We start from the raw sequence: 55425 nt of genomic DNA, 5'->3' as shown, positions 1-55425 counted from the left end.
GGAACGTGGAGTCAGGAGCTCAGCAGCGAACTGATCGGCTTCTCGCTCCTGCTGCTGATCGCCCGGTACTGCTTCTCCGTGCAGCAGCAGATGACCCAACTCGTGGGCAACCGTGAACCGGTAGACGAACACCGACTTTGCACGTTCGGGCGTCACCACGATGACCGGGCGAGCCAAGCGAGACGTCGAGAACGCGCCCACCCGGGCGACATCGGCGTTCGCCAACGTCAGCAGGCTCACGACGATCCCGTGCGATTCCGTCAGCGCGACTAGGTGCTTGACCGGCTTCACGCCCAGACCCCAATGTTCGCGAAGCGCCTGCGCTGCGGAAACCGGATCTGCTTGCTGCCGATCCACCACCGGCAAGTCGACATTGGGGAACCGGACCTTCTTCTCCAGCGCGAAGGTGAGCTCCCACACCTGCTCGATGAAAGCGATCGCCTTGGACCGATCCCGGGCCGTGGTCGAGCGCAGGCTCCGGAAATGCGCCTCCGAGCCGTCGACCCGGCCGATCGGTCGCCCCGTGGCGAAGTAGTCCACCGGAACATCGAGCTCGCGCGCGAGCACCGGCAATACATCGCGACGCGGTGTTACCACTCGCGACTCGTACTGGCCAATCGCCGCAGGCGTAACCCCAACTAGCTCGGCAAGCCTCGCCTTCGACAAGCCAGCCGCGAAACGCGCCTGAGTCAGACGGGCCGGATCGAACGCATCCGCGACGGCATCGAGATCGGGACGGTCGGTTACTCCGAGCAGAGAGAAGAGGGTGTCACGGTCGTCCATCAGCCTCTCCGTCCACCTCGTCGCCCTTCACCCCCAGATCCGGGCGCGGGATCGGCCCGTCGAAGAACGACTCGTCCGTCAGGTCCACATCCACCAGGGAGCCCGCGCCTACTTCGAGCAGAGATTCCATCGACGCGAAGGTGAGGTAGCCATCGCTCCCCAGCGTCGCCTCACCCCAGTCGACGCTGTAGAGCGCGAACGGGTTGCTCGCATACGGCACGACAACCACGCGGGAGTGGGTTGACAGCGCCTCCTCGAGCGCCTTGCTCTCGGCGTCGAGCAGCTCCCGCTCTTCCTCGGTCAACTCGGGGTGCTCGAACTCGATGTCCAGACGCTGCTGGGTCGATTCGCGCTGCTCACCGAACAGGGAGACCCGAGTGTCCGAGACGGCGAACGGGCGCGAGCCGATGTCCGTGGACCGCTCCCGCGCGAACCGCCACGGGAACAGGATCACACCGTTGAATGCGACCAGCTTGTATCCCCGGCGCGGAACGATCTCGGCCGAGGGCAGGCGCCCGAGCACCGTCACGAACTCGTCCAAACACTTCCGCCAGATCTGGCCATACACGCCGGTGTGCTTCATATCAGCCTCGGCCTGCGCGTTCACCATCTTCTCGTGGCAGTCGCGGATGATGGCAGAGATCTGCTCTCGCACCAGCACGCCGTCGGCTCCCAGCGTCCGCAGCGCCCACGCGCGCCCCTCGTCGATCGCCATGGTGGGCTCCCTTCATTCGGATACCCCAAACATAGCACATCGCTTTAGTTTTCGACGCCAAACGATCACGCGGAGCTGTCGCGTTTTGCGACGCGGGGTTTATTGGGGTCAGAGATGCCACGTGGTATTGCCGCTGCCGGTGCCACCGCTGACGACGAAGGCCACCCGAGCGCCGACGATGCGGCGCAGCAGGTCTGCGGTGGCTGCGTCGAGGGCACCGGCCCGGGCGAGTTCGGCCAGGCTGAACCGCTCGACCTGCGGGACGCGCAAGGAGATGTGCGCACCGCCCTCGACCAGCGGCGGCAACACCGCGTGCAGACGCACGCCCCCGGGCAGCAGCCCGTCGACGCATGGTGTCGCATCGTCCAGGCGGCGCCCGGCCACCTGCGCCAGGCGCACCGCGAGCCGGCGCGCCTCATCGACACCCATCGTCACGTCGGCCGGCTCGAGCCCTCCCCCTCGGTCGACCCACACGCCCGCGCCACCATTGACGAGCACATCGGTCACCTCTCCCGAGTCGATCAGCGGCTGCAACGGGCCGGCGCCGAGCACCGCCGCGCTGAACTCCTGCCGCAGGCGAGCCACACCGCCTGCTCCGAGCACACCGGCCTGGCCCTCGACCACGCCCTGCACCCGGTCCGGTGTCGGCATCTCGCCCGCCCGGATGTGTTGCCACATCGACCCCGCCAGCCCGGTCACGCCGCCTGCCTTCCGGCACCGTCGAGCAGGTCGAGCAGACCGTCCGCGGCGCGGCCGAGCCGTGAGCGGCGGCCGTCACCGGGGATCCGCCCCCGCTGCACCGACCGCCAATCGGCGCGGCGCACCACGACCTCCTCGAAGACCGCGAGCTCCTCCTCCCACTCCGGATCGGCGTCACCGGCCGTCGGCACGGTGAGCAGCACCGCACCCGGGGCGGCCGCGCCGGCGGCATACGCCGCAGTGAGCTCGGGAACCCGGTCGGAGGTGACGATCGCGACCGGATCGTCGGGGGCGCGCAGCGGAGTCAGCCACGACGGATCGCCCGCGCGCACCACGACCACGGCCGGGCGACCACGCACCGCAGCCAGCACCTCACCCGCGAGCGGCGGCTCGATCGGCGCCGGCAGGCCGCGCGGATGCGACAGCACGGCCACGCCGCCGGCGGCCGGGAGCCGGGACACCAGCGCGTCGCCGTCGAGCGCGCCCTCGGCCCCGACGAACGCGTCCCACCGCACGCCCGGCAGGTGCTCCAGGCCGAGCCAGACATCCAGCGGTCCCTGCCACGCGGCGAGGTCGACGGCGACGACGGCATCACCCCGGGCTGCGGCGCGGCCGACGACGGCGGCGGTGACGAGCGCCGCTTCGGCGGCACCGACGACGAACAGGATCGGATCGGTCATGCCCTCCATCGCACGCCGTGGGGCACCCAGGTCGCCAGCGTGCCGACGCCGCCTGTGGAGGACCGGACCTTCGGTCATCGGGGGCCTGTGGACAAACCGGGCACAAGCCGAAGGCCCCGCTGGGGGGACAGCGGGGCCTTCTGCGCTACGGGCTCCAGGGGGGGGTTGGGAGCCGTGGCGCCGCGCTCTACCCCCGAGGGGGAGCGGCGATGTCACAAGTTTCGGGGGCCCGCTGCCCGTGTGTAAACACGGATCGCCGAATCCATACCTTCTTCTTACTTTGGCATGCCAATCCGGCTCTGGCGGAGGGCCCGGACACAGACGAGGACACAGACGAGGGCACCTCGGCGGACCGAGGTGCCCTCTCGCCGCAACACCTGGCTGGTGACCATGCGTGCATCCTCATGGTTGTCGCCGAACGACAAGCGTCCGGACGAACCGTCCACTCTGTGAACTGCCCTCGCGTGGGTGCCTGCTGGTTGTTGCGGTGGTTCGTGCCGGGTGCGAAACCCGTGGCTACAGGTCTACTCCTTCGAGCCGCCGCCCACAAGACCCTGACCCGACAGTCGCCCCGCCAGGACCGCGTCGGCGATGGCGGTCCCCTCGGCGGCACCGGCGGCATACCCGCCGGCGCAGTGCAGGATCCACTGCCGCACGCCCTCTCCTCCGCCGAGGTGATAGCCCGCGAGCGAGCCGAGGTATGCCGGACCCGCTCGTTCGTGCCCGACCTCGGGCACGGCGACGCCGGTCGGGTCGAGGCCGCCGCCCCACAACAGCGCACGCTCCGCGGCGCGCGCGACGAGCAGGTTGCCGCGCACGAACGGGCGCACCGTGGCCAGTTCGGCGTGCACGACCGCGGCGACCAGCGCGACCGGCTGGTCGGCGGCGGCGTGGATCAGGTCGATGACCTGCTGCAGGCGCTGGCCGGCTTCGACGGCGTCGGGAGGCGCACCGAGTTCGGCGAGTTCGGGCGAACGCTCACCGACCAGACGCGGGCGGCCGACGGTCGCGGGGTCGTCGTCCGCGGCGCTGGCGGCGACATGCAGGCGGGCGAGTGCCTGGGCCGGAGCGGACCGGAAGGTCGCCTGCACGGCTTCGGTCTCCGCAGTCACCCGGATCGCGGCCGCGACCGCGCGGTCGACCGGATCGTCAGCGTCCACCGGCTGCCCGAACCGCTGCCGCACCAGGTCGAGCGGCAGCGTGGCACCCTCGAGGGCGGCGCTCGCCCGCGCGCCGCGCACCCTCGACTCGGCGGCGGCCTCGGCGGTGCGGCGGCGCAGCGCGGCATGCCACCGCAACTGCGTGCAGGCCTGCCGGGCTTCCTCCACGGCGTCCTCCACCTGGGGCAGGCGGCGCAGGGCGGCGACGGCGTTCACGATCTGGGACATCGCCGTCAATCTAGACCGCTCGTCCGACCAGACCGACCGCCTGTCCCGTCCGGTGATTGCGCATCACACACCTGACAGGATGGAGTGAGCCAGAACACATCTCGACGCGCGCGATGGAGGTCGCCATGACGCCCAGCAACGAGGCACTCGCCAACCTGCTCACGGAGGACCGGGACTTCCCGCCAGACCCCGCCTTCACCGAGCAGGCCAATGGCACGCAGGAGTTGTTCGCCGAGGCCGACGCCGACCGGGACGCCTTCTGGGCCAAGCAGGCCCGCGAGCGCATCACCTGGAGCAAGGACTTCGACACCGTCCTCGACTGGAGCAACGCGCCCTTCGCCCAATGGTTCGTCGGTGGCGAGCTCAACGCGGCATACAACTGCGTGGACCGGCACGTCGAGGCGGGCAACGGCGACCGGGTCGCGATCCATTTCGTCGGCGAGCCGGGCGACACCCGCGATATCACGTATGCCGAGCTGCTCACCGAGGTCAAGAAGGCCGCCAATGTGCTCACGTCGTTGGGGGTGAACAAGGGCGACCGGGTGGCGATCTATATGCCGATGCTGCCCGAAACCATCGTGGCGATGCTGGCCTGCGCCCGGATCGGCGCGCCGCACTCGGTGATCTTCGGTGGCTTCTCCTCCGACGCGATCCGCTCGCGCGTGGCCGACGCCGACGCGCGCGTCGTCATCACCGCCGACGGCCAGAACCGCCGCGGCAAGCCGGCGCCGCTCAAGGCCGCGGTCGACGAGGCCGTCACTGGCGACTCACCCGTTGAGCATGTTCTCGTCGTCAAGCGCACCGGCCAGGACGTCGCGTGGGATGACCAGCGGGACATCTGGTGGGACGAGGCGCTGAGCAAGGCCGACGCCGAGCACGAGGCCGTGCCGGTCGACTCCGAGCACCCGCTGTTCATCCTCTACACCTCCGGCACGACCGGGAAGCCGAAGGGCATCCTGCACACGACGGGCGGCTATCTCACCCAGGCGGCCTACACCAACTCCGTCGTGCACGACCTGCACCCGGAGTCCGATGTCTACTGGTGCACCGCCGACGTCGGCTGGGTCACCGGCCACTCCTACATCGTCTACGGGCCGATGGCCAATGGTGCGACCCAGGTGATGTACGAAGGCACGCCCGACACCCCGGACCAGGGCCGCTGGTGGGACATCGTGCAGAAGTACAAGGTGTCGATCCTCTACACCGCGCCGACGGCGATCCGCACCTACATGAAGTGGGGCAAGGAGATCCCGGAGAAATACGACCTCACCAGCCTGCGCCTGCTCGGCAGTGTCGGTGAGCCGATCAACCCCGAGGCCTGGGTCTGGTATCGCGAGGTCATCGGCGGCGGCAAGACCCCGGTGGTCGACACCTGGTGGCAGACCGAGACCGGCGCGATCATGATCTCGGCGCTGCCGGGCGTGACGACGCTCAAGCCGGGGTCGGCCCAGGCCGCCATACCGGGCATCTCGGTGAAGGTCGTCGACGACGCGGGTCAGCCGGTGCAGAAGGGTCAGGGCGGTTACCTGATCATCGACCAGCCGTGGCCGTCGATGCTGCGCGGCATCTGGGGCGATGACGAGCGGTACAAGGAGACCTACTGGTCGCGCTGGCCGGACATCTACTTCGCCGGTGACGGCGCCAAGCTCGATGACGACGGCAACATCTGGGTGCTCGGCCGCGTCGACGACGTGATGAACGTCAGCGGTCACCGGTTGTCGACCACCGAGATCGAGTCGTCGCTGGTGTCGCACCCGAAGGTTGCCGAGGCCGCGGTCGTTGGCGCCACCGATGAGACGACCGGTCAGGCCGTGTGTGCCTTCGTCATCCTGCGCGGCGACGCCCAGCAGGAGGACGGCGAAGACTTGGTCACCGAGCTGCGCAACCACGTGGCCAAGCAGATCAGCCCGATCGCCAAGCCGCGCCAGGTGATGATCGTCGCCGAGCTGCCGAAGACGCGCTCGGGCAAGATCATGCGCCGCTTGCTGCGCGATGTCGCCGAGCACCGCGAGGTCGGCGATGTCACCACGCTCGCCGACTCCTCGGTGATGGACCTGATCCAGCAGGGCATGGACGACGACAAGAAGTAGCGCTCGACGTCGGCGGGTCGGGTGGCTTCGGCCGCCCGGCCCGCCGAAGTTTTCACCGCCCGTATGCCGGGTCGCCGCCCGGCGCGTCCGCGTCAACCAGCGGCCGCGACACGCCGAAGCAACGCCCCTGCCCGGCGCGTCGGCGTCAACCAGCGGCCGCGACACGCCGAAGCAACGCCTCTCCCCGGCGCGTCAGCGTCAACCAGCGGCCGCGACGCGCCGAAACAACGCCTCTCCCCGGCGCGTCATCGTCACCCAGCGGCCGCGACACGCCGGGCACTGCCAAAACCAGGCCGCAACGCCTGACGCCTCAGCCGATCCGAGCCCGGCGTCAGCACCACCGGCCCGTTTCACGCCGCAACCCCTGACACCTCAGCCGATCCGCGCCCAGCGTCAGCACCACCGGCCCGTTTCACGCCGCAACCCCTGACACCCATGCCCATCCGCGCCCAGCGTCAGCACTCCAAGCACCTGCTCACCTGGCCCAAGGGCCGGCATACTGGAGGGCGGTGTTGGCGACCACCAACACTGCCCACGTGATCGCGTATCTCGTTGGCAACAGGAGGAATCCGGCCAGCACACTCCCCCCAAGCACCAGCACCTTCACGGCAACGGCTGCCGCCGGCAGGTCGAAGGTCGCCTTCGGCGCGGCGAACGACCCCCACAGCGTGATCGCCGCGCCGACGACCAGCACCACCCATATCAATCGCAGCGGCAGGCTGGGTCCGCGCTGCCACGCCCAGGTGCCGAGCAGACCGATCGCGAGCACCTCGACGAAGAAGGCGCCGACGTCGTTGGCAGTCATCTGCGTCAGGCCGCCTGCCGAGTGATCCGGAAGACCGGGTGCGCCGGGATGATCGCTTCGAGCTCGGCGTCGGTCGAACGCGCGGTCACTCCCTCGGGGAAGAAGCGCCCGACCTCCCAGGCCCACTTGCGCAGGTAGTGCCGCATCACCGGCACCGCGTCCACACCGCACACCTCGGTGATGTCGTATGGCGTCCGCGTGCGTCCGAGACGCATTGCCACCTCACCGTGGTGGCGAGCGTTGCGGACCCACTGCGTCTGACCACGGGGTGCGACGAGATAGGTGCAGCCGTCCACCGTCACCGGGTTGACCGGCGTGCTGAACTCCTTGCCGCTGACGCGGCCCCGCACCACCAGCTCCTGCGCTCCGAACGCGCTGATCCCCATGTGGGACAACGACTTCACCAATGTGTTCATGATCCGGGTCACCCGGTCGATCGCGATGCTCATCCCAAGCCTTTCAAAAAGTGAGAGCGGTGCTCTCTCTTTACTCAGTTGACCATGCACACCTCAGCAAATCAAGAGCAGTGCTCTCACTTGTGAGCGTCGCTCTGGTCTACTGGGTTCCATGCCCACCCCGCGCCAGGTCGCCCACGCCGAGGCCCACGCACGCATCCTCGAAGCAGGACGACGCCAGCTCGCCGAGCACGGCGCCGACGGGCTGTCGCTGCGAGCCGTCGCCCGCGACGTCGGGATGGTCTCCTCTGCCGTCTACCGCTATGTCGCCAGTCGCGACGACCTGCTGACCGCGCTCATCATCGAGGCGTATGACGCCGTCGGCTCCGCGGTCGAGACCGCCGCCGCAGCGCGGACCACGCCTGGTCGCCGCTTCGTCCGCGCGGCGCACGCCATCCGCGACTGGGGTCGAGACCACCCGCACGAATATGCGCTGCTCTACGGCACACCAGTCCCCGGATACGAGGCCCCGGAGTCGACGATCGCGCCCGCGGCACGCGTGCCGGCCACCCTCGCCACCCTGGTCGCGGCCGCGGAGGCGGCCGGCACGCTCGACCCGCCGGCTCCGAGCCGAATCCCGCGCGACCTGGCCGGCCAACTCCGCTCGACGGTCGGTCAACTCGGGCTGAATCTCTCGCCGGCGGCGATGCTCGCCCTGCTCCACGGCTGGTCGGCGATCTACGGGTTCGTGAGCTTCGAGCTCACCGGGCAGCTCAAGGGCACCTTCGACCCGGCGGACGCGGCAGCGGCATACGAGTTCGGCGCGATCGCCCGCACGGTCGGCTTCACCGACGCCTGAGACGATCGTGTTGACTCACGGCAACGAGACGATTCGGCCGGGGCCCGCCGGAGTCGATAGGATCGAGACTGGTGAGCCGGGAAGTCTGGTCGGCATGTCCCATTCCCGACCCCCTCTGCCCGAGGAGGCCACATGCGCTCGCCCGCCCCCCGCCTTTTCAGCCGCTCCGACTGGCCCGAAGTCCAGCGCGTCACCGCGTTGCTGCGCCAAGAGACCGTCGGTGGCGCACTGCTGCTGCTCGCCACCGTGCTCGCTCTCATCTGGGCGAACTCCCCCTGGCGCGACGGTTACGACGACCTCGCCAACCTGCACTTCGGCATCGCCTCGCTCGGCCTCGACCTGTCGGTCTCACACTGGGCCAGCGACGGCCTGCTTGCGATCTTCTTCTTCGTCGTCGGCCTCGAACTCAAACACGAATTCCTGCACGGCGACCTGCGCGATCCGGCCAAGGCCACCGTGCCCGTGGTCGCCGCCGTCGCCGGCGTCGCTCTTCCCGCCCTGCTGTATGCCGGAACGCAGCTCGCCTTGGGCGGTCAACTCAAGGGCTGGGCGATCCCCACGGCGACCGACATCGCGTTCGCGCTCGCCGTGCTCGCGGTGATCGGCACCCACCTGCCCTCGGCCCTGCGATCGTTCCTGCTGACGCTCGCCGTGGTCGACGACCTGATCGCCATCACGATCATCGCGATCTTCTACAGCGAGGGCATCGACCTGCGGTTGCTGGGTCTGGCGGTGGTGGGCCTGGTGGTCTTCCGGCTGATGGCCAAGACCCGGCGTATCCCGCCGATCCTGCTCATCGTGCCGGGCCTGGTCACCTGGGCGCTGGTGCTGAACTCCGGCGTGCACGCCACCATCGCCGGTGTCGCGCTGGGTCTGCTGGTGCCCTCCCGCAAACGCGAGGGCGAGACCGAGGGGCTGGCCGACCGGATCGAGCACCGCGTGCGCCCGCTGTCGGCCGGTGTCGCCGTGCCGGTCTTCGCCTTCTTCGCCGCGGGCGTCACCGTGGTCGGCGGCGGCTTCGGCGACACCGTGAAGGACCCGGTGACCATCGGCATCGTCGTCGGCCTGGTGCTGGGCAAGCTCGTCGGCATCTTCGCCGGCACCTATCTCACCGCGCGGTTCACCCGCGCCGAGCTGGACGACGACCTCGCCTGGATGGACGTCGTGGGCATCGCTCTGCTCGCCGGCATCGGGTTCACCGTGTCGTTGCTGATCGGCGAACTCGCCTTCGGTGAGGGCAGCGTCACCGACGACCACGTCAAGGTCGGCGTGCTCGCCGCCTCACTCGTCGCGGCGGTCCTGGCGGCCGTCGTGCTGCGCACGCGCAATGCGGCATACCGCCGGATCGAGGAGACCGAGACCCGTGACGACGACCACGACGGCATCCCAGATTGCTATCAGGCCACTCGCGCCCCCGGTGGCTCGCTAAGGTAGCGGGCGAACCGCGGCGCTTCGGCGCCGTCACGACGGACCGTTAAGGAGTGCACATGGCCCGCGATAACGAGCGCACGCTCGGCCAACTCGTCGCCGACGCATCGGGTGACCTTTCCTCGATCGTCAAGGGCGAGATCCAGCTCGCGAAGCTCGAGATCCAGGCTGACGTCGCCAAGGGCGGCAAGGGGGCCGGGCTGCTGGCCGGCGCCGGGCTCTTCGGCCTCTTCGCCCTCGGGTTCTTCCTCACCACCGCCGCGTGGGGACTCGTCGCCGCGGGTCTGCCGACCTGGCTGGGCTTCCTGATCGTCGCCGTCGTGCTGCTGATCATCACCATCGTGCTGGCCCTGCTCGGCAAGAGCGCGCTCAGCAAGGTGCGCGGCAAGCCCGAGCGCACGATCGCCAACGCCCAGAAGACCGTCTCGGCGCTCAAGCCGCCGAAGGCCAGCTGAGCCAACGCTTCCAACACCCGGGCGAGTGCCACCGCGGCACTCACCCGGGTGTTGTCGTCAGCGCAGGAAGCGATCGGGCACCTGACGTCGGTCGTCGGTGTCCCAGGGGCGCTCGTAACCCGACAGGTGCAGCAGCGCGTCGAGCACGATCGCGGTGAACCCCCACACGTAGAGCCCGTCGATCTCGAAGGCCGGCGCGGCGAACCCACGCCGCGGATGGGTCGCGGTGAACCGATGCGCCGGATCGGCCAAGGCGGCCAGCGACACCCGCTCGACCCGCGCCACCTCGGCCGGGTCGCGCACACCGAGCGGGTGCGGGTCCGGCCACCAGGCCGCCACCGGCACCACGCGAAAACCGGTGACACTCAACGGAATCGCCGGCAGCGTGCCGATGACCTCGACGGCCGAGCGCTCCAGCCCGGTCTCCTCCCACGCCTCGCGCAGCGCGGTGTCGGCGTCGTCGGCGTCCCCCGCGTCGACCGTGCCGCCCGGGAAGGACACCTGCCCGGCATGCTGGCGCAGGGTCGCCGACCGCTCGGTCAACACGACATCCTCGCCACCGCCGGTGTGCGGACCGAAGAGCAACAGCACCGCCGAATGCCGCCCCTCGATCGGCCCGAAACCAGCGAAGAAGCCACCCTCGCGGGCGGCATGAGCGGGCAGGTCGGCGAGCCACCCCGGGACCGGGGCAGCCGTCATACGGCGTCCTCGCGCAGCCGGGCGAGCTCGTCCTCGCGACCGGGCGCGAGCTCGAATTTCAGCAGCTTGCGCGCCGTGGTCTCGTCGGTCTCGCCGTCGCCGTATGACGGACACCAGCGCGCGACGGGGCAGGCTCCGCAGGCAGGGCGCTTGGCGTGGCAGATGCGCCGGCCGTGGAAGATCAGCACATGGCTGAGCATCGTCCAATCCTTGCGCGGGAACATCGACCCGATGGCCGCCTCGATCTTGACCGGGTCGGTCTCGGTGGTCCAGCCGAGCCGGCGCACCAGCCGGGCGAAGTGGGTGTCGACGGTCAGGCCGGGGATGTCAAAAGCGTTGCCCAACACCACATTCGCGGTCTTGCGACCCACCCCGGGCAGCGTCACCAGGTCGGTCAAGCGGGGCGGGACCTGGCCGTCATACCGCTCCACCAGCGCGGCGCCGAGTTGCTGCACCGAGTTCGCCTTGGCCCGGAAGAAGCCGGTCGGTCGCAGCAGATTTTCCAGCTCCGTGCGGTCCGCTCCGGCGAGCGCCGCCGCGTCGGGATAGCGGGCGAAGAGCACCGGCGTCACCTTGTTGACCCCGACGTCGGTGGTCTGGGCCGACAGGATCGTCGCGACGAGCAGTTGCAGCGGCGTCTCGAAGTCGAGTTCGCAATGCGCGTAGGGGTAGAAATCGAGCAGAGTCCGGTAGGTGCGGCGAGCCCGGCGAGTGCGCGCCACCGGGGTCTCCGTCGCCAGGTCGAGACGCTTCACGCCGGCCACGATAGGCGAGGTGGCCGACATCACGTTGCGCGCGTGGCAGGATGCTGGTCGTGGACACCGAAGCCGTGCGCCGAGCGCCCTTGTTTGCCGCCTTGACCGACGATGACGCCGAGGCCTTGCTGGCCAGCATGCAGTCACGCACGATCCACCGCGGTGAGGAACTGTTCCACGAGGGCGAGAAGGGCGAATCCCTCTACGTCATCACCGACGGCAAGGTGAAGCTCGGCCGCACCTCCCCCGACGGCCGGGAGAACCTGCTGGCCATCCTCGGCACCGGCGAGATGCTCGGCGAGCTCAGCCTGTTCGACCCGGGCCCGCGCACCGCGACCGCGACGGCCGTGGCCAACACCGAGCTCGTCGGCCTCGGCCACGAGGCGATGGCGGACTTCCTCAAGACCCGGCCCGAGGTGGCGATGACGATGCTCGGCGCCTTGGCGCGCCGCCTGCGCCGCACCAACGAGGCACTCGGCGACCTGGTCTTCACCGACGTGCCGGGCCGCGTCGCCAAGGCGCTGATCGACCTGTCGCAGCGATTCGGTCAGCCGGTCGACGACGGGGTCCTGGTCGGGCACGACCTCACCCAGGAGGAGCTCGCCCAGCTGGTCGGCGCCTCCCGCGAAACCGTCAACAAGGCGCTCGCTGACTTCTCCGCCCGCGGGTGGATCAAGCTCGAGGCGCGCGCGGTCACTCTGCTGGACGTGGAGCGGCTGCAGCGCCGGGCTCGCTGAGATAGTCCAGCTGCGCCTGCACGGTCGCCTTGGCGGCCGGCCAGACCGACCGGGGCACCTCGGCATACACCCGCTCGACGACCGCCTGCGCCACATCCGGGGCGTCCTGCGCTCCTTCTCGCAGCGCCGTGCGCACCTGCTCCAGCCGGTCGCGCCGATGTGAGATGTATGCCGACAGCACGGCCTTCGCGTCCTCGTGCACCGGGCCGTGTCCCGGCCCGAGACGCAAGGGCGCGGCCTGCGCCGCCTCGAGCAGCAGGTCGAGCGAGGCCAGGTAGGGGCGCAGCGCACCGTCGGGATGGGCGACGATCGAGGTGCCGCGCCCGAGCACGGTGTCGCCGGTGAGCATCAGGCGCTCCGCAGCCCAGACGAAGGACACCGAGTCGGCGGTGTGCCCCGGGGTGAGCAGCACCCGGATCGTGATGTCGCCCACCTCGATCCGCTCCTCGTGGACGAAGGGGCGACCCCGCCCGGCGCCGCGGATCGGCGCACCGGTGAGCGTGGCCCAGCGGTCGGCCGATTCGGCGTGGTCGTGGTGGTGATGGGTGAGCAGGGTGAGGGCGATCCGGGCGCCGAGCTCGTCGGCATACCGCAGCACCCGCTGCAGGTGGTCCTCGTCGAGCGGGCCGGGGTCGATGACGACCGCTTCGTTCGTGGAGGGTGAGTGCAGCACCCAGGTGTTGGTGCCCTCGAGGGTCATCGGTCCCGGGTTGGGGCACAACACGACCGTGGCGCGCTCGCTCACGCGGCCTCCGGTCCAGGGGGTGTCACTCACCAGCGTTCTCCGTTCGCAGCACGACATCCTCGCCGCGCAGGTCCGCCACGGGCATGATCGTCGGCACCGGCTCGCGGTGGCGAACGAAGTCCGCCACCGAGGACGCCCCCACCAGCCGGCGCAGCTGGGTCACCGTCGGGGGCAGCATCGCGGCTTCGCCGGCCTCGGCCTGGGCGAGCAGCCGCTCCGGGTCCACCCATTCGGCCAGGTCGGTCTCGCTGGTCGCGTCGTCGGCGATCTGCCCCTGCGGCATCACCGCGGCGAAGAACCAGGTGTCATAGCGCCGGGGCTCGAATTCGGGAGTGATCCAGTGGTCCTGCAGCGCCAGCAGGTCGGCGCGCAGCCGCAGCCCCCGAGCGGCGAGAAACTCGGCAAAGGACAGCTCGCGGGCGACCAGCGCCTCCCGGGCGGCCGGCCAGTCGGCGGCCGGGGCGGCCACCGCCGTCGGCGAGCCCGCGAGCAGCACTCCGGTCTCCTCGAAGACCTCCCTGGCCGCAGCCATCACCAGCTCCGCGGCGGTCGCCGCAGGCACCTCCATCCGGGCCGCCCAGGCCGGTGGCTCCGGCCCCACCCAGTCACTGGCTCCCGCATCACGCGGGTCGACGCCACCCCCGGGGAAGACCCACATCGACGGCGCGAACGCCATCGAGGACACCCGGCGCAGCATGAAAACCTCTGTGCCACAGGGTGTTTCGGCATCGCGCACCAGCATCACCGTCGACGCTGGCCGCGGCGGTGGTCCGGTGGGGCGCCCAGCCGCCAGCCAGGCACGGGCCGACTCGGCGAGCGCCCCCCGGACCACGACTTCCGGCATACCTCAGGAGACGCTGCAGGTGATTTCGACCTCGACCGGCGCGTCGAGCGGCAGCACCGCCACGCCCACCGCGGAGCGGGCGTGCTGGCCCTTGTCGCCGAAGGCCTGCGCGATGAGCTCGGAGGCGCCGTTGATGACACCCGGCTGACCGGTGAACGACGGGTCGCTCGCGACGAAGCCGACCACCTTGATCACCCGGACGGTGTCGAGGTCGTCCACGATGCTCTTGACCGCGGCGATCGCGTTGAGCGCGCAGGTGCGGGCGTGCTTGGACGCGTCCTCCTGCGACACCTCGGCGCCGACCTTGCCGGTGGCGGCGAGTTCGCCGTCGATCATCGGCAGCTGGCCGGAGGTCATCACCAGGTTGCCGTCCCGGATCACCGGCACATAGGCGGCGACGGGCGCGGCGACCGCGGGGATGCTCAGCCCAAGCTCAGCGAGCCGGTCCTCGACCTGCGACATCACTGACCGCCCTTGGGTCGCTTGAGGTAGGCCACCAGGTTGCCGCTGTCGCCGCTCAGCACCTGCACGAGCTCCCAGCCGTCCTCGCCCCACTGGTCGAGGATCTGCTTGGTCGCGTGCACGATCAGGGGCACGGTCGCGTACTCCCACTTGGTCACGTCGTTCTCCTTCGTCGAGGTCGTATGCCGCAACGGTAGTGCGGTCAGCGCGTGGGGTTGAAGGGGCGCAGCTGCTCCGGCACCACGCCAGTCACCATCTGCTCGGCGAGCAGCTTGCCCGACAGCGGCCCGAGGGTGATGCCCCACATGCCGTGCCCACCGTTGACATAGACATTGGGCACCTTGGTCGCGCCGATGAGCGGCAACCCGTCGACGGTGACCGGCCGCGAACCCACCCACACATCGCGCGGGTCATCCCAGTCGACCCCGGACAGCAACGGCGTCGCGGAGCGGACGATCGCGTCCACCCGGTCGGGGTTGAGCGGGTCCTCGGTGCCGGCGAACTCCATCGTGCCGCCGACGCGCAGGCGATCGCCATACGGCGTGCAGGCGACCCGCTCGTAGGGGAAGTAGACCGGGCAGGGCACCGGCCGGGCGGATGCCTCGGTGACCGCCACCGAGAACGAGTAACCGCGCCCGGCCCGCAAGGGCACCCTGACGCCGCACGGCTTGGCCAGGGTCGGCAGCCACGCGCCGGTCGCGATGACCACCGCGTCGCCGGAGATCGGTTCGCCGCTCACCATCTCGACGGTGACACCGTGCGGGCCGTGCCGCAGCGCGCGGGCGTTGGACCCGATGACCATCCGCCCGCCGCGCTGCTCGACCGCGGAGGCGAGGGCTTCGACATACGCGCCCGGATCGATATAGCGCTGGCCGCCGAGCCGGATCGCCCGCTCGACGTCGGCGCTGACGATCGGCAGTTCGGCGCGCAGCGTGGCGTTGTCGACCTCGGTCGCCTCAAGCTCCAGACCGGCCTCGTGGATCAGCTCGATCTCGTGCTCCAGACCGGCGGCGTCCGCGGCGCGCCGGAAGGCCGCCATGATCGGCGCGTCATGCGAAACCGCTTGCACGCCACCGGTTTCCAGCTCGTCGTAGGCGCTGATCGCCAGCCGGTTGACGGGCACGAATTTGTCCATCGTGCGCTTCCACTGACCCGGGGTGCAGCGGCGCGCGAAGCCGAGCATGAAGGACGCCAGGTGGCGGTCCGGGGTGAGCGGCACGAAGAGCGGCGAGTTGGGGTCGAGCACCGCCTTGAGGCCGTATTTGAGGACCGAGGGGTCCGAGAGCGGCACGCACAGCCCGGGCGAGATCCAGCCGGCGTTGCCCCACGAGCTGCCCGCGGCGATGCTCGAGCGCTCGACGACCGTCACCTCGACGCCACGCTCCTGCAGGAACCACGCGGTCGACAGACCGACCATTCCGCCGCCGATGACCACCACGTGGGCAGCACCGCTGCCCTGCACCGGACGCAATGGCGTCTGACGCATCCTCGCCTCCTAGGCTCGCAAGCAATTGATCGGGCCATGCCTAGGCCCGTGCCGACGGTACGCGCAAGTAGGAGGTCCGATGACCGACAGGGTCACCCGGCGACCGGACGAGACGATCTCCTACGGCGCCTTCGCCGACCAGGTGTATGACGTCCGCCTGCCTCGCGTGCCCGCCCTCGGCGCCCTCGTCATCGTGGTGCACGGCGGGTTCTGGAAGCCGGCATACGACCGCAGTCATGCCGCGGCGCAGGCGGAGGGTTTCGCCGAGGCCGGCTTCCACGTGGCCGTGCCGGAATACCGGCGGGCCCGGCGGGCCGGCTGGCCGCACCTGGCCGCCGACCTGCGCGCCGCGTTGGCCACCATCCGCTCCCACCCGCACCTGCCGGAGCGGGCTGTGCTCGTCGGTCATTCGGCGGGCGGCCAACTCGTGGCGTGGGCGTTGCACCAGCGCATCGCGGCCGGCCTCGCCGGTGCGGTCTCTCTCGGCGGCTGCCTCGACCTGGCGCTGTGCCGTGAGCTCGACCTCGGCAATGGCGCGGTCGAGGCACTCTTCGGTGGCCCGACCCCGGCGGACGCCGACCCGCTGCTCCTTGGCGCCGCACCTGCGCCGGTGATCGCTCTGCACGGGGATCGCGACGAGCAAGTGCCGGTCGAGGTGTCGCGCAGCTACCACCGCGCGGTGCCGGGCAGCACCCTGCGTGAGCTGCCCGGCGTCGACCACTACGCACCGATCGACCCACGCACCGAGGCCTTCGTCACATCCCTCGACGCCGTCCGCTCGCTGCTCGCCATTTAGCCTGACCGGTATGACGTGGGACGGGGTGCGGCTGCACATCGTGACGGGCAAGGGTGGCACCGGCAAGACGACGGTCGCCGCCGCACTGGCGACCGCGCTCGCCGCGCAGGGGCAGCACGTCCTGGTGGCCGAGGTGGAAGGCCGGCAGGGGTTGTGCCAGGTCTTCGACGTGCCACCGCTCGGTGAGCGGGAGGTCCGCGTCGCCCGCGGGCTGGACGGCGGCCAGGTGTGGGGCCTGTCGGTCGACGCCAAGGTCGCCTTCGCCGAATACCTGCGGATGTTCTACAAGCTCGGGCTGGCCGGCAGTGTGCTCGACCGGTTCGGCGTGGTCGACTTCGCCACCACCCTGGCGCCCGGCGTGCGGGATGTGCTGCTGCTCGGCCGGGTTTATGAAGCGGTCCGCCGCCGCACCGGCCGCCGCGGCGCGCAGGACCAGCAGATCTATGACGCGGTCGTGCTCGACGCGCCGCCGACCGGGCGGGTCGGCAAATTCCTCAATGTGTCCGAGGAGGTCGCCCACCTGGCCAAGGCCGGGCCGGTGAAATCGCAAGCGGACGACATGATGGCGCTGCTGCGCGGCCCCGCGACGCGGGTCCACCTGGTCACCTTGCTCGAGGAGATGCCCGTGCAGGAGACCGTCGAGGCGGCCGACGAGCTGCGCGGCCTCGGTTTGCGACTCGGCGAGCTCTTCGTCAACGCCGAGCGGGCGCCGCTGCTGCGCCCCGAGGCCCTGGACATGCTCGCCGACGACAGCGCCATCGCCCCGCTCGAAGAGGACCTGCGCACGGCCGGCCTGCGCGTCGGGCCCACCCTCGTCGGCGGACTCACCCAGGGCGGCCTGGACCTGCGCGACCGGCTGGCGCTGCAGGACGAGCAGCGCTCCGCGCTCGATGCCCTCGGTATGCCGACCTGCCACCTGCCGCTGTTGCCCGCCGGGATCGAGGCGGGCGGTCTCGGGACGCTCGCGACCGTCATCCGGGAGGAGATGCGATGACCGACCTGCAGATCGGCGCCCTGATCGACGACCCCAACCTGCGCACGATCGTGTGCTGCGGCGCCGGGGGTGTCGGCAAGACCACCACCGCCGCGGCCATCGCGGTCCGGGCCGCCGAGTCCGGCCGCTCGGTCGCCGTGCTCACCATCGACCCGGCCAAGCGGCTCGCGCAGGCGATCGGGCTGGAGCAACTCGGCAACGAGCCGGCCCAGGTGACCGCGATCGACCCCGCCAATGGCGGCCGCCTCGACGCGATGATGCTCGACATGAAGCGCACCTTCGATGAGGTGGTGCTGCGGCATGCGGAGCCGGCCAAGGCCCAGCAGATCCTGGCCAACCCCTTCTACCAAGCGGTCTCCAGCTCGTTCGCGGGCACGCAGGAATATATGGCGATGGAGCGGCTCGGACAGTTACACGCCGAGCGGGCCGCGGACGGGTCACCGCGTTGGGACCTGATCGTGGTGGACACCCCGCCCTCGCGGTCGGCGCTGGACTTCCTGGACGCACCGCAACGGCTCGGCAGCTTCCTCGACGGCAAGGTGATCCGGCTGCTCGGGGCACCGGCCCGGCGCGGTGGGCGCGCCTACCTCAAGGCCGTCAACGTCGGCGTCAGCTCGGTGACTGCGGTGATGTCCAAGATCATCGGTGGCGACATGTTGCGCGACGCGCAGGCCTTCGTGGCCGCGCTCGACACGATGTTCGGCGGCTTCCGCGAGCGCGCCGATGCGACCTATGCCCTGCTCGCCGATCGCAGCACGGCCTTCGTCGTGGTCGCCACCCCGGAGCGCGATGCGCTGCGCGAGGCGGCGTTCTTCGTGGACCGACTAGATCAGGACGGTATGCCGCTCGCCGGCGTGGTGCTCAACCGCGTGCAGATGACCTATGTCCCGTCCCTGTCGGCGGGCCGGGCGCTCGCCGCGGCCGAGACACTGACCGAACAGGCCGGTCGCCCGCGCGGTTGGCAGCCCAGCGACACCGCGGACCTGCTGACCTTGCACGCGACGGTGACCGAACTCGGCATACGGCATGCGCAGTTGATCGAGTCGTTCAGCGCGTCGCACCCGGACATCGCGACCGTGCAGGTCGCAGCGGCCTCGCACGATGTGTCGGACGTGGCCGACCTGCGCCAGATGGGCGCCGAACTGGCCGGCTGAGCCGACCTGCGCCAGATGGGCGCCGAACTGGCCGGCTGAGCCGACCAGTCAGACCGCGTCGTCCAACCGGCCGAAGTCGTCGGCGCGCGCGGCCTTGAACAGCTTGGTCCAGGACTGCACGTCGGGCCGGCGCCGCAGCAGCGCTCGCCGCTCACGCTCGGTCATCCCACCCCAGACGCCGTATTCGGTCCGGTTGTCGAGGGCGTCGGCGAGGCACTCGGCCACGACCGGGCAGCGCTGACACACCATCTTGGCCGTCTGCTGGGCGGCTCCTTTGGCGAAAAGTTCATCGGGCGACCCGGCCCGGCAGTGGGCTCGTGCGGCCCAGTGCTCGTCCCAGATCTGGGTGGTCAGCACCTCGCTCATAGGGCGCACCTTCCTTGCTCTCGCTTGGCGCCGTTCCCGCAGGTCCGACACCTCCCCGCCTAACTGAATGAGACGTAGGTTACAAGACTTGGACGGTTGTATAAACCCCCGAGTAGCAAAAAGTTTGCAGCGATCTGCGGTAGGGGCCCGACGCCGCGTCCCGGCGCGGCATTCGGCGGTGACCGGCCGCCCCAGCAACCCGGGTTACCCTGGTTTTCATGCGTGCTGCGTCCCGAATCGCCAACGTGCTGACCCTGCTCGGTGCGTTCGTGGCGGTCTCCATGGTTATGGGCCTGCTGAGCGCCGGGCTGCTGATTCCCACCATCGGCGCGGCCGGCCAGGCGACCAACAACAGCATCAAGATGTTCAACGACATGCCGAGCAGCTTCAAGATGAACCCGCTCGCGCAGCAGTCGCGCATCCTGGCCGCGGACGGCTCGGTGATCGGGACGCCGTTCAACGAGAACCGCATCGTGGTGCCGCTGGCCAAGATCGCGCCGGTCATGCGCAACGCCCAGGTCGCCATCGAGGACGAGCGGTTCTACGAGCACGGTGGTGTCGACCCGCGCGGCCTGCTGCGCGCGATCACCTCCAATGTGTTCAGCGGTGGCACGCAGGGCGCCTCGACCCTCACCCAGCAGTACGTCAAGGTCGCGCTGCAGAACCAGGCGCTGGCCGAGGGCAACAAGACCGGCGCGGCAGACGCGGTCGCCCGACAGGGCATGCAGGGGTACGTGCGCAAGCTGCAGCAGCTGAAGTACGCCGTCACGATGGAGCAGAAGTACACCAAGGACCAGATCCTCGAGGGCTACCTGAACTTGGTCTACTACGGCGACCAGCAGTACGGCATACAGGCGGCGGCGATCCACTACTTCGGCGTGAACGCCTCGCAGCTGACCCTGCCGCAGGCCGCGACGCTCGCCGGGGTGGTCAACGCGCCGGGTGTCACCGACCCGATCAACAACCCCGAGGCGGCGACCCAGCGGCGCAATGTGGTGCTGGCGAAGATGTACCAGCAGAAGATGATCAGCTACCAGCAGATGGTTGACGCCCAGTCGACCAAGATGGCGACCAAGCCGACCTACGTCAGCAGTTCCTGCGCCGCCTCGAAGTACCCCTACTTCTGTTACTACGTCTACGACTGGCTGCTGCAGCAGCCGGGCCTCGGCAAGACGCCGAAGCTGCGGGAGGCGGCGCTGAAGAGCGGTGGCCTGACCATCCAGACCAGCTTCGACCCGAAGCTCGCGGACATGATGAACGCCAAGATCCGCGCCAAGGTGCCGGCGGGCAACTCCGCCGACGTGCAGTCCGCGGGCGTGATCATCCAGCCGGGCACGGGTCTGGTGCTTGCCACCGCGCAGAACACCGACTACAGCAACAACGCGGGCAAGGGGAAGTCGGCGATCAACTTCGTCACCCCGATCTCGCAGGGCGGTGGCCAGGGCTTCGCCTACGGCTCGACCGCCAAGACCTTCGCGGTGATCGCGGCGCTCGAGAGCGGCATGGGGGTGAACTCCAAGATCACCCTGCCGAAGATGGACATGGAGATGGACGGCTCCACGCCGCTGCAGACCCGCACCTTCACCAACAAGGACTTCCCCGGCAAGTGCGGCCTCGGGCGCAACGAGAAGTGGAAGGTCCCCAACGACTTCCCCGTGCCCGCCGGGCCGATGGAGCTCGGCAAGGCGACCGCCGAGTCGGTCAACGTCGCCTTCGCCCAGCTCGTGTCCAATGTCGGGGCCTGCAAGGTGCACGACACGACCGTGAAGATGGGCCTGGTCAACGGGTATGGCGACTCGGTCGGCCGCACTCCCTCCGACATCACGCTCGGCAGCTCCGATGTCACCGCGCTGTCGATGGCCAATGCTTATGCGACCCTCGCCGCGCAGGGCAAGGCCTGCACGCCGCGGCCGGTGAAGTCGATGGTCGACGGCACCGGCCAGCAGATCCCGATCGCCGGCACCGCGTGCAAGCAGGTGATCAGCAAGGACGTCGCCAACGCCACGACCAAGGTGCTCGAGCAGGTGCTCGGCCCGGATCCGCTCGCAACAGCCGCCAAATCCGGCCTCGCCGGTGGGCGCCCGTCGGCGGGCAAGACCGGCACCGTCGACGGCGCCACGCAGACCTGGTTCGTGGGCTACACCCCGCAGCTGGCCACCTCGATCTGGGTGGGCCACCTGAACTCCCAGGCCAAGCTGAAGGACGTCAAGCTCGGCAGCACCTTCTACAAGGGCTACATCTTCGGTGGCACGCTCGCCGCGCCGATCTGGAAGTCGGTGATGGACGAGGCGCTCAAGGGCAAGCCCAAGGTGAAGTTCACCGAGCCGTCGGACAAGCTGCTCAACGGTGACCAGATCAAGGTCCCGAATGTCGTCGGACAGAGCCCTGACACCGCGGTGAAGCTGCTGCAGGCCGCCGGTTTCAAGGGCACGGTCGGCCCGGCACAGGACTCCACGATGTGGGGCGGGCTGGTCATGGGCTCCAACCCCAGCGTCGGCAGCCGCGCGCCGAAAGGGTCGACGGTGACCGTTTTCCCTAGCACCGGGCGGCCGCCCTACGTGCCGCCGCCCGCGCCGGCCCCGACGGTGACCCAGGCGCCCCCGCCCAGGACCGCGCCGCCGCCGAAGCCGAAGCCGACGGTCAAACCAAAGCCGACCCCGACTCCGACGCCGAAGCCGACCCCCACGCCGAAGCCGACCCCCACGGCGACCGCCACCCCGACCCCGACCGCGACGGCGAGCCCGCCGACCAAGCCGGTGCCGCCGGGCAAGTCCAAGAAGGGCTGAGGACTCCCTCGGGGGACAATGTCGCCATGACGCTCAAGCAGACCCTCCAGTCCGACCTCACCGCGGCGATCAAGGGGCGCGACCAAGTGCGCGCCGGCACGCTGCGGATGGCTCTCGCAGCCGTCACCAACGCCGAGGTCGCCGGTGACGCCGCCAAGGAGCTCACCGACGCCGAAACGCTCGCAGTGCTCACCAAGGAGGCCAAGAAGCGTCGCGAGGCCGCCGAGGCGTATGACGGCGCCGGCCGCGCCGAGCTGGCCGACAAGGAGCGGGCCGAGCTCGGGGTGCTGGAAACCTATCTGCCGCAACAGCTTTCGCAGGACGAGTTGCGGCAGCTGGTGGCCGAGGCGATCGCCGAGACCGGCGCGTCCTCCCCGGCCGGCATGGGTCAGGTGATGAAGGTGCTGCAGCCCAAGATCGCCGGGCGGGCCGACGGCCGTCAGGTGGCCGACGCGGTCAAGCGCGCCCTCGCCAACTAGTGCACAACGCCACCAAGGCAGGTCTCGGCCTGGTCGGAGCGGGCGCCGCCTGCCTCGGTTGGGCCTCCCTCGTCGAGCGCAACTGGTATGCCGTCCGCCGCGCGACCGTGCCCGTCCTTCCCGCGGGTGCCGACCCGGTGACGGTGCTGCACCTCAGCGACCTGCACCTGGTCCCCCGCCAAGAGCGCCGCATCCAGTGGGTGCGCGAACTCGCCTGTCTCGCACCGGATTTCGTGATCAACACCGGCGACAACTGCTCGGACCTCAACGCCGTGCCCGCCGTGCTGCACGCGATGGAGCCCTTGCTGGACCGGCCGGGCGCGTTCGTCTTCGGCTCGAACGACTACTGGGCGCCGATGTTCAAGAACCCGGCGAAGTACTTCAAGACCTCGCATCGCAAGGGCGCCGACATGGGTGTGCCGGAGCTGCCCTGGCGCGAACTTCGCGCCGGTCTGGTCGGTGGCGGATGGACCGACCTCAACAATCGTCGGGCACGAATCTCGTTGGGGGGCATACGAACTCAGCTGCTCGGTCTCGACGACCCGCATCTCGGGTATGACGACCTCGACACCCTTGCCGAGCCAGCCACGGACGCCGAGCTGACGCTGGGAGTCGTGCACGCGCCATACCTGCGCGCCTTGGACGCGCTCACCGCGGCAGGTGCGGATCTCGTGCTCGCCGGGCACACGCACGGTGGGCAGCTCGCGGTGCCGCTGTATGGCGCGCTGGTCACCAACTGCGACCTCGGCACCGACCGGGCGAAGGGGCTGTCCCGGTGGTGGCCGGGGGCGGACAACGCGCCGTCGGCGGCCGCTCCGGACGGCGCCGGGTGGCTCAACGTGTCAGCGGGGTTGGGGCACAACAAGTACACGCCGGTGCGCTTCGCCTGCCGCCCCGAGGCCTCGCTGCTGACGCTCGTTGCGCGGTAGTTGAACCCGATTGGGAGTTCCGCTGGGTGCCGGGTAGAGTTTCTCCTCGCTGCGCGCGCTCATGCCACAAGCGAGAGTTCGCGCAGGCCACGGGGTGTGGCGCAGCTTGGTAGCGCGCTTCGTTCGGGACGAAGAGGTCGCAGGTTCAAATCCTGTCACCCCGACCAGTTAGAAAACCGGCTCTGACCTGCGGAAACGCAGTCAGGGCCGGTTTTGCTTTGCCCCTCGCGGGCATAAGTGGGGCACAACGGCACCGGCTGCGGACAGGAAAGACCCCCGCGAGGCTGCAACCTCCGGGGGCCTGACGACAGCAATCCAGAGGTGCTGACGTGGCTCCAAGAGTAGCCGCCACCGCTCCACCCGCCAAGGGTGTCGAGCTTCGGCAGGGCGCACGCCCTGTCACCTCATGTCGCCACCTGTCTCGCTCTGCCGTAGTCGAGACAGGCGGTGGTTCATCGCCGGCCGGCTAACACCACACCGACAGCGGCTGCGTGGCATCCCGCCCGAGCACTGTCCGCGCCGCTGCCTTCTGCGGCCGCGCCGTCCCCCTCCCCAACAGGAACGTCTGCGCCCGTACGGATCGAAACGGGTGGGCCGACCAGTCCTCGGTGCCGTCCCGGGTTAGAGCCGGAACTGCACCCTGCCCGAGTTCGGTGGCGTCACGCGGTCCAAGGCAGACCCGGGCGCGGACGACTGACCCTCGTACGGCGTCCCGAACACATCCCGGTCCTGGGGCAAGCGAGTCATACCCGTAGCCCGTCCCCGGCCAAGCCATACGCGACCACGCGACCGACGCGGTCTCCCGGGGACCCACAACCCTGCGCGGGTTGGGGTCCCCCTACCTTCACCCCGCTCCCGTGCTCCCTCTGCGGTCTCTACTCCGCGGCTCGGCGCAGGACGTCGAGGAGCGTCGACATCTTCGCCCGGCTCAAGATCCGCGGCCGTCGCGCTTCAAGACACTGATCGAGCAACTCGAACAAGAAGACCTCATCATCCGTCTCCAACACGACACCGCGAGCAGCACCGAGAATCACTTGCAGCTCAGCGAGATTCGGTGTGTACGGCCCAACGCCCATCCGGTGGTCGACCTTCCGGAGGACGAACGGCAGGTCGATAACGCGCTCCTCGTCCTCCCAGCGGCATGCCGCGCATACCCACTTCCGCCCGCCTCGCTTGTCGGGCAGCTTGTAGATCCGATCCCCGACCGACGTCGGCGCTCCGCAGAGTGCACACACGTTGTCGAACCGCGACTTGATGCCGTAGCGAACGATCGGTTCCATGCGCATGATGCTGCCCTATTAGTGGGGCAGACTTTCGTGCCCAACTCGCGTGACATCGATGCGTGCCGACGCGACGAGATCAAGTGGACCCTGACCAACAAAAACGCTGGGCCGAATCACGTCGACGAGTCGGTGCCAACGTCCGCCGGCTGCGGTTGGAGCGGGGGCTGACGCAGGAGGCACTGGCGCTCGAGTCTGGCCTCAGTCGGAACCAGTTGATCGAGCTCGAGCACGGGCGGCGAGGGGTGCTGTTCGAGCGGCTGGAAGACCTCGCCGTAGTCCTACAGGTCGAACCAGGCACATTCCTCCTTCGAAAAGCGTGAACCGCTAACCAGCCGCCCACTGCAGCATTGCTCCAGCCTCCTGCCTGCAGTGGACGACAAGTTCGCCACGAAACACGTGGTCGACGCCGCGCGCGGTCACCTCCCACGAGCAACGAAATGACGAAGGCATCGGCTGATGGTCGTGGGCGATGGCGTGCTCGTTGTGAGCATGGTGGTCCTCGTCAGCAAAGACAACAAAACCTTCACCCGTCGCCATTCGGCCTCGAGGAGGAAGGTCTCCCACAGACCACGCCACCACGCACCCCTCGTCGGTTCGCTCAACGTCGATGGCTGTTGCCCATGGGTCCAAGCCTGCCTGTCGCACTCGAGCCACGGCAAAGTTCGGAGGTTTGAACAGCTGCATCTGGCCAAACCTCGCCGGTCGATCAGGTAGCACCGTGAAAGGATCGAATGCTCCGCCATGGTCGCAGTAGTCCGCGTCCGAAGTTGCCAGCACAGTCAGCCCCGCCGGCAGGTTCACCCGGACACGGACGCTGTCGAGGTACCGGTCCGACGTGTTCTGGAGCACGAAGGTCCCAGGACTCAACTCGTGGCGGAGGAAATCCTGGGCGACCTCCGGAAGGTTGCGCTGACAACTGACGACCCAGCCTTGAACCTCAGCCCGGAACTCATTCGGTGAACGACTGTCAGCGAGGGCAGTTCGTTGCTGCATGAAGCCCTGGAGGCCGCTTGCGTACCCCCCGGGCGGCGAGGGGGCTGGAATCGACGCGACCAACTCGCTGGCGACAGTACAGACCATCCCGTCGATGAGTTCGGTGACGCTGGCGCGACTGACCCGATCGAATCCGCCGGAGTAAGACACATCCAGCTTCGCCCCGTTATCTGGCGACTTGGCACGGCGAGATTCCAGCTGAGACAGGTCGTGACTCGTTGCGGGTCGCGTCTTGCCGGGCACGCGTACGAGAACATCTCCGTCACGCACGGAAAGCTTGGACTCGCTATCTGAGTAGTCCTTGCGCACAGCGTGGATCCGATCACCCCAGCAAGGCGGGCTGACGATGATCGCCAGCACCAGTCCGTCCGAATGGCGGATGAATTGGTGGTCCCAGTCCGGCCCGTCGTCGCCGATGTACGCCTGCACGCTGTCGCGCAGAGTCGCGCCATCAATCTCGTCGACGCCCACGAGACCCTCAGACTGGTCGACCCCTACAAACACAACGCCGGCGCCGCCGAGGTGCCGTTCTGCAACATCCGGCATCCGGTTGGCCATGCCAAGCACTGCGCGGCAAAGGACAACGGCTGCGCGCTTGCGCGCCGACGAGCTTTCAAACGTGAGGCGTCCCTTGAGCTCGAGGTAGTCGACTTCCGCCAGATCGCCAAGTTGCAGCGTGTAGTCAATGAGCGCGAGCCAACCCGTCGTGCCGGTCGGTAGTTTCGAAAGGTCCACGTCCATGGACCGATTCTTCATCACACCGGTGACAGCGACCGCCGATGCATCCGGAAGTCGACGCGGTCGCCGAGGCACGGGTCCTCAAGTCCCACACAGCTCTTGCATTCTCGGTCAGCGCGCATTTCGCTGATGCGTATCGTGCGCCGCCCTTCCTACTCTTCGCGAGCCCGGATCCGGTCCGCGAGGGCCACGATCCCGGCGCGAACCGGAGCCCACCGACCCCCGCCGAACTTGCCCACCTGCTCCCGTTTCGCCAGCGCTGACACGACGGTCGCGACGGCTTCCGGGTCGGCCAGAACTGCAGCCGTCAGCGCCCGCCTATCGGCAGCACTCGTCTGGTCTCCACGCTGACCCGGCGACACCGGTGCTGGCTTCGCATCGGCATTCGAGGTGGCCCCCGCACCCTCGCCCCCACTCCCTCGCCGCGGCTGTTTCGGTACGTCGATCATGCGGATCTCGACCGCGGCTTCACGTGCACCGCGACGCACCACTGCGGCCTCGTTGCGGCACCTCGTCGAGCACCACACAGGTCGGCGACCACGCCCGTGGTAGATCACCGGTCCGCCGCAACGCGGACACTTCCGTATCGCCTCGTCGGTCATCGCGGCTCCTCCGTCACGTTGTCGAGCAGCCGGTCGCGATGCTCCTCCATCGCCCGTTGCCGTTCCGGGAACCGAGCCGCCCGCTCATCGAGCACCTTGTCGTGGTCGTCGAAGTCTTCGATGCGGATGCGCAGTTCCTTGCCGATCGAAATCAAGATCAGGAGCAGCTCAGGCAAGCTCGGCTGAACCTCGCCGTCCTCGATCGCCGCGACGGTCTCGACCGGCACCTGGGCGGCCGCGGCCACCTCGCTCAGATCGAGTCCGCGGGCCTTCCGTGCACGCCGCAGAAGGTTCCCTGCCAGCGACTCGATGTCGCGCGCAGTCGTCGGTCCAGCCACCCGTTCGAGCCCTTCCAACATCGCGATCGCCTCTCTGCAGACCCTTCCGTTTCGCATCATCGAAACGCACGCGCGCCGACAATGCAAGAGGTGTGTGGGACTTCGACTTTCGCGTTTCGAGAGGAGGTACGCAGCCTGCGAGGCTGACGCGCTGGCGTACATCGCCGTACGGCCCGAGAATCCGGCAAATCGAACGGCCTCCGCAGTAATCTGCGAACACTATGAATGCGCATCAGGGGGACGACGCTCGGCTTGCCGCCGAGGCACGGGCGCGGGTGTTGATCGATCGCCAGCTGACCGACGCCGGCTGGGTCGTCCAGGACAAGAAGGCGCTGAATCTGTTCGCCGCGCAGGGCGTCGCCTGCCGCGAGGTCACGATGAAGTCCGGGCACGGTCGCGCCGACTACCTGCTGTATGTCGACCAGCGCGTCGTCGGTGTGGTCGAGGCCAAGCCGCAGGGCACGACCCTCAGCGGCGTCGAGTGGCAATCAGCGATGTACGCCGAGGGTCTGCCTGCCGACGTACGACTGAAGGCACTCACCCGCGACGGTCGGTTGCCGTTCGTGTTCGAGGCGAGCGGTTCCGAAACCCACTTCACCAACGGCTACGACCCGGACGCGCGGTCGCGGCAGGTGTTCGCGTTTCCACAGCCGGCAACGCTCGCCCGGATCATCCGCGACGCCGAAGCCGACGATGAAGCACCGACCTGGCGGGCGAAGGTGCGCAACCTGCCCGGCCTCGACACGTCCGCGTTACGGCCAGCGCAGATCACCGCGATCACCGGCGTCGAGCAATCGCTGGCCGCGCAGCATTTCGACCGATCCCTGGTGCAGATGGCGACCGGCGCGGGCAAGACGTACACCGCGGTGACGCTGGCCTACCGGCTGCTGAAGTTCGGCGGGTTCCGGCGGATCCTGTTCCTGGTTGACCGCAACAACCTCGCCGACCAGACGATCGCCGAGTTCCAGAACTACCGCACACCCGGCGACGGCCGCCGCTTCACCGAGATCTACAACGTCGACAAGCTCACCCGCGCCGGCATGGCGGCCAGCAGCAACGTCGTCATCTCGACCATCCAGCGCGTCTACAAGGGGCTGCAGGGCGAGGACGTCAGCGCCGAGGACGACCCAGGCCTGGACGACTTCGTGCCCGACTCCCCCGTCACCGTCGCTTACAGCGCAACGCTGCCGCCGGAGACGTTCGACCTGGTCGTCGTCGACGAGGCACACCGATCCATCTACGGCGTGTGGCGCGGGGTGCTGGAGTACTTCGACGCCCACGTCGTCGGCCTCACCGCGACACCGGGCAAGCAGACGTTCGCGTTCTTCCGGCAGAACCTGGTCTCCGAGTACACCTACCCACAGTCGGTCGCGGACCGGGTGAACGTCGACTTCGACGTCTACCGGATCCGTACGGAGATCTCCGAACGCGGAGGACGGATCGACGCCGAGACCGTCGTGCCAAAGGTCGATCGACGCACCCGCAAACAGCGACTGGAAGCGCTGGACGAGGACCTGGAGTACACGAACAAGCAACTCGACCGCGCGGTCACTGCCAAGTCGCAGATCCGGCTCGTGCTTGAGACCTTCCGAGACCGCCTGTTCACCGAGATCTTCCCGGGCCGCTCGACCGTGCCAAAGACACTGATCTTCGCCAAGGACGACGCGCACGCCGAGGAGATCGTCACGACCGTCCGCGAGGTATTCGGCAAGGGCAACGACTTCGCCGCGAAGATCACCTACAACGCCCGCGACCCGAAGGGGCAGTTGCAGGCGTTCCGCACCTCCCCGAGCCTGCGCATCGCGGTGACCGTCGACATGATCGCCACCGGCACCGATGTGAAGCCGCTGGAGTGCGTGTTCTTCATGCGCGACGTGCGCTCGGCGCAGTACTTCGAGCAGATGAAGGGCCGCGGCGCCCGCACCATCGCTCCCGCCGACTTCCAGTCCGTCACGCCGGACGCGTCCGGCAAGGACCGGTTCGTCATCGTCGACGCCGTCGGCGTCACCGAGCACGACTTCGTCGACCCGCCGCTGAACCGCGAGAAGGGCGTCTCGCTCAAGAAGCTCCTCGACAAGGCCGCCACGCTCTCCCTGACCGAGGACGAAACCGCCACTCTCGCCTCACGATTGGCCAAGCTCGAGCTCGACCTCACCCCTGCCGAACGGGATGAGCTGGACGACGTCGCCGGCGGGGCTGTACGCGACATCGTGCGCGGGCTTGTCGACGCGGTTGACCCCGACGTCCAGGCGGCCGCGACCTCGTCGATTGAGCCGGGCGACGAGGGAGCCCGTGTCGAAATCATCCAGCAACTCCTGGATCAGGCAACGAAGCCTCTGGCTGCGAACCCCGAACTCCGCGCACGAATCCTCGAACTACGCGCCACCCACGACCGAGTCATCGACGAGGTCAACGCCGACACGCTCCTCTCGGCCAGCGGCGTCGTCGACACCAGCCGCGCCCGATCGGTCGTCGAGTCGTGGCAGGCGTATCTCGAGCAGCACCGGGACGAGATCACCGCCATCCAGTTGCTCGGCGAAGCCCGGGAACGGCGGATCAGCTTCACCGACATCCAGGAACTCGCCGACCGGATCAGCCGGCCACCGCACAACTGGACCACGGACTTCATCTGGGCTGCGTACGAAACCATCGACGTGGGCCGGGTGCGCCACAGCGACCGGCACACCCTCACCGACCTGGTGTCCCTGCTGCGCTATACCGTCGGCGTCGACGACGAACTCGTTCCGTACGCCGACCGCGTGCGTGAACGGTACGCCGCCTGGCTCGTCCAACAGGACCAAGCGGGCACGAAATTCACTGAGACACAAAGGTGGTGGCTGGACCGAATGGTCGAAGTGATTGCGAACTCCGCCGGCATCACCGCCGAAGACCTCGACGAAGCGCCGTTCACCGAGCGTGGCGGAGTGGACGGTGCCCTGCGCGACCTCGGCGACCAGGCAGCCGACCTGTTGGAGAACCTGAACGCGGAGCTCACGGCGTGAGCGAAGTGCCGGCTGGCTGGTCCGAATCAGCCCTGGGCGACGTCTGCGATGTGGTCTCAGGCGCTACCCCAAAGACGGGGGTGGCCGAATTCTGGGGCGGCGACATCGCGTGGCTGACCCCAGCCGACATGTCACGCGATCGATCGCAGACGCTCCACGGTGGAGAGCGAGGGCTGACTGAGGCTGGGCTCCGCTCCTGCAGTGCGCGGCTCGTCCCGCCGGGGTCTGTCATCGTCAGCTCTCGTGCACCCGTTGGCTATGTCGCCATCGCGGGCCGCGAGATGTGCACGAATCAGGGCTGCAAGACAGCCGTCCCACCTGAGTTCATTGAGCCTAAGTACCTCTATTGGCACATGCTGGCTGCGAAGCCCGATCTGGAGTCGCGTGCGAGTGGAACGACATTCAAGGAGATCTCGGCGAAGCGATTCGCAGAGACTCGCTTGCGTTGGCCCGACCGCTCGGAGCAGCGGAGGATCGTCGAAGTCCTCGAAGACCACCTCTCCCGTCTCGACGCAGCAGCGGATTATGTATCCGCCGCAACGGCTCGCCTGTCGAACCTTGATGAGGCCTCGCTCCGGCAGCAACTGGCACACGTCGCCTTCGAACAAGTTCCCTTCGGCGAGGCGCTGTCCATTCCGCTATCGAACGGGCGCTCCGTGCCAACCCGGGAGGGCGGGTTTCCGGTTCTCCGGCTGACAGCACTGCAACCGGCCGGCGTCGACCTGAGCGCACGGAAGGGAGGCGCTTGGTCTGAAGATGACGCGAGACCATTCCTCGTCGCAAAGGACGACTACCTAATTGCGCGCGGCAACGGCAGCATCCGCCTCGTCGGACGAGGATCCCTCGTCCGCAGCGATCCTGACCCAATTGCGTTCCCTGACACCGCAATTCGGGCGCGACCCAATGAGGCGACCCTGTCGACCGAATACCTGGACCTCGTGTGGAACTCCCGATCGGTGCGTCGCCAAATCGAGTCGATGGCCCGTACAACCGCAGGGATCTACAAGGTCAATCAGAAGCAGCTGGCGAGCGTGCTACTGCCAGTGCCTTCCCTTCGGGACCAGGCCGCGATAACCGAGCGACTGACTGAGTCGCGTGAACAAGCCGCGGGCTTGGCCAACTCCATCGCACTCGCGCAGAGGCGGACCTTGTCGCTCCGGCGCTCCATCCTGGCCGCAGCATTCTGCGGGAAGCTGACTGGACGCCATACCGACGACGAAGCGGTCGAGGAACTCGCGGAGGCCATGGCGTGAACGGCAAGCAGGTGAAGCTCTTCCTCGTCGACGGCACACCTGGCGGCCTGACCACGGCCGAGATCACCAACTGGACCGGCCATGTCCTCTCTGCGCGCCGCTCTGACCTGGCTGACTTGCTCCGTCGCGAAGAGGCCGAGCGCACCGGCGTCTATCTCCTGCTTGGCGAGGACGAGACCGCGGTCGGCGATACCCGCTGCTACATCGGCGAGGCCGACGTCGTCGCCACTCGGCTGCGTAGCCACGCCAAGGAGAAATCCTTCTGGAACCGGATCGTCGTGATCACCTCCAAGGACACCAACTTGACCAAGTCACACGGGAGGTACCTCGAGTCCCGACTGATCGAGTTGGCTGCCAAAGCCGGCCGCGTCACCCTTGAGAACGGCACCGCCCCACCGGTCTGCCGCCTCCCCGAGGCCGACGCGTCCGACATGGAGTATTTCCTCGGCCAACTCCAGATCGTGCTGCCTGTGTTGGGGGTCAACGCGATTCGCGTGCGCGCCACCCGGGCTGACGCCACACCCGCCGCGCCAAAGGAGTCGCCGATCTTCACGCTGAAGAGCGCACGCCAAGGCGTGGACGCGTCTGCCCAGCAGGTCGACGGCGAGTTCATCATGTTGAGTGGTTCAGTCGTCGTACCCGAGTGGCACGGGGTGGGCAAGGCGGCGAGCACCCAGAAGGCGTACGCAAGCTATCGCGCGCAGCACGAGGGGCTGTTGGCCGACGGATCGATCGTCGTCGAGAACGGCGCGGGCCGCGTCACCCGGGACATCGTCTTCTCCTCCCCCTCGACCGCTGGTGCGATCGCTTTGGGCCGCTCGTGCAACGGGCGTGTCGAATGGGTGTCCGCCGAGGGATCGTTCGGCGTGTGGGAGAGCCGAGGCGTCGAATGACCCCTTCGACCGCAGCCGCTAATCGCGATTGCCGGTGCCATGGCTTGGTCTGACATCAGCCCCGCCGTCAGGAGCATCCTCAACGCGGCCGTCGAGCGCCAATTGGTGGTCCAGGTTCGTGGCATCGCCTACTCGTGCTGGAGATGCGCTCTGTCCAACGAGGTCCCCCTACTCATTCATCTGAAGGGGTATGACCGGCCGGACGAGTACATGCGCACGGTCGCATCGGAACCGATCGTCGCGTACGCAAAGGACTTACTCACCCTCGTCGGCCATCCTGCGGCCACGTCCATCAAGCCTCGACGGAGTCGAACGGCGCAGCAGCGATACCTGTCGCTCGGCTGCCTGAAGTGCGACGCACTGTTCGGATCGTTCCCGCTCGAGGAGGAGGCAACGAGTGTGCTGGCCTCAGACGGCGTCCCCTCCCTTCCGATCCTGGCGGAACTGACACGCCCGGAGCTCGAGTGGCACGCCCTCGAACTCACATAATCCACCTCTTCGACGGCTGTAGAGTTGGGCGACCATATCCCCCGGGCCTCTCAACGATGCGCATCGGGGGATCTTCTCTTCGATGACCGCCGCACGGGACTTCGTCGGTGGTCGTCAGTAGATTGATGAGATCCGGTATCGGTAGGAGGTGGCGACGATGACCCGTGAGATCGAGATCCGGCTGATTGGCCACGCCAGCCCCGACGGCTCCTTGCCTGCCGCCGACGCCCTTGGCCTAATCGCCTCGTTCAAGGACATCACGTATCGCCTCACCCGAGCGGTCGCCGACCGCCCTGGCCTCGGACGAACCGACGCCACGCTCGAAAAGCTGGCGACGGTACAGGTTGCGTTCCGCCCTGGCAGCACCCGCGTCGTCTTCGTTGTCGGCGACGAGGCCGCCCTGGTCGATCCCGTGGCGAAAGGGGTCGACGAGGCATTTTGGTCGATCGTTAACGGCCTTGAGAAGAACCTCCGGCCACAAGACATCTCGGACACGGTTGCCGATTCAGTCGACGACCTCGTCGTCGCGCTCCGGAGAGCAGCCCCTCAAGCGGAGTTCGCTGTGCCCGGCCACCCGCCCGTACGCTTCCGCACCTCAGCGCTGAGTCGTGACCCTTGGCGAAGATCTGCGCACGAAGACGTTGGCGAGACGGTGCTGCATGGCCTGCTCGAGATGGTTGATCTGCATTCGTCTCGCTTCCGCCTACGCGACGTCGCCGGCAACGCGATCGACCTTCACCACGTGGCTGACGCGAAGCTGGCCGCTCACCTCGTTGGAGAGCAGGTCACCGTGACCGGCGTGCTCGCCGTCGGCCGCGGCACACAGCACCACCGCATGGACGGCGCAACCGTTGAGGCTACGAAGCCCATTGAGGAGCGGTTGGCCATCAGCCCAAGGCGACGTCTCGAGGTGCTGCTCTCCGAGGCCCGCTCGCACGCGGCCCCACCTCCCATGGACATCTCCGATGAGGAGCTTGCAGAGTTCTTGGCCGACATCCGTGGCTGACGATGTCGTCCTCGTGGACACCGACGTCTGGAGTTGCGTCGTCCTGACCCCTCGTGACCGAGATCCGCGCGTAGCCGGCTGGCGCCGCCTGATGCTTGGCAAGCAAGTCGTTATCTCGGCTCAGACAGAAGGCGAGATCCGATTCGGTGCCCTCTCCCGAGGCTGGGGGCCGGCCAAGATCGCCGACCTCAATGCGAACTTCGGCAGGACGCCGACTCTGCCTTTCACGCCGGAAACCGTCCTCGCGTTCGCGACCTTGCGTGACGCGTGCAAGCGCAGCGGCCATCCGCTCGCTGACAAGCAACACATGGGCGATGCGTGGGTCGCAGCGACAGCAATTGCACATGACCTGCCACTGCTGGCCGGCGACGGCATCTACAAGGACGCACCGAACATCCGCCTCCTGGAGGAGAGCAATGACTGACTCGCGCCGCTTGGTCGACAAGCTCTGGTCGTATTGCGACGTCCTGCGCGACGACGGCGTCGGTGTCATCGAATACACCGAACAACTGACCTACCTCCTGTTCCTCAAGATGGCGCACGAGCGCGCGACCCGGAAGCTGCGCCCGGAGCAGATCGTGCCCGAGGAATACTCGTGGCAGAAGCTGCTCGACGCCCAAGGTGACCAGCTCGAGTTCGAGTACACCCGCATCCTCGTCGGCCTCGCCCGCGAGGACGGTGTCATCGGCACGATCTTCCGCAAGGCGCAGAACCGCATCCAGGACCCGGCGAAGCTGCGCCGGCTCGTCGTCGACCTGATCGACAAGGAGAACTGGTCGCAGTCCGGCACCGATATCAAGGGCGACGCGTACGAGGAACTGCTGTCCAAGGGTGCGTCAGACAAGGGATCCGGGGCGGGTCAGTACTTCACGCCTCGGGCCCTAATCCAGGCGATCGTTGACGTCATCCGTCCCACCGTCGCCGACACGGTCGTCGACCCCGCCTGCGGCACGGGTGGGTTCCTTCTGGTTGCGCATGACCATGCTTCCCGTGGCGCCGAGTCGATGACGCCGACCCAGCGGGACCACCTGCGCGACAGTTTTGCTTCCGGTTACGAACTCGTGGACGGCACAGCGCGATTGGCCGCCATGAACCTCCTTCTGCACGGCATGGGCGCCTCGAATGGCGACTCGCTGATCGAGGTGCGTGACTCGCTCATTGCCGATCCGGGCCGACGCTGGTCGGTCGTACTCTCCAACCCACCGTTTGGGCGGAAGTCATCGCTGACGATGGTCGGCGCCGACGGCCGGGAGATCCGGGAAGACCGCGAAATCGAGCGCCAGGATTTTGTCGCGACAACCAGCAACAAGCAGCTCAACTTCGTCCAGCACATCGCGACGATCCTCGATACCAACGGACGCGCCGCAGTGGTGCTACCCGACAACGTGCTCTTCGAGGGCGGTGCCGGTGAGACGATCCGCCGCAAACTGCTAGCCGACTTCGACCTGCACACGATGCTGCGACTGCCGACCGGGATCTTCTACGCCCAGGGTGTGAAGGCCAACGTGCTGTTCTTCGACAAGAAGGTCGCCCGGCCAGGGCAGCCGTGGACCGAGCAGCTCTGGGTCTACGACCTGCGCACCAATAAGCACTTCACCCTCAAGCAGAACCCGCTGCGCCGGACCGACCTCGACGAGTTCGTTGCCGCATACACCGCGACTGAGCGGGTCGAGTCCGAGCGCTGGAAGTCGTTCACGTATGACGAGATCGTCGCCCGTGACAAGGCCAACCTCGACATCACCTGGTTGAAGGACGACTCTCTCGAAGACCTCGACAACCTGCCGTCACCGGACGTCATCGCCCGCGAGATCGTCGAGGACCTCACTGCTGCCCTGGCCGAGTTCGAGGCAGTAGCAACGGCTTTGGAGGAGCAGCTGCGCGGCTAGTTGATCTGGCCGTCAGCGATCCGCCGGATCCAATCGGGCACCGTCTGCCCGATCTTCGCGCTGGCAGCGACGTAGACCCGTGCCGCCGCCACCTTGTTCGCCCGGGACACGGCCGCGCGGGGACGCATGGGCACCAAGGTCGATTTCGAGCGGCCAATCATGTGTCCTCGCGACGGTCGAAGTCCACTCCATGATCTTTGTTCCCGGGTGTGACCGCCAGAGGCGCGATCTGACCCTTTGGGGAAGTGTGACGAACACTCCCAAGTCCCGCCGCCAGTTCGAATCCCTCGCCGACGCCGCCGATCGCACCGGCCTCAGCATCCGCACTTTCCGCAGGCGAATCGCCGCCGGGGAGCTGCCCGCCTACCGCAGCGGGACCCGGGTCCTGCGGGTCGATCCTGCCGACGTCGACCGACTCATGGTCCTGGTCCCGACCGCATAGCAGGCGCGGATGGCCGCGTGAATCGGCCTGGACGCGTTCTACCGCCCGGAACGAGGGCGTCCAGGCATAGGAGGAAGCGGGGAACGGCGGCTGATGATCGAGTCGAAGCCGAACGAGAGCGGACTGGACGAAGCTGCCAGCTGGACCGCGAGTATGCGCGGCGCGACGCGTCAGTACGCTGCGGCCTGTGTCGATCGACTGGGGAGACGCCCCGACCTGGGTGACGGCGGTGCCGACCGCTCTCGCGTTCTTGGTGGCTGCCTTCAGTTACAAGAGCAGCGTCAAGGACCGGCGGTCTGCGCAGGCGCGGCGGGTGTACGCCACAAGCACAGTACTGGGCTCCTACGGTGCGGGCGACCAGGTTCCGTCGAGCAACGTCGAAGGCGGTCCGGGCTCCCACTTCGGGTCTCTGCTCTCATATCTGACGCTTGGGTCGGACCATCGGGGAAACCAGATCTACCTCGCGCAGGTGAACATCATCGTCGTGACGGTCACCCTCCACAACGGAAGCGACGAGCCGATCAACGCCTGGCTAGTGCAGTTCGAGCGACCGACGGGCGGGAGCTTCCCCGCTGTTGGCGCGCCGTTAGGCGCCACCAACCCGGGCGAGAAGGCGACGTTCACCACAGCGGTCCCCACCGACCTACCAGCAAATTCGGTGCCCATCCTGATACCAGCCATCTACTTCAAGGATTCCGCCGACAGGTGGTGGATGCGCCGCGTTAACGAGTCGGTGCGAAGGGTGAAGAAGAACGTTCCCAGGGCGTAATTCGAAGCGCGGACGGGGAGCTGTCGCATCCGCAGCCGACGCGACCCCCAGGGAAGGTCCGGCTAACTCACCTACCTCGTCGTTTTCGCACGCCATGACGGTGGTGCCGTGCATGATGAGGGCGTGGACGCGCTCGAACTCACCGTGGACAGCGGACGTCCCGTCACCAGCGCGGGGCGGTTCTTCCAGCTGGGCCACGACCTGCTCGCGCTCCTGGATGAACTCTCCGAAACGCCTCTTGACTGGCGCATCACGAGGGTATGGACCGGCTCTGTCGGCGTGGCGGTCGCTCCCCCAGAGGACAAGGCGGACGAAGTGCGGGTACTCCGGTTGGTTGTGGCAGGTCTTGGCCTGGCCAACTCCGGCGAGCGCCCATCCGCCGACGAGTGGAGCCCCGACGCGGTCAAGGCTGCCCACCGCTTCGTGGAGGACGGCCGTGCGGCGGACAACGAAGCCGATTGGGTGCCGCCACAACTCGCCCTCGTGAGCGACAAGCCACGGCTTCGTTCCGTCGTCCAGCTCACGCCTGGCCTGAGCGAGAACCTTCAGCGCATGCAGCCCTTCGAGCGCAAGATGTTCGGGGCGGTGCGCGGAGAACTCGTCGGGCTCAACGTCTCCCGGGGTAACCGTGCGTCCCTTCGCCTCCCGAACAGGCGAATCGTGCGCGTCGGGTTCGACACGGTGCTGCGCGACGACCTCAAGAACGCCCTGTATGCCCAGGTCGAACTCAGCGGCGAGGTAAAGCAGGACGACGACGGGCGAGTGTTCCACATCAAGGCAGACGCGTTGCGCACGCTGGTCAAGGCGGACGTGCGCTGGGACCAGCTGTACGGGGCCGACCCAGACTTCATTGCTGGTGTTCCGGTCGATGAGTGGCTGAAGGTGCACCGTGGTGACGCCTAAGCGGCGGTTCTTGCTCGACGCGTCGGCGCTAATCGGCGTGGTTCTCGGGGAGCCTGAGTTCGCCTGCCTTGAGTCGCTGATCGACGCGATCCGACGTGACGAGGTGACCCTGGTCGAGTCGACGGCGATGCTGGTTGAGGCACGTCCGAGACACCGGAACGACACCCCCCAGCAAGCCGCCGCCCGGAAGACCGTGCGCGCGCTCTTAGAATCCCAGACCACGGAGCTGGTCGATGTCTCCGCGCCACTCGCGCGCAAGGCTGGCGAGCTGGCCAGTGAGCTCGGCATGGACACCTGGGACGCCGTGCACCTTGCAACGGCGATCCTCAGCAACGTGGACCACCTCATTGTCCGCGACGGCAGGTTTCCGCCAGGCAAGTTCGAGGGCGTTGAGGTCTCCGGACCGTTCGATATCGACGAGGGCAAACTCAAGTTCGACGGCGAGTAGGAACCTAGATGCAAGGCAACGCCGCGAGACGGCGTCGTCGATTGGCTCACTTCTTCGCGATCTTGGCGTCCCGCCCCCGCGCCGCATGCTGATAGCGATCGGCGGCGCCGGCACTGAGGTGACCCAGGCGGTCTTGAGTCTCTTTGCCCGTGGCACCCGCCCTCACAGCGAGCACCGCGCCGCTGTGCCGGAGGTCGTGGACCCGCATACTAGGTCGGCCGACGGCGTTGCGCGCCTTGATCCAGTGCCGTCGAACAGTGTTCGAGCCCACCTGACGACTCGGATCCTTGATCGCGTGGAACAGCAGACCGTCCGCCCCCGGCGCAGCAAACTGCTCGATCCGGGCGTCGCTGCCGCTCCCCGTGACCGCGGCAGCTCGGACATCTGGACTTAGAAGTAGTCCAGGTGGCAGACGATGTAGAGGTACTGCACGTCGCCGCTCGAGGGCAGGCCGGCTGTGGCGCCGGGCGGACGGTGAGCGTTCTGATAGTTGGACCACGCTCGCAGTTGCGACCGAAATCGCAGACATTCGGCGTCGGTCGGCGAGTCGTACTTCGCCGGTGAGCGTGGGGAAGGCGGGCCACCGAGGGCAAATCCGTCGCGATCGCGAGCAATGCACGGATCAATCGTGAGTCCGTATGGACCCGGGTAGGTCGAGCAACGCGTGGGCCTCGAGGTGGCAGAGGCCGATCTTGACCTCGTGCGCGTCGCCGTCGGCGGAGTGGCGGGCGGCGTCGTCGGCCGGCTACTCGTCACCACGTCGGTGGTTGGTTGCGCGGACGTCAAAGTCGGCGTCGCCGCGGGTTGAGAGCTGCCCGTCGACGAAGGACTCGCGGCGGTGTATGCACTGGACGACGATTCAGACATAGTGTCGTTCGAGCATCCCGTGACCGCCACTGCGAGAAGCAAGGCACATGAAGTGAGGGCCACGCCCCCCGATCGCGCTGGTCTCCCCATCCTCGGACTCTAGCGCCGCGAAGGGTGCACCACGTCAGCGAAGCCGGGTCGGGGAGGATGGGCGGTATGCCGGAGGAGCCGCTGCCGCACCCGATCACGGGTCAGCCATTCGGTTCTCCGGTGGCGCCAGGGGCGGGCTGGCCGGGCGACCCTGCGGACGCCAAAACCCCAGTCGCCGAAGACGCCGCGGACGTCGCCCACCTGGCCGCCGCTGCCTCGGACATCGCGGAGCTCGACGCCCGCATCACCGTCTGCCGCGCCTGCCCACGCCTCATCGCCTGGCGGGAGGACGTCGCCATACAGAAGCGGAAATCGTATGCCGCACAACCATATTGGGGACGACCCGCAGCAGGTTTCGGCGACGCACACCCGCAGACGCTCATCGTCGGGCTCGCCCCGGCGGCCCATGGGGCCAACCGCACCGGCCGGATGTTCACCGGCGACCGCTCCGGCGACTGGCTGTATGCCGCCCTCCACCGCGCCGGCTATGCCAACCAGCCCGACGCCACCCACGCTGGCGACGGCCTGCATCTCACCGGACTGCGCATCGTCGCCGCCGTGCGGTGCGCACCACCGGACAACAAGCCCACCACCCTCGAGAAGGCCACCTGCGCCCCCTGGCTGGACCGCGAGCTGCAGCTGGCCGCACCCACCCTGCGCTCGATCCTCGCGCTCGGCTCGATCGGGTGGGATGCCACACTCGCCGCCGCCCGCCGCCTCGGCTGGGACGTGCCCTCTCCCAAGCCCCGCTTCGGTCACGCGACGATCGCCGAAATCCGTTGCGGCACAAGGACAATCCGACTCGTCGGCAGCTACCACGTCAGTCAGCAGAACACCTTCACCGGCAAGCTCACCGAGCAGATGCTCGACGACGCCTTCGCTCTGCTACGACCCTGAACGCAAGAGCGAAAGTCTCCCAGTCGGCATACTGACAACGTTCAGAAATCCGACTCAGACTCGGCGGTTGTGAGCCTCACTGGCACCGCCCTTCCGGTCGTCCTGTTCCTGGCCGCGGTCATTCTCTTCGCGGCGTTGGTCTTCGGGCTGCCCCGCCTGCCCCGCGAGTGGCAGCGGGTCGTCCAGCGGGCCGTCGCCGCCGTCCTGCTCAATGTCACCGTGGTGACCCTCGCGGCCACCCTGCTCAACGACCAATACGCGTTCTACGTCAGTTGGTCGGACCTCTTGGGCGTGCGATCCGCGGTCACGACCGCCAAGGGCGGCGGCACCGCCCAGCAGGCAGCGAGCGCCTCGGTCCAGGGCGTCGGCCTGCGAAAGGACCACACGCCGGCGACCCTGCCGCCGCTGCCCTTCCCCGGAAGCCGCCTGCAGACCTACACCGTCACCGGTCCCCGCAGCGGCATCAGCACCAAGGTGATGGTCTATCTGCCCGAGGGGTACGACCCGAAACAACGCCGGACCTACCCGGTGATTCTCGCGTTGCACGGCTTCCCCGGCCACCCGCAGTCGCTCTTCGCCGGCGTCCACTTCGACCGACAGGTCGACGCCGCGGTGGCGATGCACAAACTCGCCGCACCCATCGTCGTCGTGCCCGAGATCAACTCCCCCGCCGATGTCGACACCGAATGCGTCAACGCCCCCGGCGGGCTGCAGACCGAGACCTGGCTCGCGGCCGACATACCGCAGTGGGTCGTCAGCCACTTTCGGGTGCAAACGGCGCGCACCTCCTGGGCCACCTTCGGCTACTCGTTCGGCGGCTGGTGCTCGGCGATGCTCGGCATCAAGCACCCGGACATCTTCGGCGGTTCGATCGTCATGCAGGGCTACTTCCGTCCCGACTTCGACGTGAGCTACGAGCCCTTCAAGCCCGGCTCGGCCGCGTGGAACGGCTACGACCTGGTGAAACTCGCCCGCCAGCGCCCGCCGGCACTCGCCCTGTGGGTGCTCGCCAGCAAACAGGACGGTCTGAGCTATCCGTCCACCGCCGCGCTGGTGAAATATGCCCGCCGGCCCCTGTCGATCACCGCGGTGCTGCTCAAGACCGGTGGCCACCGTGGCTCGGTGTGGGTGCCGCGCACCCCCGAAGCGCTGGACTGGCTCGGCCGCTCGCTACCCGGCTTCCAGTCCACCGCCCGCGCGACTCAGCCGCGCCTGGGCGGCAGCGGCACAAAGAAGGAGACCCTGCGCCGATAGTCGTCGTATGCCGGGTCGCCCGCTCGCATCCGTTCCGCGCGTCGCGCGCCGGTCGCGATCACCAGGAAGTAGGTCATGGCCAGCGGTGACGGCCAGGTCCACGCGCCCGGTTTCGCCGCCGCCGCAACGCCGTAGACACCGCTCCAGAAGCACGCGTCACCGAAATAGTTGGGGTGCCTTGACCAGGCCCACAACCCCTCGTCCATCACCGGCCCATGGTCGGCGCGCCGACGCCACCGCATCTTCTGCTCGTCGGCCAGCGCCTCCACCACGCCTCCCCCGAGCATTAGCGCTGCACCCACGCCGGTCAGCGCGCCACGGCGACCTCGAGGCGGCCCGCTCACCGCCGCCACCTGGATCGGCAGCGAGATGAACCACTGCGCAAACCCTTGTGTCACAAAGACTTTGACGATGCGTTCGCGCTCAGAGAGTCCGTCGAGCAGCTCGGCATACCGCGGGTCCTCGCCGCGGCCACGGGAGGCGCGCACCACATGCCACGCCAACCGGGCGCCCCACGCCGTCGTCCCCGCCGCGAGCAGGGCGCGTCGCGTGCGGTCGCCGCGCCCGAGGGCGAGCCCGCACCAGGAGACCGCGGCGAGCCCGGGACCCCATACGACGTCCACGACATTGGCTCGGCCGGTGACCCGGGATGCGGCATACGTCCCGGCTTGGAGCGCGGTGACCGCAGCGGCAGCCGCCGCAGTCACCGCGCCGAATCCCCTTGGCATTACTTGGATTTCGCGACCCGGATCAGCTTGCGGTTGACGAACTCGCCCATGCCGTCGGCCGCCAGCTCGCGACCGAAACCGGAGTTCTTCACGCCGCCGAAGGGCAGGCCCGGCAAGGTCGTGCCGTGCTCGTTGACATAGGCCATGCCGACGTCCAGCCGGTCGGCGACCTCGGCGGCCTTCTCCGGGTCGTCGCTCCACACCGATCCGGACAGGCCGTATGCCGACTCGTTCGCCTGCTTGATCGCCTCGTCGACATCGGTCATCCGGTAGACCATCGCGACCGGGCCGAAAAGTTCCTCCGACCAGGCCCTCATCTCGGGGGTGATGTCGGTGAGCACCGTCGGCGGGTAGAACGCACCCGGCCCGTCAGCGACCTTGCCGCCGGTGCGCACCGTGGCGCCCTTGTCGATCGCGTCCTGCACCTGCTCGGCGAGGGTGTCGCGCGCGGTCACCGAGGACATCGGACCCATCCGGGTCGCGGCGTCGGCCGGGTCACCCGTGGTGAGCTTCTCCACCTGCGCGGTCAGCTCGTCGACGAACTGGTCATAGATCGCGTCGGCGACGAACATCCGCTTCGGGGAGTTGCAGGCCTGACCGGAGTTCATCATCCGGCCCCGCGCGGCGGCCTTGGCGACGCCGGCCACGTCGGCGGCGTCGAGCACGATGAAGGGATCGGAGCCGCCGAGCTCGAGCACGGCCTTCTTGAGGTTCTCGCCGGCGAGTTTGGCCACGGCGGTGCCGGCCCGCTCGCTGCCGGTGAGTGAGACGCCCTGCACCCGCGGGTCGGCGATGGCCTGGGCGATCACGTCGTGCGGAGCAAAGACGTTGACATAGGCGCCCTTCGGCAGCCCGGCCTCGGTGAAGATCTGCTCCATCAGCAGCGCCGAGGCCGCACAGATCTCCGCGTGCTTGAGCAGGATCGTGTTGCCTAGCATCAGATTCGGCGCCGCGAAGCGGGCCACCTGGTAGTACGGGAAGTTCCAGGGCATCACCCCGAGCAGCACCCCGATCGGCTCCTTGCGCACCACGGAGCGCTGCGCCCCCTGGGCCGGCAACTCCTCATCGGCCAGCAGGCCGGGACCGTTGTCGGCATACCACTGGTAGATCATCGCCGACAGCTGCACCTCGCCGAGGGCTTCCTTGGTGGGCTTGCCCATCTCCTTGGTGGCCGCCGCCGCGAGCTCCTCCGCGCGCTCGCCATACAGCTGGGCCACCTTGGCCAGAATCGCCGCGCGGTCCTGTGGGGAGGTCGAGCGCCAGGTCTCGTATGCCGACTCCGCTCGCCCGATCGCGTCGTCCATGCCGGCCTTGTCCAGGTCGTCGAAGACCTGCTCGACCTCGCCCGTCGTGGGGTTCTCGGTGCGGTAATTGACCACGTCGACTCCTTCGTCGTTGGCTGCTTGGCTCCAACCTAAACGAGAGGTGATCCACGTCACGAGAAAGGTTCCCCTCGGCGCCTCGAACCTGGCAGGCTCGGACCCATGAAGAGCACGATGCAGGCGCCCCCGTTGCTGATCTCCACCCTGTTGAAATACGGCACCACCGTCCACGGCCGCTCCGAAGTGCGCACCTGGACCGGTAACGGTGCCCGGGTGACGACCTACGCGGAGGTCGGCAAGCAGGCCGCCCAGCTCGCAAATGCGTTGCGGCAGTTGGGGATTGACGGTGACCAGCGAGTGGCGACGTTCATGTGGAACAACGCCGAGCACCTCACCGCATATCTCGCCGTGCCCTCGATGGGCGCCGTCCTGCACGCGCTCAACATCCGACTCTTCGGCGAGCAGCTCGCCTACACCGCCAATCACGGCGGCAGCGAGATCGTCATCGTCGACAACACCCTCGCCGAGCCGTTCAGCAAGCTGCTCGGCCACCTGCCGAAGATCCGCCACGTCATCGTCAGCGGCGAGATCAGCGACGAGGTGCGCGACGCCCTCGCCGCCCCAGAGCACGTGGAGAAGGTGCACGACTACGCCGAGCTGCTGGCCGGTCAGCCGGACACCTTCGACTGGCCCGAGGACATCGACGAGAACGACGCCTCGTCGCTCTGCTACACCTCCGGCACGACCGGCAACCCCAAGGGCGTGGCCTACTCGCACCGGAGCAACTACATCCACGCGCTCAGCACCGGGCTCACGCTGGGCTTCACCGCCCACGACCGGCTGCTCATCGTCGTGCCGCTCTTTCACGCCAACGCCTGGGGTTTCCCCTATATCGCCATGCTGTCCGGCGCCTCGCTGGTGATGCCGGACCGCTACCTGCAGGCCGAACCGCTCGCGGCCATGATCCAGTCGGAGAAGGTCACCGGTGGTGCGGGCGTGCCAACCATCTGGAACGACCTGCTGCGCTATATCGACAGCAACGAGGTCGACACCTCCAGCGTGCGCCGGATGATGGTCGGTGGGTCCGCCGCGCCGATGTCGATGCTCAAGGCCTACCAGGACAAGCACAACATCGAGATCATCTCCGGCTGGGGGATGACCGAGACCTCGCCCGTCGGCTCGCTCGCGATCCCGCCGTCGTATGCCGAGCCCGGCACCGAGGAGTACTGGCGCTACCGCGTCGCGGCCGGCCGGTTGCTGCCCGGCTTCGAGGGTCGGCTCATCGGGCCGGACGGGAGCGAGCAGCCCAAGGACGGCGAGAGCGTCGGCGAACTTGAGGTGCGTGGCGCATGGATCACCGCGTCATACCTCAACACCGAATCCGACTCCGAAGCCGATGTTGCGGATCGAGCGAGCAAGTTCGCCGAGGGCGGCTGGTTCCGCACCGGCGACGTCGGGGCGGTGACCGCCGATGGCTTCCTCTACCTCACCGATCGCTCCAAGGACGTCATCAAGTCCGGCGGTGAGTGGATCAGCTCGGTCGAGCTGGAGAACGAGTTGATGGCCCACGAGGACGTCGTCGAGGCGTCGGTCGTCGGCATACCGGATGACAAGTGGGGCGAGCGCCCGCTCGCGAATGTCGTTGTGCGCGAAGGCGCGACGCTCACCCCTGAAGAACTGAGGACCTTCCTCGCCGACAAGATCGCCCGCTGGCAGCTGCCCGACAAGTGGGCCTTCATCGACGAGGTGCCCAAGACCAGCGTCGGCAAGTTCGACAAGAAGGTGCTGCGTCAGCGTTACGCCGACGGCGAGCTGGAGGTGCAGACCGCCGCGAAGGACTGACGGCGCCGGCCGTCGGTGGTTTCGACTCGCTCCGCTCGCTCAACCAACGAGGGGAGGGCGCTCGCTCAACCAACGAGGGGAGGGCGCTCGATCAACCAACGAGGTAGAAACCTTGAACCTGAATCCAGGTTCACCTACCGTCGGCATGGTGAAGCTCAAGGACTCCACTGCCATCGTCACCGGCGCCGCTGGCGGCATCGGTGCCGCCCTCGCGCGCCGCTTCCTGACGGAGGGCGCCCGGGTGGTCATCACCGACCTGGACGCGAGCCGTCTGCACACCCAGGCCGAGCGGCTGCGCGGTCGATACGGCCAGCGGGTCGCTGAGCTGGCCGGCAACGCGGCCGACACCCAGGTGATCGAGGCCCTGGTCGAACTCGCCGAGACCCGTTTCGGCCCGGTCGAGCTGTATGCCGCCAACGCCGGCGTCGGTGCCGGCCGCGGGCTGGAGTCCAGCGAGGACGACTGGCACCTCAGCCTCGAGGTCAACCTCATGGCTCATGTCCGTGCCGCGAAAGTCCTTGTGCCGCAATGGGTTGAGCGAGGCCGAGGCTACTTCCTCAGCACCGCGTCCGCGGCCGGGCTGCTGACCCAGATCGGTTCGCCGACCTATGCCGCGAGCAAGCACGCGGCCGTCGCCTTCTCGGAGTGGTTGTCGGTGACCTATGGCGACCGCGGGGTCCGGGTCAGCTGTCTGTGCCCGATGGGAGTCGACACCGACCTGCTGCGCTCCGGCGGCCACGACAGCGTGCAGATGCGCGCGGTGACGACAGCCGGCCGGGTGCTGACCACTGACGAGGTGGCCGAGGTCGTCATGGCCGGCATCGACGCCGAGCGCTTCCTGATCCTGCCGCACGCCGAGGTGCTCGACATGTGGCGCCAGAAGACCACCGATTACGACCGTTGGCTGCGCGGCATGCGGCGCTACCAGCAGACTCTGCTCGACGACCAAAAGGACTGAGACACAGTGGATTTCGCACCCGACGCGACGACCAAGGACTACCTCAAGCGCGTCAACGCGTTCATGGACGAGCGCGTCTACCCGGCCGAGGCGACCTACGAGGAACAGATGGCGAAGTCGGGCAACCCGCACTTCCAGCCGCCAATCCTGGAGGAGCTCAAGGCCGACGCGCGTGAGCGCGGGCTGTGGAACCTCTTCCACCCGCACAAGGAGTGGGGTCCGGGCCTGACCAACCTGCAGTACGCCCCGCTCGCCGAGGTCATGGGCCGCTCCATCCACATCGCGCCCGAGGCGATGAACTGCAGCGCTCCCGACACCGGCAACATGGAAGTGCTCACGCTCTTCGGCACCGACGAGCACAAGGAGAAGTGGCTGAAACCCTTGCTGGCCGGTGAGATTCGGTCGGCCTTCGCGATGACCGAGCCGGCCGTGGCGAGCTCAGACGCCCGCAATATCGAGCTGCGGATGGAGTCCGACGGCGACGAATATGTCCTCAACGGCCGCAAGTGGTGGACCTCCAACGCCCTGCACCAGAACTGCAAGGTGCTCATCGTCATGGGCAAGACCGATCCGGACGGCCCGCCGCACCGCCAGCAGTCGATGATGGTCGTCCCGCTCGACACCCCCGGCGTCACCGTGCTGCGCAACCTGCCGGTCTTCGGGTATGCCGACCGCGAGGGCCACGGCGAGGTCGTCTTCGAGGACGTCCGAGTGCCCAAGAGCGCGCTGCTCGCCGGCGAGGGGGACGGCTTCATGATCGCCCAATCCCGGCTCGGACCGGGGCGGATCCACCACTGCATGCGCGCCATCGGGGTCGCCGAACGCGCCCTCGACCTGATGATCGACCGGGCCGCCTCGCGCACCACCTTCGGTCAGCCGATCGCCTCCCGTGGCAACATCCAGGACTGGATCGCCGAGGCACGCATCGAGATCGAGCAGCTGCGCCTACTCACCCTCAAGGCCGCCTGGATGATGGACACCGTCGGCAACAAGGTGGCGCGCACCGAGATCGCCGCGATCAAGGTCGCCGCCCCGACCATGGCGCTGAAGATCATCGACCGCGCGATCCAGGTGCACGGTGGCGCTGGCGTCTCGAACGACTTCCCCCTCGCCCAGATGTATGCCGGGATGCGCACGCTGCGACTCGCCGACGGGCCCGACGAGGTGCACAAGATGACGATCGCGCGGTGGGAGCTGCAGCGGCGCGCCGAGAAGACCGGTGCCACCCGATGAGTGATATCGCCGTCGACCTCGACCGGCTCGCCGAATGGTCCGCAGGCCAAGGCCTCACGCTGCGAAAGCCCTTGTCCGCCAACCGAATCGGCATGGGCCAGTCCAACCTGACCTATCTGGTGACCGATGCCGACGGCACCCGCGTCGTGGTCCGCCGACCTCCGCGCGGCACGCTGCTGCAGTCGGCTCACGACGTCGGGCGTGAGTTCCGGATCATGTCCGCCCTGCAGGACACCCCGGTGCCGGTGCCCACGACCATCGGCACGGCTCAGCCCGGTGAGATCGAGGACGACGTGCCCGTCGTCGTCATGGGCTTCACCGAAGGCCTGGTGCTCAACGAACCGGGCGACACCGACGGGGTGCCCCTCGATGTGCGGCACGCGATCGGCATCGATATGGCGCGCACCCTCGCCAAGGTGCACGCGGTCGACCTGCAGCAGGTGGGCCTGGACGACCTGGCCAGCCACTCGCCCTACGGGCCACGCCAGCTGAAGCGGTGGACCACGCAACTCGAGGGCAGCCGCACCCGCGACCTGCCCGAGCTGGACCGGCTCACTCAGGTGTTGCAGGCCAATGTGCCGAGCGACGACACGATCACCTTGGTGCACGGCGATTTTCACCTGCGCAATGTGATCCTCGACCCGGACACCGGTGCGGTACGGGCGGCGGTGGACTGGGAGCTGTCGACACTCGGTGACCCCCTCGCCGACCTCGGCAGCCTGCTCGCGTACTGGCCGCAACGCGGTGACGGTCCGTCCTATCTGTTCGACGCGGCCGCCGAGCCCGGCTTCCCGAGCCGGGACGAGCTCACTGCGGCATACCTCGAGGCGAGCGGGCGGGACGGCGCCACCGTGCCCTTCTGGCACGCGCTCGGACTGTGGAAGATCGCGGTGATCATCGAGGGCGTGCGCAAGCGCGCCATGGACAATCCGTCCAACGCCGCCAAGGGCGGGCCACCGCCCGCGCAGATGGTCGACCTGCTGGTGCAGCGCGCCTGGCGGGTGGTGGACGAGGCGGGGTTGCGGGCATGACCGACCGCGCTCCCTCGCTCGTCGACGCCGCGCTGTTGCGCGAGCCGCCCGCGACCGCCCGGGGCATCCGCACCCGGGCCACCCTCGTCGCCGCGGCCCGCACGGTCTTCGAACGCGACGGCTTCCTCGCCGCCCGGCTCACCGATATCACCGCAGAGGCGCACTGCTCGATCGGCACCTTCTACACCTATTTCGCGAGCAAGGAGGAGGTCTTCGCCGCGGTCCTGCAAGAGGCACAGGACGACATGATGCACCCGGGGATGCCGCACGTCGAGGACAGCGACGAGCACCCGGAGCAGTTGCTCGCCGCGAGCCACCGCGCCTACCTCACGGCATACAAGCGCAATGCCAAGCTGATGCAACTGCTGGAGCAGGTGGCCACCATCGACCCGCAGTTCGCCCGGCTGCGACGCCGCCGGGCGCGGGCCTTCATCGACCGCAACGCCCGGCATATCGCCGCGCTGCAGGAGCGCGGGATGGTCGACCCGACCCTCGACCCGCAACTCACCTCGGCCTGCCTGTCGGCGATGGTCAGCCGGATGGCCTATCACGTCTTCGTGTTGGGTGATCGCTACACGATGAACGACCTGGTCGACACACTCACCCGGGTGTGGGTCGGCGCCCTGCGCCTGTCGCCGCCTCCGTCGGCGTAGCGTCGAGATCCCACCGAGCAGAACAGGAGCACCACCCGTGAAGTTTCGTTACCTCGGCAACAGCGGCCTGAAGATCTCCGAGATCACCTACGGCAACTGGCTCACCCACGGCTCCCAGGTCGAGAACGACCAGGCCGTGCGCTGTGTGCGGGCCGCGCTCGATGCCGGCATCACGACCTTCGACACCGCTGACGTCTACGCCAACACCGCCGCGGAGACTGTGCTCGGCAACGCGCTCGCCAGTGAGCGCCGTGAGTCGGTGGAGATCTTCACCAAGGTCTACTTCCCGACCGGCCCCGGTGGTCCCAACGACACGGGCCTGTCGCGCAAGCACATCCTGGAGTCGATCGAGGGCTCGCTGCGGCGGCTGCGCACCGACCACGTCGACCTCTACCAGGCGCACCGGTTCGACTACGAGACGCCGCTCGAGGAGACGATGCAGGCCTTCGCCGATGTCGTGCGGCAGGGCAAGGCGCTCTACATCGGGGTCAGCGAGTGGACCGCCGAGCAACTCAAGGAGGGGCATGCGCTGGCGAAAGACCTTGGCGTGCAACTGATTTCGAACCAGCCGCAGTACTCCATGCTGTGGCGGGTCATCGAGGATCAGGTGGTGCCGATGTCCGAGGCGCTCGGCATCTCCCAGATCGTCTGGTCGCCCGTCGCCCAGGGCATCCTCACCGGCAAATACAAGGCGGGCGGCAAACTGCCCGAAGGCAGTCGCGCCACCGACGAGAAGGGCGGCGCGGACATGATCAAGCGGTTCCTGGAGCCCAAGACCCTGCGCGCCGTGCAGAAGCTCAAGCCGATCGCCGAGGGTCTCGACCTCACGATGGCGCAGCTCGCGGTCGCTTGGGTGCTGCAGAACCCGAATGTCGCCTCGGCGATCATCGGCGCCTCCCGGCCCGAGCAGGTCACCGACAACGCCCAGGCCTCCGGCGTCACTCTCGATCAGGACACGCTCGCCGCGATCGACAAGGCCCTCGGCAAGATCCCCGAGACCGACCCCAGCCTCACCAAGTCCCCCGCGCGCCGGCTCACCTGAGCCCACCTGGGGGCATCGCCGTCACCGGGTCTGCGGGTTAGACGGCGGTGCCACCAGGTGCAGCGGGCTCGGCCGCGCCGTCCACCACACCGGTGTCGGCCACCGTGCGGCCGCGGCGCTTGAGCCGGCCTTCGACATACTCCGCGATCTTGCCGATGCTGTAGTTGAGCAGGATGTAGATCAGCGCGATGACGAAGATCGTCGGGACGATATTGGCCGGACCGACCGAGGACGTCTTGCCGTTGTAGAGCAGCTCACCGTAGAGCACGTTGTAGCCGAGCGCGGTGTCCTTCAGGACCACCACGAGCTGGCTGATCAGCGCCGGCAGCATCGCGGTGATCGCCTGCGGCAGCAACACGATCCGCAAGGTCTCCGAGGGACGCAGACCGATTGACAGACCGGCCTCCCGCTGGCCCTTGGGCAACTGGTCGACACCGGAGCGGATGACCTCGCAGACCACCGCGGAGTTGTAGAGCACCAGCCCGGTGACGGTGGCGTAGAGCGGGGCGACCTCACTGTCGACCACATTGGAGGTCGACAGATAGCCGTAGCTGAACAGCATCATCAGCAGCACGGGAATGGCCCGGAAGATCTCGACCCAGACCGAGGCGATCCACCGCAGCGGACCGATCTCCGACATCCGCGCGAGAGCGAGCAGGCCACCGAGCAGACCGGCGAGCAGGATGCTGATCAGCGCAGCCTTGATCGTGCCCCACAGGCCGGGCAGCAGATAGCTGGTCCAGGTCGAGGACTGCAAGAACGGCTTCCACATCGCCGAGGTCAGCTGGTTCTTGTCGGCGAGACGCTGGAAGATGACCCACGCGATCGCGAGCACCACCAGCACGCCGACGCCCGTCAGGATCAGGTGCCGCCGGCGGGCCTTCGGGCCCGGTGCGTCGAACAGAACGCCCGCGCTCATCGCTTCACCGCCAATCGCTTGCCGAGCCAGGAGACCGCCAGGCCGACCGGCAGGGTCAGCACGACGAAGGCGAGCGCGGTCAGCACGAACGCCTGGTTGAGCAGCCCCGGATCGTCCTCGGTGACCTTGGCGAGCATTGCCGCCATCTCGGCCACACCGATGGTCACCGCGACCGTGGTGTTCTTGGTGAGCGCGATCAGCGTGTTGCCGAGCGGCACGACCGCACCACGAAAGGCCTGCGGCAGGATCACTTCCTTCAGCGACTGCCCGAAGGTCAACCCGATCGAGCGCGCCGCCTCGGCCTGCCCGAGCGGGATGGTGTTGACGCCCGAGCGCAGCGCCTCACACACATAGCTCGCGTGGTAAACCGTCAGGCCGAGCACCGCGAGCCGGAAGTTGTTGGTGTTGAAGAAGTCCGGCGACTTGCTGTTGGCCATCACCACGCCGAGCTTGGCCCACAACACCAGGTTGCTCGCCAGGATGATCAGCGTCAGCGGGGTGTTGCGGAAGATGTTGACATAGGACGTCCCGAGGAAGCGCAGCATCGGCACCGGTGACAGCCGCAGCACCGCGACGATGGTGCCGAGGATCAGGCTGCCGACCGCCGCACCGAGGGTCAGTTTGATCGTCATCCAGAACGCCGACCAGAAACTGAACTGATCGAAAAGCGTTGACATGCAGGCCTCTTCGGACTCGAAGGAGAAGGTGAGGTATGCCGGCCGGCGAGGCGACCGGCATACCTCACCTCACAGGGATCAGGAGCAGGCGTCCTGCTTCGGCGGGTTCAGCGAAGTGTTGAACTTGTAGTTGCTGCCGAGGTTTTCCTGCAGCGCCTTCTTCCACGAACCGTCGTCGATCATCGCCTTGATCGCCTCGTTGACCTTCTGGCAGGTGGCGGTGTCACCCTTCTTGAGGCCGACGCCATACTTCTCCTCCGAGAAGGTGCCGCCCACCAGCTTGAACTTGCCCTTGTAGGCATCCTGGTTGGCGTAGCCGGCCAGGATCGTGTCGTCGGTGGTCATCGCGTCGATCACGCCGTCCGCGAGCGCCGAGGCGCAGTTGGAGTAGGTGTCGTAGTTCTGCGGCACCAGGGCCGGCTGCTTCTTCTTCAGGTTGTCGACCGAGGTGGAGCCGGTGACCGAGCAGACCTTCTTGCCCTTGAGTGCGTCGACGCTATTGATCGGGCTGTCGGCCTTGACCAGAACCGACTGTCCCGCAACGAAATACGGGCCGGCGAAGGACACGACCGCCTGGCGCTTGGCGGTGATCGAGTAGGTCGCGAAGATCATCTTCACGGTGCCGGCCTGCAGCATCTTCTCGCGCTGCTTGGAGGGCGACTCGACCCATTCGATCTGGTCGGGCTTGTATCCCATCTTGCCGGCCACATAGGTCGCGACCGCGACGTCGAAGCCGGTGTACTTGTTGCCGTCCTTGAAGCCCAGGCCGGGCTGGTCGTACTTGATGCCGATCTTGACCTTGTTCCCGGATCCGGACGACGAGCCGCCACCGCACGCGGCCAGGCCGAGCGGCATGGCGACGGCGAGGGCGATGGCCGCGGTGTTGCGCAACTTCATGGTTTCTCCTTGGTGACGGTTCAGTGAGTGAGGATCTTGGACAGGAAGTCCTTCGCCCGGTCGGTGCGCGGGTTGTTGAAGAACTCCTCGGGGGTGGCGTCTTCGAGGATCTCGCCGTCGGCCATGAAGACCACGCGGTCGGCCGCGCGACGCGCGAAGCCCATCTCGTGCGTGACCACGATCATCGTCATGCCCTCCTTGGCCAGGCCGGACATGACGTCGAGCACCTCGTTGATCATCTCGGGGTCGAGCGCCGAGGTCGGCTCATCGAAGAGCATCACCTTGGGCTGCATGGCCAGCGAGCGGGCGATGGCGACGCGCTGCTGCTGACCACCCGACAGCTGGGCGGGATATTTGTTCGCCTGCTTCTCCACGCCGACCCGCTGAAGCAACTGCTGGGCGAGCTCCTCGGCCTTCTTCTTGTCCATCTTGCGCACCTTGATCGGACCGAGGGTCACGTTGTCGAGGATCGTCTTGTGCGCGAACAGGTTGAAGGACTGGAAGACCATGCCGACATCGGCGCGCAGCTCCGCGAGCGACTTGCCCTCCTGGGGCAGCGGCTTGCCGTCGATGGTGATGCTGCCGTCCTCGAAGGTCTCCAGCCGGTTGATGGTGCGGCACAGCGTCGACTTGCCCGAACCCGACGGGCCGAGCACGACGACGACCTCGCCGCGACCGACGGTGAGGTTGATGTCCTTCAGCACGTGCAGGTCGCCGTAATGCTTGTTCAGGCCCGAGACGACGACCAGCGGGTCGCGACCATCGGATGTCGGCTGCGTCATGGCGCAAACCGTAAACTCCAGACCAGGATTTGTTAAGTCAAAGCCCCGGGTGCGACCTAATCGTTAGCTCGCCGAGAGCCGTCATCGGCCGCGCGGCACAATGGTGCGCATGGCCTCCCGCAACTCCGCCCTCGATGCTCTGAGCGGCCTCGACTCGCTCATCGACGCCGACGACCGCGACCTGATGTCCATGATCCGCAAGTTCGCCGATGACCACCTGCGACCCAACCTGCCGGAGTGGTTCGACCAGGGCGTGGTCCCGGCTCGTGACCTCGCCCGGGAGTTCGGCAAGCTCGGCCTGCTCGGTATGCATCTGGAGGGTTACGGCTGTGGTGGCTCCTCAGCCACCAGCTACGGACTGGCCTGCCATGAGCTGGAAGCCGCCGACTCCGGCATACGGTCGCTCGTGTCGGTGCAGGGCTCGCTGGCGATGACCGCGATCCACAAGTTCGGCTCCGAGGAGCAGAAGACCGAGTGGCTGCCGCGGATGGCGGCCGGTGAGGCGCTCGGCTGTTTCGGGCTCACCGAGCCCGACTTCGGGTCCGACCCGGGCGGCATGCGCACCCGCGCCAAGCGCGATGGTGACGACTGGGTGCTCAACGGCACCAAGATGTGGATCACCAATGGTTCGGTTGCCGACGTCGCGGTGGTGTGGGCGCAGACCGATGACGGTGGCCGTGACCGCATCCGCGGGTTCGTCGTGCCAACGGACAGCAAGGGCTTCGAAGGCCGCGAGATCAAGCAGAAGATGTCGCTGCGCGCCTCGGTCACCGCCGAACTGTCGTTCACCGACCTGCGGTTGCCCGGTGACGCGGTGCTGCCGGAGGTCTCCGGCCTGCGCGGCCCGTTGTCCTGCCTCGCCGAAGCGCGCTTCGGAATCGTCTTCGGCGCCATGGGTGCCGCCCGCGACTGTCTGGAAACTGCCCTGGCGTATGCCGAGTCGCGGCGCGTTTTCGGCGAACCGCTCGCCGGTTATCAGCTCACCCAGGCCAAGCTCGCCGACATGGCCGTCGAGTATGTGAAGGGGATGCTGCTCGCGCTGCACCTTGGCCGGCTCAAGGACGGTCCGGGCGTGAGCAACGAGCAGGTCTCCGTGGGCAAGCTGAACAACTGCCGCGAGGCCATCGCCATCGCCCGCGAGGCGCGCACGATCCTGGCAGCCAACGGCATCAGCCTGGAGTACCCGGTGATCCGGCACGAGAACAATCTCGAGTCGGTGCTGACCTACGAGGGCACCTCGGAGGTGCACCAGCTGATCATCGGTCAGGCTCTCACCGGCGCCAACGCCTTCCGCTGAGCTGACCGGGCGGCGGTGTGATGGCCCAGGCCGTCACACCGCTGGCCGCTCATTTCGCCGACGCGCTCGAGGGGGTGCGGGCACCCCGGATGAGCGCAGCAAGTTGCGGCACCACCTCGGGATCGGCGTCGAGCGCGCGCTCCAGGTCCAGTACCTCACGCGGAGTCAGTCGCAGCGAGTGGTCTTCGGCCAGCACCTTGCGGGCGCGGTCGAGCGCTGCGCCAAGGATGAACGAGGTCAGATCTTGGTCCTGAACCTCTGCGGCCGCCTTGAGCGTCTCCAGGGTGGCGGCTGAGCATCGCAGGTTCAGCCGATCAGTCTTGGTGGACATGAGGTCTCCTTCGTCTGCGCCTACTGTACGC

General features: G+C 68.0%; 60 protein-coding genes and 1 tRNA gene (1 of these 61 running past the window's edge). 34 read left to right on the top strand and 27 right to left on the bottom strand.

What is annotated here, in order from left to right:
• The 5 genes from G9U51_RS13815 to G9U51_RS13795 form a co-directional block, all read right to left on the bottom strand.
• Positions 1-783: the 5' portion of a helix-turn-helix domain-containing protein gene (locus G9U51_RS13815; RefSeq protein WP_076690469.1), read on the bottom strand. The gene continues 381 nt to the left of window position 1, outside the view; the window shows 783 of its 1164 coding nt (coding positions 1-783); the start codon lies at positions 781-783; the stop codon falls past the left edge of the window.
• Positions 770-1498, bottom strand: a complete 729-nt coding sequence (locus tag G9U51_RS13810; protein ID WP_076690468.1) for a hypothetical protein — start codon at positions 1496-1498, stop codon at positions 770-772. Before G9U51_RS13810 ends, G9U51_RS13815 begins: the two co-directional genes overlap by 14 nt.
• Positions 1499-1606: 108 nt before the next feature.
• A complete protein-coding gene (locus G9U51_RS13805; protein WP_328823478.1) occupies positions 1607-2197 on the bottom strand; it encodes an ATPase, T2SS/T4P/T4SS family in 591 nt (196 codons plus the stop codon).
• A complete protein-coding gene (locus G9U51_RS13800; protein ID WP_166197504.1) occupies positions 2194-2877 on the bottom strand; it encodes a hypothetical protein in 684 nt (227 codons plus the stop codon). Before G9U51_RS13800 ends, G9U51_RS13805 begins: the two co-directional genes overlap by 4 nt.
• Positions 2878-3401: 524 nt before the next feature.
• Positions 3402-4265, bottom strand: a complete 864-nt coding sequence (locus tag G9U51_RS13795; RefSeq protein ID WP_166197503.1) for a Fic family protein — start codon at positions 4263-4265, stop codon at positions 3402-3404.
• A gap of 125 nt (positions 4266-4390) precedes the next feature.
• Here G9U51_RS13795 and acs point away from each other — a divergent pair, with 125 nt between their 5' ends.
• The gene (gene acs / locus G9U51_RS13790; protein ID WP_166197502.1) at positions 4391-6355 is read left to right on the top strand and encodes an acetate--CoA ligase; all 1965 of its coding nucleotides are present in this window, start codon (positions 4391-4393) and stop codon (positions 6353-6355) included.
• Between the two features lie 475 nt (positions 6356-6830).
• On the opposite strand, the gene G9U51_RS13785 is transcribed toward acs, so the two are convergent.
• Together G9U51_RS13785 and G9U51_RS13780 are read right to left on the bottom strand one after the other, a co-directional pair.
• On the bottom strand, positions 6831-7160 hold the full coding sequence (locus tag G9U51_RS13785) for a DUF2568 domain-containing protein (protein ID WP_166197501.1): 330 nt from the start codon (positions 7158-7160) through the stop codon (positions 6831-6833).
• Positions 7161-7165: 5 nt separating this feature from the next.
• Positions 7166-7609: a PNPOx family protein gene (locus G9U51_RS13780; protein ID WP_166197500.1), complete on the bottom strand. Its 444-nt coding sequence runs from the start codon at positions 7607-7609 to the stop codon at positions 7166-7168.
• Between the two features lie 118 nt (positions 7610-7727).
• Here G9U51_RS13780 and G9U51_RS13775 point away from each other — a divergent pair, with 118 nt between their 5' ends.
• The 3 genes from G9U51_RS13775 (at position 7728) to G9U51_RS13765 (ending at position 10297) form a co-directional block, all read left to right on the top strand.
• The gene (locus tag G9U51_RS13775) at positions 7728-8414 is read left to right on the top strand and encodes a TetR/AcrR family transcriptional regulator (protein ID WP_166197499.1); all 687 of its coding nucleotides are present in this window, start codon (positions 7728-7730) and stop codon (positions 8412-8414) included.
• A gap of 132 nt (positions 8415-8546) precedes the next feature.
• Positions 8547-9848: a Na+/H+ antiporter NhaA gene (nhaA, locus tag G9U51_RS13770; protein WP_166197498.1), complete on the top strand. Its 1302-nt coding sequence runs from the start codon at positions 8547-8549 to the stop codon at positions 9846-9848.
• Positions 9849-9901: 53 nt separating this feature from the next.
• Positions 9902-10297 carry a phage holin family protein gene (locus G9U51_RS13765; RefSeq protein WP_166197497.1) on the top strand — a complete coding sequence of 132 codons (396 nt, stop codon included), beginning with the start codon at positions 9902-9904 and terminating at the stop codon, positions 10295-10297.
• A 57-nt stretch (positions 10298-10354) separates the two neighbouring features.
• Here the strand turns inward: G9U51_RS13765 and G9U51_RS13760 are convergent, their stop codons facing one another.
• Positions 10355-10996 (bottom strand): NUDIX hydrolase, encoded by a 642-nt coding sequence (locus G9U51_RS13760; RefSeq protein ID WP_166197496.1) that lies wholly within the window; start codon positions 10994-10996, stop codon positions 10355-10357.
• A complete protein-coding gene (nth, locus tag G9U51_RS13755; RefSeq protein ID WP_166197495.1) occupies positions 10993-11781 on the bottom strand; it encodes an endonuclease III in 789 nt (262 codons plus the stop codon). The genes G9U51_RS13760 and nth overlap by 4 nt, the downstream gene beginning before the upstream one ends.
• A gap of 29 nt (positions 11782-11810) precedes the next feature.
• Between nth and G9U51_RS13750 the strand changes: the two genes are divergently transcribed.
• Positions 11811-12488 (top strand): Crp/Fnr family transcriptional regulator, encoded by a 678-nt coding sequence (locus G9U51_RS13750; protein WP_171715581.1) that lies wholly within the window; start codon positions 11811-11813, stop codon positions 12486-12488.
• On the opposite strand, the gene G9U51_RS13745 is transcribed toward G9U51_RS13750, so the two are convergent.
• The 5 genes from G9U51_RS13745 to G9U51_RS13725 are packed head-to-tail and all read right to left on the bottom strand — an operon-like array spanning position 12445 to position 16025.
• The gene (locus G9U51_RS13745; RefSeq protein ID WP_328823477.1) at positions 12445-13263 is read right to left on the bottom strand and encodes an MBL fold metallo-hydrolase; all 819 of its coding nucleotides are present in this window, start codon (positions 13261-13263) and stop codon (positions 12445-12447) included. The two genes, G9U51_RS13750 and G9U51_RS13745, sit on opposite strands and share 44 nt — an antisense overlap.
• The gene (locus tag G9U51_RS13740) at positions 13256-14077 is read right to left on the bottom strand and encodes an NUDIX hydrolase (RefSeq protein WP_166197492.1); all 822 of its coding nucleotides are present in this window, start codon (positions 14075-14077) and stop codon (positions 13256-13258) included. Before G9U51_RS13740 ends, G9U51_RS13745 begins: the two co-directional genes overlap by 8 nt.
• 3 nt (positions 14078-14080) lie before the next feature.
• Entirely contained in the window at positions 14081-14539 is a 459-nt protein-coding gene (locus tag G9U51_RS13735) for a RidA family protein (protein WP_166197491.1), read from the bottom strand.
• Positions 14539-14697 carry a DUF4177 domain-containing protein gene (locus tag G9U51_RS13730; protein WP_166197490.1) on the bottom strand — a complete coding sequence of 53 codons (159 nt, stop codon included), beginning with the start codon at positions 14695-14697 and terminating at the stop codon, positions 14539-14541. The genes G9U51_RS13735 and G9U51_RS13730 overlap by 1 nt, the downstream gene beginning before the upstream one ends.
• Before the next feature lie 44 nt (positions 14698-14741).
• Positions 14742-16025 carry an NAD(P)/FAD-dependent oxidoreductase gene (locus G9U51_RS13725; RefSeq protein ID WP_166197489.1) on the bottom strand — a complete coding sequence of 428 codons (1284 nt, stop codon included), beginning with the start codon at positions 16023-16025 and terminating at the stop codon, positions 14742-14744.
• Positions 16026-16104: 79 nt separating this feature from the next.
• Between G9U51_RS13725 and G9U51_RS13720 the strand changes: the two genes are divergently transcribed.
• The 3 genes from G9U51_RS13720 to G9U51_RS13710 are packed head-to-tail and all read left to right on the top strand — an operon-like array spanning position 16105 to position 18969.
• Entirely contained in the window at positions 16105-16821 is a 717-nt protein-coding gene (locus G9U51_RS13720) for an alpha/beta hydrolase (RefSeq protein ID WP_166197488.1), read from the top strand.
• Positions 16822-16831: 10 nt separating this feature from the next.
• Positions 16832-17815, top strand: coding sequence for an ArsA-related P-loop ATPase (locus tag G9U51_RS13715; RefSeq protein ID WP_166197487.1), 984 nt, complete (start codon positions 16832-16834; stop codon positions 17813-17815).
• Positions 17812-18969 (top strand): ArsA family ATPase, encoded by a 1158-nt coding sequence (locus tag G9U51_RS13710; protein WP_166197486.1) that lies wholly within the window; start codon positions 17812-17814, stop codon positions 18967-18969. The genes G9U51_RS13715 and G9U51_RS13710 overlap by 4 nt, the downstream gene beginning before the upstream one ends.
• Positions 18970-19017: 48 nt before the next feature.
• Here the strand turns inward: G9U51_RS13710 and G9U51_RS13705 are convergent, their stop codons facing one another.
• Entirely contained in the window at positions 19018-19335 is a 318-nt protein-coding gene (locus G9U51_RS13705) for a WhiB family transcriptional regulator (protein ID WP_166197485.1), read from the bottom strand.
• A gap of 218 nt (positions 19336-19553) precedes the next feature.
• Between G9U51_RS13705 and G9U51_RS13700 the strand changes: the two genes are divergently transcribed.
• The 4 genes from G9U51_RS13700 to G9U51_RS13685 all read left to right on the top strand — a co-directional run bounded on the left by G9U51_RS13700 (position 19554) and on the right by G9U51_RS13685 (position 23696).
• A complete protein-coding gene (locus G9U51_RS13700) occupies positions 19554-22121 on the top strand; it encodes a transglycosylase domain-containing protein (protein WP_166197484.1) in 2568 nt (855 codons plus the stop codon).
• Positions 22122-22147: 26 nt separating this feature from the next.
• Positions 22148-22600: a GatB/YqeY domain-containing protein gene (locus G9U51_RS13695; protein ID WP_166197483.1), complete on the top strand. Its 453-nt coding sequence runs from the start codon at positions 22148-22150 to the stop codon at positions 22598-22600.
• On the top strand, positions 22600-23529 hold the full coding sequence (locus G9U51_RS13690; RefSeq protein WP_166197482.1) for a metallophosphoesterase: 930 nt from the start codon (positions 22600-22602) through the stop codon (positions 23527-23529). Before G9U51_RS13695 ends, G9U51_RS13690 begins: the two co-directional genes overlap by 1 nt.
• 90 nt (positions 23530-23619) lie before the next feature.
• Positions 23620-23696: transfer RNA gene (locus G9U51_RS13685), tRNA-Pro, on the top strand.
• Between the two features lie 708 nt (positions 23697-24404).
• Here G9U51_RS13685 and G9U51_RS13680 read toward each other — a convergent pair.
• Positions 24405-24815 carry a hypothetical protein gene (locus G9U51_RS13680; RefSeq protein WP_166197481.1) on the bottom strand — a complete coding sequence of 137 codons (411 nt, stop codon included), beginning with the start codon at positions 24813-24815 and terminating at the stop codon, positions 24405-24407.
• Positions 24816-24871: 56 nt separating this feature from the next.
• Between G9U51_RS13680 and G9U51_RS18035 the strand changes: the two genes are divergently transcribed.
• The gene (locus tag G9U51_RS18035) at positions 24872-25132 is read left to right on the top strand and encodes a helix-turn-helix domain-containing protein (RefSeq protein ID WP_166197480.1); all 261 of its coding nucleotides are present in this window, start codon (positions 24872-24874) and stop codon (positions 25130-25132) included.
• Positions 25133-25136: 4 nt separating this feature from the next.
• Here the strand turns inward: G9U51_RS18035 and G9U51_RS13670 are convergent, their stop codons facing one another.
• Together G9U51_RS13670 and G9U51_RS13665 are read right to left on the bottom strand one after the other, a co-directional pair.
• Positions 25137-26546 (bottom strand): hypothetical protein, encoded by a 1410-nt coding sequence (locus G9U51_RS13670; RefSeq protein WP_166197479.1) that lies wholly within the window; start codon positions 26544-26546, stop codon positions 25137-25139.
• A gap of 595 nt (positions 26547-27141) precedes the next feature.
• On the bottom strand, positions 27142-27504 hold the full coding sequence (locus G9U51_RS13665; protein ID WP_235946138.1) for a helix-turn-helix transcriptional regulator: 363 nt from the start codon (positions 27502-27504) through the stop codon (positions 27142-27144).
• Between the two features lie 200 nt (positions 27505-27704).
• Between G9U51_RS13665 and G9U51_RS13660 the strand changes: the two genes are divergently transcribed.
• From G9U51_RS13660 to G9U51_RS13625, 7 genes are all read left to right on the top strand, one after another.
• The gene (locus tag G9U51_RS13660) at positions 27705-30485 is read left to right on the top strand and encodes a type I restriction endonuclease subunit R (protein ID WP_171715582.1); all 2781 of its coding nucleotides are present in this window, start codon (positions 27705-27707) and stop codon (positions 30483-30485) included.
• Positions 30482-31738 (top strand): restriction endonuclease subunit S, encoded by a 1257-nt coding sequence (locus G9U51_RS13650; RefSeq protein ID WP_166197476.1) that lies wholly within the window; start codon positions 30482-30484, stop codon positions 31736-31738. Before G9U51_RS13660 ends, G9U51_RS13650 begins: the two co-directional genes overlap by 4 nt.
• A complete protein-coding gene (locus tag G9U51_RS17910; RefSeq protein ID WP_166197475.1) occupies positions 31735-32631 on the top strand; it encodes a GIY-YIG nuclease family protein in 897 nt (298 codons plus the stop codon). Before G9U51_RS13650 ends, G9U51_RS17910 begins: the two co-directional genes overlap by 4 nt.
• Before the next feature lie 39 nt (positions 32632-32670).
• Positions 32671-33120, top strand: coding sequence for a hypothetical protein (locus G9U51_RS13640; RefSeq protein WP_166197474.1), 450 nt, complete (start codon positions 32671-32673; stop codon positions 33118-33120).
• Between the two features lie 157 nt (positions 33121-33277).
• Positions 33278-34126, top strand: a complete 849-nt coding sequence (locus G9U51_RS13635) for a hypothetical protein (RefSeq protein ID WP_166197473.1) — start codon at positions 33278-33280, stop codon at positions 34124-34126.
• Positions 34127-34139: 13 nt separating this feature from the next.
• A complete protein-coding gene (locus G9U51_RS13630; protein ID WP_166197472.1) occupies positions 34140-34550 on the top strand; it encodes a PIN domain-containing protein in 411 nt (136 codons plus the stop codon).
• A complete protein-coding gene (locus G9U51_RS13625) occupies positions 34543-36012 on the top strand; it encodes a type I restriction-modification system subunit M (RefSeq protein WP_166197471.1) in 1470 nt (489 codons plus the stop codon). The genes G9U51_RS13630 and G9U51_RS13625 overlap by 8 nt, the downstream gene beginning before the upstream one ends.
• On the opposite strand, the gene G9U51_RS17675 is transcribed toward G9U51_RS13625, so the two are convergent.
• Positions 36009-36140, bottom strand: coding sequence for a hypothetical protein (locus G9U51_RS17675; RefSeq protein WP_268921535.1), 132 nt, complete (start codon positions 36138-36140; stop codon positions 36009-36011). The two genes, G9U51_RS13625 and G9U51_RS17675, sit on opposite strands and share 4 nt — an antisense overlap.
• 119 nt (positions 36141-36259) lie before the next feature.
• Between G9U51_RS17675 and G9U51_RS13620 the strand changes: the two genes are divergently transcribed.
• From G9U51_RS13620 to G9U51_RS13605, 4 genes are all read left to right on the top strand, one after another.
• On the top strand, positions 36260-36454 hold the full coding sequence (locus G9U51_RS13620) for a helix-turn-helix transcriptional regulator (RefSeq protein WP_328823476.1): 195 nt from the start codon (positions 36260-36262) through the stop codon (positions 36452-36454).
• A gap of 187 nt (positions 36455-36641) precedes the next feature.
• Positions 36642-37223: a hypothetical protein gene (locus G9U51_RS13615; RefSeq protein ID WP_166197469.1), complete on the top strand. Its 582-nt coding sequence runs from the start codon at positions 36642-36644 to the stop codon at positions 37221-37223.
• Between the two features lie 123 nt (positions 37224-37346).
• Positions 37347-38126 carry a hypothetical protein gene (locus G9U51_RS13610; protein ID WP_166197468.1) on the top strand — a complete coding sequence of 260 codons (780 nt, stop codon included), beginning with the start codon at positions 37347-37349 and terminating at the stop codon, positions 38124-38126.
• Positions 38113-38574 (top strand): type II toxin-antitoxin system VapC family toxin, encoded by a 462-nt coding sequence (locus G9U51_RS13605; protein WP_166197467.1) that lies wholly within the window; start codon positions 38113-38115, stop codon positions 38572-38574. The genes G9U51_RS13610 and G9U51_RS13605 overlap by 14 nt, the downstream gene beginning before the upstream one ends.
• A 46-nt stretch (positions 38575-38620) precedes the next feature.
• Here G9U51_RS13605 and G9U51_RS13600 read toward each other — a convergent pair whose 3' ends face one another.
• Complete coding sequence (locus G9U51_RS13600) at positions 38621-39103, bottom strand: tyrosine-type recombinase/integrase (RefSeq protein WP_166197466.1); 483 nt, start codon at positions 39101-39103, stop codon at positions 38621-38623.
• A 135-nt stretch (positions 39104-39238) separates the two neighbouring features.
• Here G9U51_RS13600 and G9U51_RS13595 point away from each other — a divergent pair, with 135 nt between their 5' ends.
• The 3 genes from G9U51_RS13595 to G9U51_RS13585 all read left to right on the top strand — a co-directional run bounded on the left by G9U51_RS13595 (position 39239) and on the right by G9U51_RS13585 (position 41682).
• Positions 39239-39382 carry a hypothetical protein gene (locus tag G9U51_RS13595; RefSeq protein ID WP_166197465.1) on the top strand — a complete coding sequence of 48 codons (144 nt, stop codon included), beginning with the start codon at positions 39239-39241 and terminating at the stop codon, positions 39380-39382.
• 215 nt (positions 39383-39597) lie between these two features.
• Complete coding sequence (locus tag G9U51_RS13590; RefSeq protein ID WP_166197464.1) at positions 39598-40428, top strand: uracil-DNA glycosylase; 831 nt, start codon at positions 39598-39600, stop codon at positions 40426-40428.
• A 69-nt stretch (positions 40429-40497) separates the two neighbouring features.
• The gene (locus G9U51_RS13585; protein ID WP_166197463.1) at positions 40498-41682 is read left to right on the top strand and encodes an alpha/beta hydrolase; all 1185 of its coding nucleotides are present in this window, start codon (positions 40498-40500) and stop codon (positions 41680-41682) included.
• Here G9U51_RS13585 and G9U51_RS13580 read toward each other — a convergent pair.
• Both G9U51_RS13580 and G9U51_RS13575 read right to left on the bottom strand, forming a co-directional pair.
• Positions 41631-42410 carry a DUF1295 domain-containing protein gene (locus tag G9U51_RS13580; RefSeq protein WP_166197462.1) on the bottom strand — a complete coding sequence of 260 codons (780 nt, stop codon included), beginning with the start codon at positions 42408-42410 and terminating at the stop codon, positions 41631-41633. The genes G9U51_RS13585 and G9U51_RS13580 overlap by 52 nt on opposite strands.
• On the bottom strand, positions 42410-43789 hold the full coding sequence (locus G9U51_RS13575; protein ID WP_166197461.1) for an NAD-dependent succinate-semialdehyde dehydrogenase: 1380 nt from the start codon (positions 43787-43789) through the stop codon (positions 42410-42412). Before G9U51_RS13575 ends, G9U51_RS13580 begins: the two co-directional genes overlap by 1 nt.
• A 105-nt stretch (positions 43790-43894) precedes the next feature.
• Between G9U51_RS13575 and G9U51_RS13570 the strand changes: the two genes are divergently transcribed.
• The 6 genes from G9U51_RS13570 (at position 43895) to G9U51_RS13545 (ending at position 50491) form a co-directional block, all read left to right on the top strand.
• Positions 43895-45574 (top strand): long-chain fatty acid--CoA ligase, encoded by a 1680-nt coding sequence (locus G9U51_RS13570; RefSeq protein WP_166197460.1) that lies wholly within the window; start codon positions 43895-43897, stop codon positions 45572-45574.
• Positions 45575-45722: 148 nt separating this feature from the next.
• A complete protein-coding gene (locus tag G9U51_RS13565; RefSeq protein ID WP_166197459.1) occupies positions 45723-46532 on the top strand; it encodes an SDR family oxidoreductase in 810 nt (269 codons plus the stop codon).
• A 6-nt stretch (positions 46533-46538) separates the two neighbouring features.
• Positions 46539-47765: an acyl-CoA dehydrogenase family protein gene (locus tag G9U51_RS13560; RefSeq protein WP_166197458.1), complete on the top strand. Its 1227-nt coding sequence runs from the start codon at positions 46539-46541 to the stop codon at positions 47763-47765.
• Positions 47762-48796 carry a phosphotransferase family protein gene (locus tag G9U51_RS13555; protein WP_166197457.1) on the top strand — a complete coding sequence of 345 codons (1035 nt, stop codon included), beginning with the start codon at positions 47762-47764 and terminating at the stop codon, positions 48794-48796. The genes G9U51_RS13560 and G9U51_RS13555 overlap by 4 nt, the downstream gene beginning before the upstream one ends.
• Positions 48793-49449, top strand: a complete 657-nt coding sequence (locus G9U51_RS13550) for a TetR/AcrR family transcriptional regulator (RefSeq protein WP_166197456.1) — start codon at positions 48793-48795, stop codon at positions 49447-49449. The genes G9U51_RS13555 and G9U51_RS13550 overlap by 4 nt, the downstream gene beginning before the upstream one ends.
• Positions 49450-49486: 37 nt before the next feature.
• A complete protein-coding gene (locus G9U51_RS13545; protein WP_166197455.1) occupies positions 49487-50491 on the top strand; it encodes an aldo/keto reductase family protein in 1005 nt (334 codons plus the stop codon).
• 37 nt (positions 50492-50528) lie between these two features.
• Here the strand turns inward: G9U51_RS13545 and G9U51_RS13540 are convergent, their stop codons facing one another.
• The 4 genes from G9U51_RS13540 to G9U51_RS13525 form a co-directional block, all read right to left on the bottom strand.
• Positions 50529-51410, bottom strand: a complete 882-nt coding sequence (locus G9U51_RS13540) for an amino acid ABC transporter permease (RefSeq protein WP_166197454.1) — start codon at positions 51408-51410, stop codon at positions 50529-50531.
• Positions 51407-52087, bottom strand: a complete 681-nt coding sequence (locus G9U51_RS13535) for an amino acid ABC transporter permease (protein ID WP_166197453.1) — start codon at positions 52085-52087, stop codon at positions 51407-51409. The genes G9U51_RS13540 and G9U51_RS13535 overlap by 4 nt, the downstream gene beginning before the upstream one ends.
• A 78-nt stretch (positions 52088-52165) precedes the next feature.
• Positions 52166-52984 (bottom strand): glutamate ABC transporter substrate-binding protein, encoded by an 819-nt coding sequence (locus G9U51_RS13530; RefSeq protein ID WP_166197452.1) that lies wholly within the window; start codon positions 52982-52984, stop codon positions 52166-52168.
• 20 nt (positions 52985-53004) lie between these two features.
• Positions 53005-53766 (bottom strand): amino acid ABC transporter ATP-binding protein, encoded by a 762-nt coding sequence (locus G9U51_RS13525; RefSeq protein WP_166197451.1) that lies wholly within the window; start codon positions 53764-53766, stop codon positions 53005-53007.
• Positions 53767-53875: 109 nt separating this feature from the next.
• Between G9U51_RS13525 and G9U51_RS13520 the strand changes: the two genes are divergently transcribed.
• Positions 53876-55063, top strand: a complete 1188-nt coding sequence (locus G9U51_RS13520) for an acyl-CoA dehydrogenase family protein (protein WP_166197450.1) — start codon at positions 53876-53878, stop codon at positions 55061-55063.
• Between the two features lie 49 nt (positions 55064-55112).
• Here the strand turns inward: G9U51_RS13520 and G9U51_RS13515 are convergent, their stop codons facing one another.
• Entirely contained in the window at positions 55113-55394 is a 282-nt protein-coding gene (locus G9U51_RS13515; protein WP_166197449.1) for a type II toxin-antitoxin system TacA family antitoxin, read from the bottom strand.
• Between the last annotated feature and the right edge of the window lie 31 nt (positions 55395-55425).

Source organism: Metallococcus carri, assembly GCF_011440275.1.
GTDB classification, from domain to species: domain Bacteria; phylum Actinomycetota; class Actinomycetes; order Actinomycetales; family Dermatophilaceae; genus Metallococcus; species Metallococcus carri.
The sequence above is the reverse complement of the archived record's forward strand: the minus strand, read 5'-3'. Positions and strand labels throughout refer to the sequence as shown.

Coding starts and splice junctions, on each gene's coding strand:
- G9U51_RS13810 (WP_076690468.1), bottom strand. CDS start 1,498: ATGGCGATCGACGAGGGGCGCGCGTGGGCGCTGCGGACGCTGGGAGCC.
- G9U51_RS13800 (WP_166197504.1), bottom strand. CDS start 2,877: ATGACCGATCCGATCCTGTTCGTCGTCGGTGCCGCCGAAGCGGCGCTC.
- G9U51_RS13795 (WP_166197503.1), bottom strand. CDS start 4,265: ATGTCCCAGATCGTGAACGCCGTCGCCGCCCTGCGCCGCCTGCCCCAG.
- acs (WP_166197502.1), top strand. CDS start 4,391: ATGACGCCCAGCAACGAGGCACTCGCCAACCTGCTCACGGAGGACCGG.
- G9U51_RS13785 (WP_166197501.1), bottom strand. CDS start 7,160: ATGACTGCCAACGACGTCGGCGCCTTCTTCGTCGAGGTGCTCGCGATC.
- G9U51_RS13780 (WP_166197500.1), bottom strand. CDS start 7,609: ATGAGCATCGCGATCGACCGGGTGACCCGGATCATGAACACATTGGTG.
- G9U51_RS13775 (WP_166197499.1), top strand. CDS start 7,728: ATGCCCACCCCGCGCCAGGTCGCCCACGCCGAGGCCCACGCACGCATC.
- nhaA (WP_166197498.1), top strand. CDS start 8,547: ATGCGCTCGCCCGCCCCCCGCCTTTTCAGCCGCTCCGACTGGCCCGAA.
- G9U51_RS13765 (WP_166197497.1), top strand. CDS start 9,902: ATGGCCCGCGATAACGAGCGCACGCTCGGCCAACTCGTCGCCGACGCA.
- G9U51_RS13760 (WP_166197496.1), bottom strand. CDS start 10,996: ATGACGGCTGCCCCGGTCCCGGGGTGGCTCGCCGACCTGCCCGCTCAT.
- nth (WP_166197495.1), bottom strand. CDS start 11,781: ATGTCGGCCACCTCGCCTATCGTGGCCGGCGTGAAGCGTCTCGACCTG.
- G9U51_RS13740 (WP_166197492.1), bottom strand. CDS start 14,077: ATGCCGGAAGTCGTGGTCCGGGGGGCGCTCGCCGAGTCGGCCCGTGCC.
- G9U51_RS13735 (WP_166197491.1), bottom strand. CDS start 14,539: ATGTCGCAGGTCGAGGACCGGCTCGCTGAGCTTGGGCTGAGCATCCCC.
- G9U51_RS13725 (WP_166197489.1), bottom strand. CDS start 16,025: ATGCGTCAGACGCCATTGCGTCCGGTGCAGGGCAGCGGTGCTGCCCAC.
- G9U51_RS13720 (WP_166197488.1), top strand. CDS start 16,105: ATGACCGACAGGGTCACCCGGCGACCGGACGAGACGATCTCCTACGGC.
- G9U51_RS13715 (WP_166197487.1), top strand. CDS start 16,832: ATGACGTGGGACGGGGTGCGGCTGCACATCGTGACGGGCAAGGGTGGC.
- G9U51_RS13710 (WP_166197486.1), top strand. CDS start 17,812: ATGACCGACCTGCAGATCGGCGCCCTGATCGACGACCCCAACCTGCGC.
- G9U51_RS13705 (WP_166197485.1), bottom strand. CDS start 19,335: ATGAGCGAGGTGCTGACCACCCAGATCTGGGACGAGCACTGGGCCGCA.
- G9U51_RS13700 (WP_166197484.1), top strand. CDS start 19,554: ATGCGTGCTGCGTCCCGAATCGCCAACGTGCTGACCCTGCTCGGTGCG.
- G9U51_RS13695 (WP_166197483.1), top strand. CDS start 22,148: ATGACGCTCAAGCAGACCCTCCAGTCCGACCTCACCGCGGCGATCAAG.
- G9U51_RS13680 (WP_166197481.1), bottom strand. CDS start 24,815: ATGCGCATGGAACCGATCGTTCGCTACGGCATCAAGTCGCGGTTCGAC.
- G9U51_RS13670 (WP_166197479.1), bottom strand. CDS start 26,546: ATGGACGTGGACCTTTCGAAACTACCGACCGGCACGACGGGTTGGCTC.
- G9U51_RS13665 (WP_235946138.1), bottom strand. CDS start 27,504: ATGTTGGAAGGGCTCGAACGGGTGGCTGGACCGACGACTGCGCGCGAC.
- G9U51_RS13660 (WP_171715582.1), top strand. CDS start 27,705: ATGAATGCGCATCAGGGGGACGACGCTCGGCTTGCCGCCGAGGCACGG.
- G9U51_RS13640 (WP_166197474.1), top strand. CDS start 32,671: ATGGCTTGGTCTGACATCAGCCCCGCCGTCAGGAGCATCCTCAACGCG.
- G9U51_RS13635 (WP_166197473.1), top strand. CDS start 33,278: ATGACCCGTGAGATCGAGATCCGGCTGATTGGCCACGCCAGCCCCGAC.
- G9U51_RS13625 (WP_166197471.1), top strand. CDS start 34,543: ATGACTGACTCGCGCCGCTTGGTCGACAAGCTCTGGTCGTATTGCGAC.
- G9U51_RS17675 (WP_268921535.1), bottom strand. CDS start 36,140: ATGCGTCCCCGCGCGGCCGTGTCCCGGGCGAACAAGGTGGCGGCGGCA.
- G9U51_RS13600 (WP_166197466.1), bottom strand. CDS start 39,103: ATGTCTGCGATTTCGGTCGCAACTGCGAGCGTGGTCCAACTATCAGAA.
- G9U51_RS13590 (WP_166197464.1), top strand. CDS start 39,598: ATGCCGGAGGAGCCGCTGCCGCACCCGATCACGGGTCAGCCATTCGGT.
- G9U51_RS13580 (WP_166197462.1), bottom strand. CDS start 42,410: ATGCCAAGGGGATTCGGCGCGGTGACTGCGGCGGCTGCCGCTGCGGTC.
- G9U51_RS13570 (WP_166197460.1), top strand. CDS start 43,895: ATGAAGAGCACGATGCAGGCGCCCCCGTTGCTGATCTCCACCCTGTTG.
- G9U51_RS13555 (WP_166197457.1), top strand. CDS start 47,762: ATGAGTGATATCGCCGTCGACCTCGACCGGCTCGCCGAATGGTCCGCA.
- G9U51_RS13550 (WP_166197456.1), top strand. CDS start 48,793: ATGACCGACCGCGCTCCCTCGCTCGTCGACGCCGCGCTGTTGCGCGAG.
- G9U51_RS13540 (WP_166197454.1), bottom strand. CDS start 51,410: ATGAGCGCGGGCGTTCTGTTCGACGCACCGGGCCCGAAGGCCCGCCGG.
- G9U51_RS13535 (WP_166197453.1), bottom strand. CDS start 52,087: ATGTCAACGCTTTTCGATCAGTTCAGTTTCTGGTCGGCGTTCTGGATG.
- G9U51_RS13530 (WP_166197452.1), bottom strand. CDS start 52,984: ATGAAGTTGCGCAACACCGCGGCCATCGCCCTCGCCGTCGCCATGCCG.
- G9U51_RS13525 (WP_166197451.1), bottom strand. CDS start 53,766: ATGACGCAGCCGACATCCGATGGTCGCGACCCGCTGGTCGTCGTCTCG.
- G9U51_RS13520 (WP_166197450.1), top strand. CDS start 53,876: ATGGCCTCCCGCAACTCCGCCCTCGATGCTCTGAGCGGCCTCGACTCG.
- G9U51_RS13515 (WP_166197449.1), bottom strand. CDS start 55,394: ATGTCCACCAAGACTGATCGGCTGAACCTGCGATGCTCAGCCGCCACC.